Source organism: Bacillus altitudinis 41KF2b, assembly GCF_000691145.1.
In the GTDB taxonomy this organism is placed as follows: Bacteria; Bacillota; Bacilli; order Bacillales; family Bacillaceae; genus Bacillus; species Bacillus altitudinis.
Window position 1 is genome coordinate 288357 of record NZ_ASJC01000004.1, and the last position, 57671, is coordinate 346027.

Here is a 57671-nt window from a genome sequence, read left to right on the forward strand (position 1 = left end):
ATAAAGCGGCACCTTCATTACCCCTAGTCAAGGTAATGCTGGTTCTATCTCGTTTCTGTTTTTTGGAGGGCTGCTTTATTTTTTCATATTATTTCAGTTTATTCCTCACATTTTAAATTTATACATAGAAAAAGCACACGGTAGTCAGCCGAGTGCCCAAATTAAATTTCTTTTCAGTTGTATGGTGAACGTTCAAGAAATTCACCTTGAAGCTCTCGTGCTTCAGTTTGAAAACTAGTTCAACTTAGTCCGAGTTGAACAAAAAACTTGTGCAACAATATGTTACCATAAGTAACAATTTGTTACCATAGTTAAGCTTATTTTTTAATCTTACTTATTCATTTCAAATGCAGAATTTTCATTATTTCAAATAAATTATACAGCTTTTTGTTATGCAATGAATCAAATAAACTGAACAACACTCAAAATAACTTTCAAGTATAATAACCTGTACTTTTCTTCTAAGCCCTCCTACTTTCTATTGGCAACTGTAAGACCTTATTTAGTTAAATAAAAAAGAATCAGTATATAAAAACTGATTCTTTCTGCATACATTTATCTCAAACAAATCGTATTTAATCCACGAAACGTGTCGTAAAATGTTTCATGTGAAACATCTGTGATCTAATATTGATCAATTTCCCTCTATCAGTCTGCCAAAGCTTTCGGGTGAAAGTCCCGGTGAAATGCGCAGGCGGTGTAAGGACATCATACCTTGTTCTTTCTTCGCATGTCCTGGTTCAGTGGTTACAGCCATTTCATATCCTGCTTCCTTCGCCAACTTCAGCGTGTCTTCGTTATAGCGACCGACCGGATAGCTGACCATGATCGTTTGTTGAGAAAACCGCTGGTCAAAGAATACCTTCGATCCTTTTAATTCTTCTTCCTGCTGCTTCTGTGATAAACGATTGAGCTCTAAATGATGAATGGTGTGACTCTCTATTGAAATACCATGCGCCACCATATCATCCATTTGAGCATCGGTTAAATGATGTGGGCGGCCGATGGACTGCTCGATCATAAAAATCGTGGCTTTCATTCCATATTCCTTTAAAATCGGAAATGCCTTTGTGTAGTTATCCGTATATCCATCGTCAAATGTGATAAGAACATACTTTTCACTTGGTGTCGAATTGGTCGCGAGAACTTGATATGCCTCTTTCGGCGACAGCGTGACATAGCCGTTGTCTTTCAGCCATTTCATATGAGCTGCAAATTCGCTCTTTGGCACACGTAACGAATTACCGCTAGAGATACTGTGATACATCAAGATTGGAAGCGCAACGGGTTCCTTTTGCTGAATCCAGTTTTGTTTGTCTATCTCTGCCGCTTCAATTTGCTGCGTTTCTGTTGTTTCTTTCGTTTGTCCTTGACCCTTTACCTCTTTGATGGCTTGCTGGTTTCCTTCTGTTTGCTGTTTCGTACCCATACAGCCCGAAATGAGCAGCATGACTAAACCAACTGCAAGCCACATACATGTTTTTTTCATTCACCAATCCTGCTTTCTCTTTATCTACCGAATGATTATAACAGAAATTGGTTAATAACTGATATCTATTTTGACAGGGTATACATTTTTTTACACATTTCGATCATTTCAATGGCAAGCAGATGGATGGTCTCTGTTGTGAGCATTTGGTCTTCTGCATGTATGAGCAGTAAAGAAAAGGGAAGCTGTTCCCCTGCCGCCTCTTTTTGTATCAGTGACAAGTGCAGGTCATGGATGCTTCGAAACGCTTCCTCCCCTTTTTCAATCAACTGCTGCGCTGCTTCAAAGTCATCCGCTCTTGCTAGACGAATGGCTTCTACATAATGGCTTCGTGCCTCACCTGCATGGGAAATGATTTGAAAGGCTGCTCCCTGCATTTCCTCTAATACCGTCATCTGCTTCTCCTCCGATTGCTCAAGATTCATTTGCTAGTTTCAGTGCATGTTCTAGAATTTTTTCTCCATTCGCTGTTCCATATAATCTTACATTTACCACATCGACAGGTATATGATAAGGTGCCGCTGTTTTTTCTGCTGCCTTTCTCATAAAGCTAACTTGCGGCCCTAGCAAAATGACCTTTACATCGTCCCCATGCTCTTCTAATTCGTCCGCAATGGCCCCTTCAGGTATCGCATAAATTTCATAATCCAGCCCTTTTCCTTCTGCGGCTGCCTTCATTTTAGATACCACAATCGACGTTGACATTCCTGCTGCACAAGCGAGAATGATTCGCTTCATATCCCATCACTCCTATTGATAAATAAAATCTGGTTCATCCCTTAATTTCCTCGTTTGGATTAATGTCTTGTACCAGTATCCTGACGCTTTCATCTGACGATTCCGTTCATTCTCCAGCTGGATCTCTACTAATCCGTAGCGATTCTTGAATGCATTCATCGGTGAGACATTATCCGTAAAAGCCCACAGCATATATCCCTTGCAGTTTGAACCTTCTTTTTTCGCTTGAAGGGCTTTTTTCAAATGCTGACTGATAAATGAAATTCGGTACTGATCATCAATGATGCCGTCTTCGTTTTTAAACCGTTCTTCCTGCTCGACCCCCATACCGTTTTCAGCCACAAACCACTCGATATTCCCGTATTCCTCTTTTATTCTCATACCCATATCATAGACAATATTCGGATAGATTTCCCAACCTCTGAATGGATTCATTTTTCTCCCTGGGAGCTCAAATAGATCGTAATAATAAGATGGATGAAACGGTGTATTTTCGTTCCAAGCCTTGCTAGGTGCCTTAACGCGATGCGGATAGTATAAATTAAGACCGACCACATCGACTGTATGATCTTTAATGATCTGAAGCTCTTCTTCCGTTGCATCGAAAAGAATGTCATGCTTTTTCAATACATCAAGCAGTTCTTCTGGATACTCGCCTTTAATGGAGGGATCTAAGAACACTCGATTAAAAAACAAATCATACATGCGGGCAGCTTCTTGATCATGTGACGCAGTCGATCTCGCATACGTCACTTCTGGATTGAGAATGACCCCGATTTTTGCACCGGCTGATTCCTTCAAGCCCATTTCCTGAAACAGCTTCACCACTTTTGCTGTCGCCAAGGCTTTATGATAGTTCCACTGCATCCACTTCTTCGTATTTTGCTCGAAAGGATAACGAATAGCATCTAGATACACACGAGTCTGAACAACAATTGGTTCATTAAAGGTAAACCAATGTTTGACCCGGTCTCCATAGCGTTCAAACACCTTTTCTGCATAGAGAACAAACAGATCGACAACATGTTTAGATGACCAGCCGCCGTACTTTTCAAGTAAAACGGCAGGAAGCTCATAATGCTCTAAGCAAAACATCGGCTCTACACCTGCTTCAAGTAATTCATTGATGAAATCATCAATATAACGAGCATAGGTCTCATCTACAATTCCATTCTCGTAATCTATGAGAAATCTCGACCAATTGATCGATGTCCGGTAATGAGATAACCCAATTTCCTTCATAAGGGCGACATCTTCAGGATAGCGCTCGTAAAAATTCGTTGCTCCTGCTGGTCCGTATCCTTCGTGCCATACGTGATACCCCTCCTTATACCAAAGGTCTATATACGAATCCTGATTCGGTTTCTTCCCTTTCCAACCCTCCGTCTGCCAAGCAGAAGCCGCAGCACCTAGAATAAAGTCATTGGGTATGTCGATTTTGTTCATGTTGCCACCTGACCTTTCTTCGTGTGAATTTGAAGTCCTTCCCACATCCCTTGTAAATACATAGCTCCAAGTGCTCGGTCGTATAATCCATAGCCAGGTCTGCCCGTCTCACCAAAGATCATTCGTCCATGATCTGGCCGAACATAGCCAGCAAATCCTTCCTTAAACAATGCGTTCACAATCGCTCCCATATCGAGGCTACCTGCTGACGACAGGTGTGCCGACTCTTCAAAATCACCGTTTTCATACAAATTGACATTGCGTAAATGAGCAAAGTGTATACGCCCTTTTTTGGCATACTTTCTCGCAAGTGAAGGAACATCATTTTTCGCATTACAGCCTAGGGAACCGGAACAAAAGGTCAGTCCATGCTGTGAGCGTTCATCGAGCTGAAGGATACGATCTATTTGTTCTTCACAACTGACAATGCGGGGCAGACCAAATATGTTCCAAGGAGGGTCATCTGGATGCAGTGCCATGTTCATGTTCTCTTCCGCTGCAACTGGAAGGATATTTCCCAAGAAATAGTCTAGGTTCTCAAACAACCCTTCCGCCCCCAATGCCCTGTATGCAGCCATCAACTTTCTCATTTCTTCCTGCGTATAAGACATATCCCACCCTGGTAAGGAAAGTCGATCTTTTTCTATATCCATCTGTTCAAGCTGATGCTGAAAATAAACAAGGGTCGTCGATTGATCAGCTAGTGGGAAATCAAGCTGTGTTCGTGTCCAATCAAGGACTGGCATGAAGTTATAACAAATGACCTTCACACCATGCCTTGCTAATCTCCGAATATTTTCTTGATAATGCTCGATATAAACATCCCGGCTAGGCTTTCCCAACTTAATATCTTCATGGACCGGGAGACTTTCTACGACTTCAAAAGCAAGATCGTGACGTTCGACTTCCGCTTTTAAATGAGCAATACTTTCCTCCGGCCACAGATCACCAGCCGGCACATCATAGACTGCACTGACAATCCCTTTCATGCCGGGAATTTGCCGAATATATGAAAGGGAGACAGGATCTTCTTTGCCATACCATCTAAATTGCATGTTCATTCATGAGCCCTCCTTCTATTCTGAATCAGGTGCTGCTTCTGGCTTCCGGTTGGATAAGAGAACAAAAGGTAAATAGATGAAAACAGCGACAACAATACAGATAAGCTGTGTGATGACAGCCCCCATACTGCCAGCGGTAGACAGCCAAGCATTCACAATCGGAGGTGTCGTCCACGGCACCATCACCACCGCTTTCCCCGCAAAACCTGTAGCGGTTGCGATATAACCAATCGTACCTGTCACGAGTGGTGTAACGATAAACGGAATTGCCATCACAGGGTTCAACATGACAGGTAATCCGAAAATAACTGGTTCATTGATGTTAAACAGTCCAGGTCCTGATGAAAGCTTGGCAATGCTACGCATCTCTTCCCTTCTTCCTGCTATAAAAATGGCGATCAACAGACCAATCGTCACACCCGAACCACCAATGCTCATATACACATCCCAAAATGGCATCGTGATAATATTTGGAATCTCTTTGCCCTCTTGAAATGCTGTCATATTCACTGCAATTGATCCTAATAACAGCGGCTCGCGAATTGGTTTAATCATTTGGTTGCCATGTATACCGATCACCCAGAAAAATTGAGCCACAAACATTAACGTTAAAATACCAGGCAGTCCCTGCACAACACTTTCAAGTGGACGCTGCACGACGTTATACACCGCTTCATGCAAATAAATGCCTGTCACACGATGAAACGCAAACCCGAATGAACTAATGATTGTAATCGTAATAATTGATGGGAAAAGTGAAGAAAAAGACGTCGCCACATTTGATGGAACAGAATCTGGCATCTTAATTTGCAGCCACTTCACCTCGGTAAGCTTACAAAAGATCTCTACAGAGACGATGGCAATGATCATACCCAAAAATAAGCTTTTTGGATCGGAGAATTGCCTCGCCAGCACATCGACAACCTCACGCATCGATCCATCGACTTCAAGAAGAAGTGTGGTCGGAATAACGGATATAAATGAAATCAATGCCATTAATCCTGGGAATAATGATTTATGTCCATTGATTTTCCCAAGCTCAATCCCGATGAGGAACACAGCCCCGATCGTTAAAAAGTTCAGCGTGGCATAATTGATTGCCTTCATAATTGGCTGAAGCTCTGCTAAAAACCTGAATATCTCAAAATGGGCAAGCCCCGTTTCCGGGCTCATGATCATATTTGCGACCAGTACAGCAAATGCCCCCGTAATGATAATTGGCATTAATGTGACAAATGCTTGCTTAATCGCCATAATATATTTCTGATTTGTAATACGATAAGCGACATGTCCCATGACGTCGGCCGCTCTCTCTTTAAAGCTCATGATCCGTCTCCCCCTTTACAAAAACTCGTGATCATCCTCCTTTTTGATGTTATTTTAAAAGCGCTTTCATTAACATCCAATCTTTTTCCTCACAGATGCGGAAATGGGTATCCTTTTTTTTCATCTGACTGTTCCAACACGTGCAGCGCCGCCGTCAGTTCTTCAAATGAAGCAGCTTTGATGATTTGCTCCACCACTTCCTTCTGCTCTGTCAAACGCACAAGAAATTGATAAAGTGACTGCAATTCTTTCTGATACGTCTTCTGTATACTTAACAAACAGACGACCTGTACCCGCTCTTCGCCCCACAGCACTGGTTTTCTCAACGTACAGATCGCACAAAACGTATCATCTGTTGCCGGTTTGATTGGGTGAGGAATTGCGACCAAATGACCGAACGACGTAGGTGACACTTCCTCTCTTTCCAGCAATAGCTGTTCAAAATCATCGGGGATTCGGTTTTGTTCCTGCAATACATTCACGAAAAATTGAAGAACCTCTTCCCTTGTTTGTAGATCTTGCTGAAAAAAAGTCATCTTCGGACTGATATATCGCAAGACACCCATTTCTTGTGACCCCTGTACAAATCGTTTCAGCCTCAACATATCGTCTTCACTGAGGATCGTATGTACATCAATCACTGGCACAGGTAGTGTATTCTGAAGAGGGATGGTACTAATGATCAAATCGATACTTCTCAAGTCATACGACAAAAGGTCACTGACACTTGCAGTTCCAGCAATCTCTAGCCTTTCGCTAAAGGCGGCCTTCAGCTTATGAAGAAGAAGCTGACTGCTCGCGACACCCGTTGCGCACACAATCAAGCATTTTTTTCTCACAGTCTGAGTTTTTGTCCGCTCTATGGCAGCACCAATATGCAGCGCCAAATATCCGATTTCATCTTCATGAATCTCTACATTCTCTTTTTCCTTCAGCCATCTTCCCATATGAACACCTGCTTCAAAAGCAATCGGATAATGCCTTTTTATGTCTGATAAATAGGGGTTACGGATGTTCATATCATATCGGAACCGATGAATCGCTGATCTCAGGTGAAGACTTAGCCCCACAATCAATTCCTTGTCTGTCTGAATATCAAGTGACATCTGCTCTTCGACATAACCAAGTAATTGGTGAGTTAAACGGAAATGCTCTTCATCAAGCATGTGAAATAGCGTGTGGCCCGTTTCTCCATACGCCATCATTTTCGCCCCCATTAAATGAATCGCAATATAGGCCATTTCAGATAATGGAAAATCTATCCCGAGTACGTGACGCATATCTTCTGCCATTTGCCTCGCCACTTGAAAAGCGGGCTGTGTTTGAATGTCTTTGAGTTCTCCTTCCGGCATCATGACCAATTTTTTCTCTTCAATTCGTTTGCACGCAATGGCGATATGTGTCACTAAGTTGCTTAAACCGATCTCTGACACATGAAGACCGCTTGCCTTTGTACGTGAACGCACCATATCTTGAATCAATTGATACGTTTCTTCAGGTAAAAGGGCAGGGTTCGGATGCTCCTGCTGAAACACATGCTCAGCTAGACAATATCTTAATCTCATTTCATCTCCAGTCAGCCTCAGTCCATATTTAGGTCGGTGTGCAACAGAGAGTCCATGTAAAGAAAATAGATGCTTGACTGCTTTCAGGTCATTTTTCACAGTAGATTCACTCACAAATAATTCCTCGGCCAATTCATCTAATTTCATATAGTCTTCAGACAATAAAAGCCTTCTCAATAAATAAGAGATACGATCCTCCGGCTGATTGGGAATGACTTGATTCTTTTTTTCATTTCTTTCTCTCATTGAGTTTTTCAAAAAAATACGAAATGCTCCATAATCTTCGACAGTCAATGTATACCCTGCTCCACGTTTCATATGAAGTGTTGCCCCATGTGCTTCTAATATTGATTTAAGCGCTTTCATATCTGTTCGAACTGTTCGTGATGTGACCCCTATCAGGCGTGCAATTTCTTCACCTGTCAGCTCCTGCTCTGCCTGCATTAACCGCCTCAACAGCTCCTCCTGACGTAGAGATAACATAGACTCCCCTCCCTTGGTCAATTACTTTTGCCTATCATCATAAACGAAAATAGAACTCTTTGCCCAGTTTTTCTTTCCGGCCGGGAACTTTGTTATGGCTCAAACGTATGAATATGAAACAAGAGGAGGGATACATCATGTTTGTGATCATGATCATACTAGCTTCTTTAGGCGCCATTGCCGCCCACATGTTTACACCAAAAGATAAGCGTTCATCTTCTAAGCATTCTGCACATCACAGTTCAACAACCAGTAACTATACTGATTCGTATACACATCACGCTTCTGATGCCTCCTGCGGTGGTGATTCAGGTGGTAGCGGCGGATGTGACTAAACCAAAAAAACAGCCGCTTGTTCAGCCGGCTGTTTCGTTTTTATTAAAGAGCTTTCCAGCCCCGTTCAATTAAATGTTTGACATCCTTTGCAAAATCCTCGCCTTTTTCCATCACATCTTGGGCTCTTCCTGCAAAATTACTAGCGACAGCGAGTTCCATTTTTTTTAACTCAAAGTGCATAATTTTTTGGTCTATCTCCGTAATATAGGTTTCATACTCATTGTTCACAATGTCGTGTAGCACGTGATAGGCTTCTTTCCGATGACGGTGAAAGTCCGTTCCTCTCTCACCTTTCCATGACGAATCTAGAGCAGGCTTCTTGATTTCCTTTATGTCAGACTGCGCAAGATCTTGTTCTGTTCGAATATTAATTTTGGCTGTCTTTAACCGAGAGATCATTTCGTCAAATTCTGCACGTTTGTTTTCAATCCCCATATGCAGATGGTGCAGCATCTCGGATAAACTCATGTCATCCACCTCTATTAGACCTCATAAGAAAGCACGGCGTCAGAGTTTTTGAAACCGAGCAGATCATCTGCTTTTTCCAGTCCTGACATTTCTATCGTTCGCTTTCATTAAGTATAGTATAAGGTGAAAAGCCTTAGGCTTAAATAGGGAAAAGGTGTCCTTTTAACATGGTGTTTGGAAGAAAAACGGAATAATATAAGGTCATAAATCCCGAATTATATATGAGTCTTTACGACTATATTTTACATCGTACTCAGCTACGTTATCAATAAAACGATTGGGGCTTATGATTTTGCCGCAATCGCTTCATCCTGTTCTTTTAGCGTCTTCACATTTGAGCGTGTATCCTGAACGTTTTTGATCAAGGCTTCTTTAAAACTTGAGACCATTTCTCCCACCTCAGCTTCACGTGCCGTCCACTTGGTCACAAATTCAAGGCTGTTTTCACCAGCTTTATCTGCTGCTTTTTTCATTGTTAAAGCTTCAACTGCTTGGGAGACTTCATCTAGTTTATCCATAACTGTTTGGTAGTTTAACTTAATTTGTCCCATTGTGATATCCTCCAGATTTAGTCAGCATGAAGCTCGCTTACAAACTGCTCCATGCTTTTGAGATCAAACGTTTTGCGTCTTCTACTGCGTCTTCTCCTTTTTCAGCCAAACGTGCGGCATCTCCAGCTAAAGAGCTGGCAAAGGATAAGGCAGCCTGCTCTGCTTCTAGTGTACTGATTTTGAATTCGATTCGGCTCACGTAGCGTGGGTATTTATCGCTTACGATCGTTTGCAGCGCATCATGCGCTTCATTTCGCTCTGATTTGAAATCTTGGCTCCGCTCACCTTTCCAAGAGGCCCCAAGCTTTGGCTGCTTGATTTGTTTTAGGTCTGTTTCTGCGGAATCTTGTTCACGTTCAACCTTACTTTTTGCCTTTTTGAGTCGAGCAATTTTCTCTTCGATCTCTGCCTTTTTATTTGAAATGCCACCGTTAAGGGCAGACAGCATATCCGATAAGCTCATATGGGTTCCTCCTCCTGTCAAAAATAAAAACGCTGCTTAGAGTCCCTCTAAACGAGCGTAATGGTGAATCGCGCTTTTTCCAATATTGTTATTATAAGGTTCAAAGACTCATGTTTGAATAGGGATTTGTGCCCTTTTTATGGTATAAATATGCTTTCAATCTGCTTCATACCACACCTTAAGACCTCTTTTATAGGGGGTCAAAATACACATCCTTCCTTCTGGTAACACACATAGTCTTACGGTCCTAGGACAAACAAAAGCCGCCCAGGGGAGGGGCGGCTTTTGCAGTGGCTTATGATGCCGATTCTTCTGAGTCTTGTTGATTTTTCACGTACCAAATGAATTTCCCTGTATATCCGTAGATGATGGCAAGACCAATGGCAACAAAGCTCAGCCACATAAATGGTAAATAAGAGAATGTCGAGACGCCTAGAATCCCTGCCATGTAAATTCCGTTATCTGACCATGGAACCATACCAGACGTCATTGTTCCACCGACTTCAGCGTTTCTAGATAGAACGCGTCTGTCTATTTTCAATTTATCGTAGCTTTTTTCCATAATTTTCGGTGTAAGAATTAATGAAACGTACATCGCACAGCCGAAGATATTTGCGAAGAATGCAACAACAAGTGTAGATAGGGTTACATTTCCTGCATTATATAATTTCTTCTCGAAAGTAGCGACAATTACTTTTAAGATGCCGAGATATTCAAGTACACCACCAAAACCAAGTCCGAGAATAATGACCACTAGAGATCCAAGCATATTCACAATACCGCCACGATTTAACAGCGTATTTAAGAAATCTACATCTGAATTAATAGAGAAGCCATTGTATGCTGAACCAATCGCATCTGCTGGATTCATTCCTTGGAAAGCCATTGCCCAAATGGCTCCTAAAAGTGCACCAATCGCAATAACTGGCATTGAAGGTTTCTTAAATACGAGCAGTAATACAACCACTACTGCTGGGATGACCATCCAAATGTTGATTGTGAATGTATCATGAAGGGCATTTTTCAAAAACTCTACTTTACCTTGATCAATGTTGCGTCCGCCATACATAAAGCCTGTAATCGTAAACATTATCGCTGTAATCACAAAGGCTGGTATGGATAAAACCATCATTGCTCGAACATGCGCCAGCACGTCCACTTTTGAAAGAGACGAAGCGAGCACTGTACTATCTGATAATGGGGATAATTTATCTCCAAAATAAGCACCGGATAAGACGGCCCCTGCTACAATCGGAAGTGGAATCCCAAGACCTTCACCAATTGCGATCATCGCAATCCCTGCCGTTCCAACTGTACCCCAAGAAGTTCCTGTTGCAATGGACATGATTGCACAGATGACCAGTGTAGCTAATAAGAAAATGTTAGGGTGAATGAATTCTAGACCATAGTAGATGAGCGTAGGAACAACTCCACCTGCAATCCATGTTCCAACAAGTGCACCTACTGCAATTAAGATCAAAATGGCTTCTAACCCATTCGAAATCCCTTTTGTGATCGCATTTTGGAGATCCTTATAGGAATGCCCTAAACGAATTCCTAAAGCAATAACCATAAACCATGAGATAAACAATGCTAGCTGAATATCTAATTTGAAGTAAAGAGTGAATGATAAAACAATTGCTAAAAATAAGCCAAGTACAGACACGACTTCTAAAATAGACGGTAGACGTGGTGTTTTCATTTTGTTTCCTCCCTTTGTGCGTGCGTTAAGCGTTTTCAAAATATTGTGAAAAAAGTGTGTCAATTCGAAAGAAAGTGAATTGCCTGTTTTTCTCTATTTCACAGGCAATTCCACATATTAATAAAATAAAATTTTTGATATTATTATCGCTCTAGGAGCTCTGCACCCGCAATACCAGGCTTTGTCATCTCGTAAGGATTCAAAATAATATCAAGTTCTTCTTCTGTTAACACATCATTTTGCAGGCAAAGATCTCTGATCGATTGTCCTGTTAAAATGGCTTCCCTTGCGATTCTAGCCGCGGCTTCATAGCCTAAGTGAGGGTTTACCGCTGTAATGACACCTGCACTTTTTTCGACATATTCTTTCAAACGTTTTTCATTTGCTTCGATGTCCGCTAAACAATGATCTGTGAACGAGCGGAATCCGTTATTCATTATACTAATAGATTGAAGCAAGTTAAAGACCAGAACAGGCTCCATCACATTTAACTCAAGCTGGCCTGCTTCAGAAGCAAGACAGATGGTGTGGTCGTTCCCAATGACCTGGAATGCGATTTGGTTAATGAGCTCTGCCATGACTGGATTGACTTTTCCAGGCATAATGGATGATCCCGGCTGACGGGCTGGCAATGCAATCTCAGCAAGACCTGCACGTGGGCCAGATGCCATTAAGCGAAGGTCATTCGCAATTTTAGACATGTTCATCATGCATACTTTTAAGGCAGCCGATACTTCTGTGTATGCATCTGTATTTTGCGTCGCATCTACGAGGTGCTCTGCGCCTACTAATGGCAGTCCAGAAATATCAGCAAGCTTCTTCACTACGATTTCGATGTAGCGAGGATCTGCATTGAGGCCTGTCCCAACAGCGGTCGCACCCATGTTTACTTCATATAAATGCTGTTTTGATTGGTTGATTCGTTTAATATCACGGCTGAGCACACGGCTGTATGCTTCAAACTCTTGTCCTAAACGGATCGGAACAGCGTCTTGTAAATGAGTACGCCCCATTTTGATGACATGATCGAATTCTTTTGCTTTCTTTTGAAATACGTCCTGCATGGCCTGCATCGTCTCAAGTAAAATGTCTAACTGCTTGAGCACTGCAATATGGATCGCCGTTGGGAACGAATCATTTGTCGATTGTGACATGTTCACATGTGTGTTTGGACTTAAATGAATGTATTCGCCCTTTTGATGTCCCATGATCTCGAGGGCTCTGTTTCCAATGACCTCATTGGCATTCATATTCATAGACGTTCCTGCGCCGCCTTGAATCGGGTCTACGATGAAATATTCATGAAGTTTGCCTTCAATCACTTCATCTGAAGCTTGAACGATTGCATTTCCAATTCCTTCATATAAACGTCCGACTTCCATATTGGCTTGAGCTGCTGCTTTTTTGACAATGGCAAATGCTCGAATGAGTTCTTCATGCATGCGATATCCTGTAATCGGGAAATTCTCTTTTGCACGAAGCGTTTGAACACCATAATACACGTCTGCGGGAATTTCTTTTTCACCTAGAAAATCCTTCTCGTAACGATAAGTTGCTTGAACCATCTCGTATGACCTGCTTTCTATAGAATAGTTAAATCACTAAATCTTCTGCGATTGGCGTTTCCATAATCTTTTTCACTTCTCGTGGATCTGTTGTTTTACCTAATGCCCACATGAGCTTTGGCACGATGGCTTCTGTGTTCATGTTTCTTGAACGAGCAACCAGTTCTTGATTGATTTTACGTCCTACTTCATACACACTCATGTCTTCTCCTTCTTCGAGACACTGAGTGGTGATCACAACAGAAATGCCTTCTTCCAGCAATTCGTTGATTTTTTCTAAAAGGTTTCTTCCTTCGAAAGGAATTCCGCCGCTGCCGTAGCTTTCAATGACGACTCCTTTGTACAACCCTTTGATTGAATCTAAAAACTCAGGCTTCAGTCCTGGATGCAGTTTTAATAAACAAACGTCTGTGTTCAAGGATGCATCTAATTTAAGCGGTTTCATTGATGATCTTTTTACTTTGCTATTGTATTCAATTTGATGATTTTCAATCGATGCAATATATGGGTAGTTAATACTTTCAAATGCATCGTAGCTTTTCGTTCTTAGTTTGATTGCGCGAGTTCCTTGAATGACTCTGCCATCAAACACGACGTATACGCCGCCAACACCGTCACATGCAAAACGAATCGCATCTGTAATGTTTTTCTTCGCATCTGTTTTCTTAAACGTAATTGGGATTTGTGATCCTGTAATGACAATTGGCTTATCAGGATTTTGCAGCATATACGATAGTGCTGCTGATGTATAGGCCATTGTGTCCGTACCATGCGTGACGACAAATCCGTCATATTGATCATAATTTTCATAAATGGCTGTTGCGATATCAACCCAGTATTCAGGCTGCATATTGGTACTATCTATACTCATTAGGGACTTTGTGTCCATTGTGTAGTCTGCATTAATTTCGTTTAAATAGCTTAAAAGGTCCTCAGCTTTAACACCTGGAGCTAAACCATTTTCACTTTCTACAGATGCAATCGTCCCACCAGTGGTTAAAAGCAATAATTTCTTCAACAGGTCCACCTCTTTCAGTAAAATTACTTCGTTTGTCACACATATTATAAGCCAGCTTGTGCTATTCTATAATATACGCTTTACGCGTACCTTCATTGCCATTATAGTCACATAACGCGAATTAATCAAGAAATTATTACGCATAACGCGTACACTCTTTGTCAAAATATGATATACTGTTGTTGTATATAAAGGAGCGTTCATGTATGATACTCGATCGTTTAACCACCCTTAGAAAAAAGAAAAAATGGTCTCTCCAGCATACGGCAGATCGCCTAGGTATCGCCAAAAGCACCTATGCCGGTTACGAATCTGGGTACCGACGACCTTCGCTTGAAGCAGTGAAACTGCTGGCTGATTTGTATGATACGTCCATTGATTTTTTACTTGGTAGAACGGACGAGCCAGAGATCCAACGCAAAATCTCTGATATCAAAATTGAGCTGACGGAAGCAAAAGAAGGAACCATCCATGTAGACGGCGTTCCACTAACAGATGAAGAAATTAAACAGCTTGTTGCCTTTATTCGGGCGAAAAACACTCTGAAAGTATAAACAACACAAAAAAGAGAGGTCCCTGTCATAGAGGGACCTCTCTTTTTCTGCTTACGACAGCTCACTTAATTCCTCTAACCGCCGCTTCGCTTCTTCTTTATTAAAGGAACTATAATAGCGATAATTCTCATCATCTAAGATGCGGTAATGCTGGCTTAGTACATTTTGCTGGAGACGAAACGTACCTTTTTTCACAGACGTCCGCCACCAAACCTTTCCGCCAATCGTACGTTCAACAGATAAATGCAATTCATCGTGTGCGACGACTTCCAAAATCTCAAGCGGATCATCCCCAAGTGTCCCTTTTAAAATGTCACTATCCCTGAATAATGCACATACGGCCGCAGATTGCGTCCAGTTGAGGCGAAGACGATTCTTTTCTACCTGCTGCAAATGCCGTTTGGATAGCCCAAGCACCTCAGCCATGCGGTCCTGTGTATAGTTTTTTTCTTTTCGAATTCGTGCCATTTGTTCTGTGACGAGGTCGATTACCATTTCTTTGTCCATCTCTCATCACCTCTTGATTGTTCAGTCTTTACTGACATCATACACGATTTCTTAAAAAAAGTGGCGTCTCACCTCATGGAATGATGGCGAAAACATCTATTGATTCTGCTTTTCACCATGACCATGCTGCTGTTTCCAATTTTCTTGGGCAGTCTCATGTAAATATGGATAAATGTTTTGTTTCACCGTTTGCTCAAATACTTCTTCATCTAAAATACTGTACGCCGGAATCTTGATCAATTTCCCATCCATTTTCCGAATGAGCACATCCATGAACAGAAATCCCCTGATACTGTAACGATGCCTGCGCATATCAATAGATTGAATGTCTTGAAAAGGGATTGTTTGTTGCCGGTATAAAACAGCGCCATTCTCTCCTCGCTGAATGCGAAAAATCACATTTCCCCTCTTCGTAAAAGCCGGAAGAATCATCAAAAAAGAGATCCACCCATAGACAATGCCTAATAATCCGCCTAAAAATAAAAACAACGTATAATTCGATTCAAATGTAAGAGCTTCTGAAAATAACCAAATACCGATGATGCCAAACCCGCCCGTTGCTAAGAATGCCCATACTCTTAGAAAGGGTCTGCTCCTCACTTCTATTACTTCACTTGGATTCAAGCGTCATTCTCCTTTTCTCCATTAGAATATAGAACGTAATCCGTCTCTATGAGCCGTTTCTATCCGAAATTCATTTTCCTTCATGCCCGACACTAGCCAAGAATGCTTCTGCCCCGGAATAACAAATATCATAGACTCTACATCCGGCGTATTATTTTTATCATAAGTGACCTTCATCAAAGAATCCATTTTTCCTTTTCTGACCCTTACATCAGAAACAAATGCCCGCACAAGCTCTTGGTTCTCTGCTTTATTTAGAAAAGAAGGGCAATCCTCATTCCCTTGACTGGCTTGTTCTAACAGCAGTTCAAATTCTTCCGCCTGCAAATTCATGACTGGTGTGAGGTGATCACTCATGTGTATGTTCAAAAAGGTTGTCACTTGCTCCACAGTCTGCTGATCTTCTTTTAGTTTGTGAATCTGATGCACTTGTTGATCATAAAGCGTATGATGCGCATACACACCTGCCTGAGTCGTATGAAAGGACGTACTGACCTCTTCATCTAATGCACCAAACCTTGAAGCTTTCACGGTATGTGATGCATCATTCATGGCTTGAATGAAATGCCGGTATTCTTCTTTATAACGGTATTGTCTATTTCGAAATTCCAGCACGTCTTTTGCCAGCAAAGAGCGACATGCAATTTCAAATAAAAATCCAAGACGTTCATCCTCTACATCTGGATAATAGGCTTCCTTTAAAGACATCCCTTGCTCAAAATAGCCTTCACTGTAAAAACTAAAGATGAGTTCCTCGATACTTAGACTTAGCTGATCCAACTTGATCTCTCCTTATCCAAAAGAAAATGCGCCCTTCAAGAAATCACCTGCACCTTTCAACAGCGAATCTGCGGTTTCTTTTGTTTTTTCTATTCCTTTATGTATCACCTGATTTGCTTGATCAATGGTGTCATTGACTGCTTTAACACCTTGACCTGCCAGTTCAAATGCTTTTTTTCCTTTATCGACAACCGCATGAATTGGGTCTTTTAATTTCACTGCGACCTGTTCTGCAAAACCAGAAGTAAGCTTGGCGACTTTTTCACCAATAAAGCCACCTACTGCTGATCCTATCGCACCGCCAACCACTGTTCCAATCGGTCCTGCAAAGCTTCCAAGAGCGCCGCCCACAACGGCACCTGCAACAGATCCGCCTGCAATAAAGACCGTATTATTCACTGCATTTCCAACAGCCTTTGCATTTTCACGCTTGAGAACTTCTGGCTGATCCCCAAATTCCGCATAGTTCTCCGCAATTTTCAGACCGCAGCCAACCGTTTCTGTTGCACCCGTGACGACCGTTGCAATGATGGCATTTCCTTTCGCAAACCTTGCACCATTTTTCAGAACAGACTTGATACCAGCTGTGTCCTTCCAATTGATACTTCCTTTTGTGAAATCACGTACACTGTTCGTGAACGCAACTGTATCGCTAGGATAAAATTTCGTAAATTTCTTATGGACCAGGTCAGCCATCGACCAATTCGACCGTTTTAATAATTCTTTTTTGCTCAGCCAAATCCTTGCCAGCCGGTCAAATCTCGTTCCTTCTACCCGTCCGGTCACATCAAGAAGGAGCTTTGAATGTTGCGCAGCATAGCGGCCATTTTCTTTAATAAAAGTCGTCATGCCAAGCCCATAGTATTTTGCCTGCATCATCACAATACCAGCTAAGCTCGTGAGTGTACCATATTGATCATACAAACTGTACATTTTCCTTAAAATATCATCAGCTTCGACCATTTTATCCGTTGCATGACGAATGGCAATGTCGTCACTGCTCAATTTGCTCATTAAGGCTTGTCCAGAACCCCATGCATCTCCTACTCCAGAAAAACAGCTTCGATAACGGGGATCACAGCCTAGGATGAGGCCATCCAGTTCACTATGTAAATCGTGGTGCTTTGTTTCGATGGCCGAAAGCTCTCCTACAAAATCATTCGCCAGCCCTGTCAGCTGATCTGGATCTACTACAATGTCACGCGCCATCACATCATCTCCCTTCTCTGTTTCTTTCTCTCCGTTCTTCTCGCCTTTTTCGCTCAAGCTCTTCCATTCTGGCGATTTCAGCTTTACGTTCCTCGATTTTGACAGCAGCATCCCGCAGTTCCTGACTTGTTTCAAGCAAGTCCTTTTCAAATTGATCATAGCGTGCCACTGTTTCCTCAAAGCTTTGATCAAATTTATCTCTTGCTTCCCCTTGCCAGCCTGATCCAACTGCCTTCAGCCGATTCTCAAGCAGCTGCTTCGACTGCCGAATGCCATCAGCAGCTTCCTGGAACTTTTGAGCGAGTGCAAGTGTTTGACTAGAATCCAACTTTCGCACCCCTTTCTCCCAAATTAACGTACAAATGGATGATTTTATATGTCCTCATTATAAATAAAAAGACACCCAAAAAAATCACCCTAAAGAACCATTCAGCACATCGCAAAATAAAAGTAGGTCTTTTTCCTCTCTAATTGTCAGAGAAAGCCTTTCTTGTTATGAAGCGCATTCAAGACATGATAAAATGAACATATTCTACAAAAGGAGTGACGTATTGATGAAAGAGGAAATGATCCAGCGATTCACAAGTTATGTAAAAGTGGATACACAGTCTGATGCAGACATAGAGAGCTGCCCATCCACTGAAGGACAGCTAAACCTAGCAAGGCAGCTAGTTGAAGAGATGAAATCCATCGGCATTCAAGAAGTGACAATGGATGAAAACGGTTATGTCATGGGCACGATTCCATCTAACACAGACAAAGAAGTGCCAACCATTGGCTTCCTGGCTCATATCGACACAGCCACTGACTTCACTGGCAAGAACGTGAAACCGCAGATTCATGAGAACTATCAAGGCGGGGACATCACGTTAAACGAAGATCTACATATCGTATTATCTCCAGCGCAGTTTCCAAATTTACAAAAATACCAAGGACATACGCTCATCACGACTGATGGCACGACCCTGCTTGGTGCAGATAACAAAGCTGGTATCGCAGAAATTATGACCGCCATGCATTACCTGATTGAGCATCCAGAAATCAAGCATGGAAAAATTCGTGTCGCCTTCACACCAGATGAAGAGATCGGCAGAGGACCTCACAAATTCGATGTTGATGCCTTTGGCGCTTCTTATGCTTATACGATTGACGGCGGCCCGCTAGGAGAGCTTCAATATGAAAGCTTCAACGCCGCAGGTGCAAAAGTATCAATTAAAGGAAACAACGTCCATCCAGGGACAGCAAAAGACAAAATGGTCAGTGCTGCAAAGATCGGCATGCTCTTTCACAACAAACTTCCTTCAGATGAATCTCCAGAATACACAGAAGGATACGAAGGCTTTTTCCACCTCACAAGATTTGTAGGAGAAGTAGAAGAAGCAGAGTTGCAATATATTATTCGTGATTTTGATAAAGAGAAATTCAACAAGCGCAAAGCACTATTTGAAAAAATCGCAAACGACTTAAAAGCAGTCTACGGCGAAAACAGCATCACCCTTAGCATTCAGGATCAATATTACAATATGAGAGAAAAAATTGAGCCAGTTAAACATATCGTAGACATCGCTCATGAAGCCATGGAAAACCGCTCAGTGACACCTGTCATTGAACCAATCCGCGGCGGTACAGATGGCTCACAGCTTTCATATAAAGGACTTCCAACGCCAAACATCTTTACTGGCGGGGAAAACTTCCATGGTAAATATGAATTCATCTCTGTAGAGAACATGCTGAAAGCGTCAGAAGTGATCGTGGAAATTGCACGTTTATTTGAAGAAAAAGCATAAACATGTTTACAACCGTTCCTGTTCGGGAACGGTTTTTTAATAAAAGTTTACAATTTTCTGAAACTTTTATGACACTTAATCGTACTAATAGAGACAACCCCAGAAAAATTCTTCTTGACGAGTGAAATAACTGGAAATATAATAGTTAAAAACAACCAGTATTTTAGACCTAAAAAAGCAGCCAGAATAAACCTTTAGAACTAAACGCTATTTGCTAACTATTTTCAGTTATAAACATCACTCACCCTGTCTACACTTAAAGAATAGGATGAATTGGAGGAATGTCATATGATGATTTTATTGATTATCGCTTCACTTTGCTGCTACTTACTATTCTCTTTCAAAAAAGATAACCGCACCCAAAAACGAAAAAGCGCAGAGCTTTCGGAGTTTGAAATCTTTCGTATGCGCCGCCACTACAACGGCAAACGCCGTCACCCACTAAACGATGCACCCAAACAAGTATAAATGTAAAAAGAAGGGCCTCATCACCAGGGGCTCTTTTTATGTATAAAAAAACGACCAAATTCATGGCCGTTTCTCTTGTTTATTTATACACCTTCGCAGGTACTTGAATCATAGGAATTCCTACATAGTACGGTGAAATTTCATATGGCTGGAAGACAACAGCGATTCCCTTTTTCGTGAAGTAGTACTGCGTGTCGTAGCCGATTTGAATATCGCTTTTTTTCAGATTCGCATAGAATTTACTTTTATGCTTCTTTGTGTAGTTATAGATATAATCTCTTACTTTTGTACGCTTTTTCTTTGTTTTTACCACATCTGTAAAGTACAGTTGCTTTGTTTTTTTCTTTGTTAACACATAGTTCATGCTCGTAACCATCGTATCCCCGTGCATACTACCGTCATTCATGTAATCATAGTTTAGGATACTTAGTTTCTTCCCATTGTTAAATTTCGTTTTAAACGATCTCTCGTATGTGATCTTCCCAATGCCTTCTTTTTTCGCTTCGTCCTTTAAGAACAAGTACGTAGAATAGGAAAATGCGATATCTTCTTTTAAATCATGGTTGATGGTTTTCATATGCGCTTTACTAAGGTTTTTCACCTGTGCATATTTAAACGTTTTTTTCTTTTTATAATAGTGTGTGCTTACTTTTGCTTTTTTCACTTGTTTGGCATCCGCAGATCCAACTGGCGCAAACAATGAAACAATCAGCGAAAAAATGAGCAGGCTGATCGTTAGGCCTTTTTTCATTGTCATAGTAAAAACCCCCATTTTTGTCTATTACCAATTGAGTATACCATGACAAAAGAACCAAAAGAAGTGTTCTTTTCCATATTATTCTTTATTTTTCATGTGAGGTTTGTTTACCGTTTTCATAAGTTCCTGTATGCTTAAGATAGAATGTTAGATGAAGTGTGGTGTTTATCATAGAAGAGAATATTTTTAGTCATATCCGGACAACATTTCATAGTTTGTCCCCTACCCAGAAAAAGATTGCCAATTACATTTTACAAAACCCTCAGAAAGTTGTGCTTCATTCGATTAGTGCACTCGCTGCTGAATGCAACACAAGTGAAACGACGATCTTTCGTTTTCTGCGAAAAATCGGCTATGAGTCCTATCAAGTGTTTCGTGTCCATGTCGCGCAGGATATTGCGACCAATACACCTCAATCTATATACGGTGAGATCGAAGCAACTGATAGTGTCGCAGATATTAAACATAAGGTCATAGAGTTAACAACCAACTCTATTCAGGATATGAAGCATATTTTAGAAGACAAGGCTGTGACACAATTTATTGAACAAATGAAACAGGCTCATAAAACCGTCTTCTTTGGAGCAGGTGCCTCCAGTTTCATTGCCGGAGATGCCTATCATAAGTTTCTCCAGCTTGGCTTTGAAGTGAGTCTATGCAGTGATCCTCATATGATGAATATGATTGCAACACATGCAACGGAACATGATTTTATCGTCGCGATCTCACATTCAGGGGAAAGTAGAGAAATCCTTGATGCCGTGCAATTTGCAAAGGAAAAAGGTGCAACGGTCGCCTCGATCACGAGCTATCCGAAATCAGAGCTCGCCAAGAAATCCGACTTTCATCTGCTCAGTTCATCGAGAGAAACAACCTATCGTTCTGACTCAATGATTTCTCGTATTAATCAGCTTGTGATTATTGATGTTTTGTACGTCACAGCTGTTTTAGAATTAGGATCAAATGCAATCGACAACGTCAAACGTTCTCGATTAGCTGTAGCTAAAAATAAAACATAATCGACCATAGACCGGAGCTGTTTCCGGTCTTTTTTTTGTGACTTTTCTCATATTTTCCGTTGACACATTCCTATTTCGTCATGTACATTAAATGAACAATAGTTTATTTCCTACTATTAATTTAAATCGATAGTATATATACTAACAAAAAGAAAAGAAAGCGCTTTTTGTAAGGGGTTTCTAAATAGGAGGCGGACAAAATGGCAAAGCAAATTGGATTCATTGGATTAGGCATTATGGGGAAACCTATGGCACTCAATCTATTAAAAGCCGGTCATACTGTGACTGTTTTCGATATTCATACAGAAGCTGTTCTAGTATTAAAAGAAGTGGGCGCAAATGCCGCTGCATCAGCTGCTGAGGCAGCATCTGAAAGCGATATCATCATCACGATGCTTCCAAAAGGTGAGCATGTAGAAGCAGTCGTAGCAGGTGAACAAGGCATATTGGCTGCAGCAAAACCTGGCACGATCATTATAGATATGAGCTCTATTTCACCTGTTACTTCTAGAGCATTAGCGGCACTGGCAAAACAGCATCAGGTCGAATTTATCGATGCTCCTGTCAGTGGCGGAGAGCCAAAGGCGATAGACGGGACACTTGCGATTATGGCGGGCGGAGAAGAAGAGATCTTTGAACAAGTAAAGGATGTCCTCTATGCGATGGGCACAGATGTCGTATTAGTTGGATCAAATGGAAGCGGGACAACCGCTAAGCTTGCGAATCAAATCATCGTCAACTTAAATATCGCTGCCATGTCCGAGGCACTCGTTCTTGCCGCTAAGTCTGGCATTGCGATTGATAAAATGTATGAAGCCATCCGAGGTGGACTGGCAGGAAGTGCTGTCCTCGATGCGAAGGTTCCCCTCATTTTAGAACGAAACTTTGAGCCTGGTGGACGTATTGACATCAACTTAAAGGATTTAACCAATGTCATGGAAACCGCCCATGATATCGGCGTTCCTCTCCCGCTTTCTAGTCAGCTGCTAGAAATCTTCCACGCCCTTAAAGCTGACGGAAAATCTGGACTTGATCATGGCGGAATCGTTCAATATTACGAAAAAATGGCTCATGTTGAAGTGAAGAAAGGATGAGGTTCTATGAAACAAAGCATTGAATTACTAAATGCCATTCCGAAAGCGGATTCAGACCGCATTCAATCAGCATACGAACAAGCACTAAACCATTTCCACCATAAAGTGATTGTATTAGACGATGACCCAACAGGCATTCAAACCGTACACGGCGTCTCTGTTTTCACCGATTGGTCAGAGAAAAGCATTGAAGCTGGTTTTCTTGAAGACAGCCGCATGTTCTTTATCTTAACCAACTCTCGCAGTATGACAGAGAAAGAAACGGCGGTTCTTCATGAAACGATCGCATCAACGATTGTGAAAACGGCTGAACGGCTTGATCAAGATTTCATCATTGTCAGCCGGGGGGACTCCACCCTGCGAGGACACTTCCCGCTAGAGACTGACATTCTCAGAACGACCATTGAACAGCAAAGCTCCCGCCAATTTGACGGGGAAATCCTTCTTCCCTTTTTTAAAGAAGGCGGCCGCTTTACGATTGGCAATATTCACTACGTACAGGAAGGTCACGAATTAATTCCTGCTGGTGACACAGAATTTGCATTGGATCGTACATTCGGATTTCAATCTTCTCACCTCGGAGAATGGATCGAAGAGAAATCAAACGGATCGTTCACTAAGGAAAACACTACTTATATTTCTTTAGAAGATATCCGGGCTTTACGTATTGAACAAATCAAGGATCAGCTGATGACCGTGAAAGATTTTCAAAAGGTGGTTGTGAATGCAGTGGACTATGACGATGTCAAAGTCTTTGTCGTTGCCCTCATAGATGCCATCAAAGCAGGTCAGCACTTTCTATTTAGAAGTGCGGCAGCTCTCACAAAAGTGCTTGGCGGTGTTGAGGATCAAGCACTATTAACTAGACAAGACTTAATACAGGAAGAAAGCACGCACGGTGGCCTCATCATGGTCGGTTCCCATGTCAAAAAAACAACCGAACAATTGCGAGCGCTGCAGCAAAATAAAGACATTGCATTTATTGAATTTGATACACACCTCGTGTTAGAACCTGAAGCATTTCAAGAGGAAATTGACCGCGTGATTCAACAAACTGAAAGGCTTTTAACAACCGGACAATCGGTTGCTGTTTATACAAGGAGAGAACGGCTTGATCTTGGGGACGATCGTCAAGAGGAAGAATTGAAGCTGTCTGTTCAGATTAGTGATGCTGTGACAAGCATTGTTCAGCGCCTCTCCATTCGCCCTAAGTACCTCATTGCCAAAGGTGGAATCACCTCAAGTGATATTGGAACAAGAGGACTCAGCGTCAAACGTGCGACTGTCGCAGGTCAAATCAGACCAGGTATTCCCGTTTGGCAAACAGGAGAAGAAAGTAAATTCCCATTCATGTCTTATGTGATTTTCCCGGGAAATGTTGGCTCAAAGGATACGTTAAAAGAAGCAGTAGACATACTTGAAGGATAAAGCAGAGGGAGCGTTCACGCTCCCTTATGCAGCACAAAGGAGGAAAGATTATGTCGTTAGTTTTTATCGGACTTGGCGTTTTGTTATTACTTTTACTCATGGTTGTCTTTAAGTTAAACGCTTTCATTTCGTTGATTATTGTCTCTTTAATCGTTGCCGTTTTAGAAGGCATGTCACCACTTGAAGCGATTGCTTCAGTCGAAAAAGGGCTTGGAAGTACACTCGGCCATCTGGCGTTGGTTCTTGGCTTTGGAGCGATGCTTGGTAAATTGATGGCTGATTCTGGCGGTGCTCAGCGTATTGCCATGACACTCATCGACCGCTTTGGTATCGGGAAAATCCAATGGGCGACGATGCTGACTGGATTTGTTATCGGAATTGCTCTATTTTATGAAACCGGATTCATTATTCTTATTCCATTAGTCTTTACCATTGCTCAAGCCGCAAGACTTCCTGTGTTGTATGTGGGAATGCCGCTCGTCGCTGCACTCATTACAACACATGGCTTCCTCCCTCCTCACCCAGGGCCGACAGCCATTGCCAATGTATTTCAAGCCAACATGGGACAAACCTTATTGGTTGGAATTATTTTAGCCATTCCTGCTGTTTTAGTAGGCGGACTTCTGTTTACGAAACTATTTAAGAAAGACCAACTGCATGCACACATTCCAAAGGACTTGTTTAATCCAAAGGAATTTACAGAAGAGGAAATGCCAAGCTTCGGCATTAGTATTTTCACCGCTATTTTACCTGTATTGCTCATGACATTCAGAGCATGTTTAGAAATTTTCTTCCCGTCCTCCCCGCTGCTACCGGCAGCTGAGTTTTTAGGCGAGCCGGCGATTGCCCTATTAATCTCTGTGCTGCTTGCCATCTACACATTTGGTCTTGGCAAAGGAAAGAGCATGCAGGACGTCATGAAGTCGATTACAGATTCAATTGGCTCCATTGCGATGATTCTATTGATCATTGCAGGCGGCGGCGCCTTTAAACAGGTGCTCATTGACAGCGGCGTTGATCAATACATTGCAGGGATTATGCAAGGAAGCACACTGTCTCCTCTGCTCCTCACTTGGCTGATTGCAGCTGTCCTTCGTGTCTCTTTAGGGTCAGCGACTGTCGCGGGTCTCACAGCAGCTGGCATTTCTGCACCGCTGATTGGTTTGACGGGAGTCAGCCCAGAATTAATGGTGATTGCAACAGGCGCCGGCAGTATAACATTCTCTCATGTGAATGATGCAGGTTTCTGGATTTACAAAGAATACTTTAATTTGTCGATGGCTCAAACTTTTAAAACGTGGACATTGATGGTGACTGTTCTATCACTTGTTGGATTAGCAGGTGTTCTCGTCGCTGATTTGTTTATGTAGGAAAATAAATAGGAAAAACCATTGACTTTTTCTCGAAAAGATTGAATAATTGTGTTTATTAAGAAAATTGAATCAAAGGTAACCTTATTAAGAGTGGTGGAGGGACTGGCCCTGTGAAACCCGGCAACCGCTGTTCCTAGGAACAGAATGGTGCTAATTCCTTAAGCAAGCTGATGCTTGTTTGAAGATAAGGCAGAGGTCTCACAGTATATGATGCTCTTCCTTATCTAAGGAAGAGCTTTTTTATTTGATTTATAACCTGAAGAAAGAAGGGATTCAGCATGACACAAGTACAAACCATTGGTAAGAAAACAACAAAGCCGCCATTTCGCGCAGATCAAGTAGGGAGTTTACTTCGTTCTGAACGCATCAAAGAAGCCCGCAAGCAAAAAGCAGACGGTACACTGACAGCAGAACAGCTCAGACAAATTGAAAACGAAGAAATCACTCGTATTGTAGAGAAGCAAAAGGAAATTGGATTAGAGGTTGTCACAGATGGAGAATTCAGACGTGCATGGTGGCATTTTGACTTTCTAGAAGGGCTTGATGGGGTCGAAGGATTTGAAGCAGACCAAGGCATTCAATTCCACAATACGACGACAAAAGCGAGAGGCATCAAAGTAACAGGTAAGATTGATTTTACTGATCATCCAATGCTAGAGGATTATCGCTTCCTTCACAGCATCGCGGGTGATCATACGGCTAAAATGACGATTCCAAGTCCGAATATGCTCTTTTTCCGTGGAAAGCTTGAAGAAGGTGTGTACGACAGCTTAGATGATTTTCACCATGACGTGGCACAAGCTTATAAAAAAGCCATTCGTGCTTTTTATGATGCAGGCTGCCGCTATTTGCAGCTAGATGATACAGCTTGGGCTGTGTTCTTTTCTGAAAAAGGACATGAACAAATCAAAGCTTTTGGCCGCGAAGAAGATGAACTGCGTGAATCGTTTGCGAAAACAATCAATGAAGCGGTTGCCGATCGACCAGATGATTTAGTGATCACCATGCACATTTGCCGTGGTAACTTTAAATCAACATGGGCAGCCGAAGGTGGTTATGAGGCAGCGGCAGAAACGATTTTTGCGGGTCTCGATTTGGATGGTCTCTTCTTAGAATTCGACGATGACCGTTCTGGTGGATTTGAACCCCTGCGTTATGTGAAGAATCCAAACCTTCAAATCGTACTAGGTCTTGTCACTTCAAAGTATGGGGAACTTGAACCCGTTGATCAGATCAAAAGACGAATCGAGGAAGCAGCTCAATATGTGGACATCAACCAAATCTGTTTGAGCCCACAATGCGGATTCGCTTCAACAGAGGAAGGCAATTTGTTAACAGAAGAACAGCAATGGGAAAAGCTGCGTCATGTGATTGAGATTGCGGATCAAGTGTGGACATCATAGTCCACTGACAATAAAAAGAGACAAACCGTTTGATCAGCGGTTTGTCTCTCTTTTTTATGCGTCTAAATGCTTTCCATTTGTCGCAATCACTTGTTTATACCAATCAAAGCTTTTCTTTTTCTTTCGATCTAATGTACCGTTACCTTCATTGTCGCGGTCGACATAAATGAAGCCGTAGCGTTTTTTCATTTCAGCTGTTGATGCACTGACAAGGTCAATTGGGCCCCAGCTTGTATAGCCGATCAGATCAACGCCGTCTGCGATCGCTTCTCTTGCCTCGAGCAAATGACTTCTGAGGTAATCAATTCGGTAATCGTCTTGAATGGAGCCGTCTTCTTCTACTTGATCCACAGCACCCAATCCATTTTCTACGATAAACAATGGTTTTTGGTAGCGGTCATATAGTTGATTTAGTGTTGTACGAAGTCCTTTTGGATCAATTTGCCAGCCCCAATCACTTGCTTCTAGATAAGGGTTTTTCACGCCTTCAAATAGGTTGCCACCAGTAACTTGTCCAAGAACCTCTGGATCTGTACTTGTCACAAAACTCATATAATAGCTGAAGCCAATATAGTCGACTGTATGGTTTCTTAGAATGTCTTCGTCACCGTCTTGGAATTCAATGTTGATGTTATTTTCCAGGAAATAACGTTTCATGTATCCAGGGTAATAGCCTCTTGCCTGTACATCTGAGAAGAACAATGTTTTACGATCTTGATCAATCGCAGCAAACATATCTTCAGGTCTTGAGCTGTACGGATATGTGGTCATCGCTGCAATCATACAACCGATTTTCGCATCAGGAATGATTTCGTGTCCTGCTTTAACAGCTAGAGCACTTGCAACAAATTGGTGATGCGCTGCTTGATATTGAATGCTCTTCTCGTCTTCGCCTTCTTCAAATACAAGGCCGCCCCCTGTGAAAGGAGCATGTAAGACGACGTTAATTTCATTGAAGGTCATCCAATATTTCACTTTATCTTTAAAGCGAGTGAACAATGTTTTAGCGTATGTTTCATAAAGACCCACAAGCTTACGGTTTCTCCATCCGCCATAGTTTTTCACAAGCGCAAGCGGCATTTCATAGTGAGAGATCGTGACAACTGGCTCAATTCCATGCTTATGCAGTTCATCAAATACTTTTTCATAGAAAGCGAGGCCTGCTTCATTCGGTTCCGCATCGTCGCCATTTGGGAAAATACGTGGCCAAGAAATGGATAGTCTGAAGCACTTGAATCCCATTTCTGCAAACAGGGCAATATCTTCTTTGTAGCGATGATAGAAGTCGATCGCATCATGATATAAGTTAAGGTCTTTCATTGATTCATCGAATGGGTGCATAATACCGTGTGGTGATACATCCGCTGTCGATAAGCCTTTTCCATCTTTGTTATAAGCACCTTCAATTTGGTTGGCGGCTACTGCGCCGCCCCATAAGAAACCTTTAGGAAATGTTTTTTCTAAATTGGTCATGTTGAATGCCCTCCTCATTTTCTTCTACACTGACTGTAAGCAATGTCTCTTTTACTGTAATCGCCCCATCTGTTTTCGCATTAACTTGTGCATAATCATTTGTGTTGGTGACGATAATTGGCGTTGTTACATCATAGCCTTCTTGCTGAATGCCCTCGATATCAAATTCAACTAGCAGATCTCCTGCTTGAACGAGATCACCTGACTGCACATGACTTGTGAAATTTTTACCGCCAAGTTTTACTGTATCAATCCCCACATGGATGAGAAGCTCTGTGCCTTGATCACTCTTTAAACCAATGGCATGTTTCGTTTGGAAAATGGTTTCAACCTTGCCGTTGAACGGGGCTACTACACGTCCAACTGTTGGGACAATGGCTGTTCCTTTACCCATGATTTCATTAGAGAATGTTGCATCATTTACTTGATTGAGCGGCTTTAGTTGACCTTCAAGCGGGCTTTGTACCACTTCATTTTGAAGCGCTACTGTGTCTTTCTTTTCTTCTGGTTTGTCTGCTTTTGTATCATCTTTCACTGGTACATCTTTGAACCCTAGAACAAGTGTCATGATGGTTGCTACAACAAAGCCGATCACTAATCCAATGATGGAGTACACAAATGTCGGTCCAATGAACGTTGGGAGACCTGGAAGACCTGCTGATCCTGATATCACATATGACTTTACTTTGAAGATAGACATGAACACGCCGCCTGCTGCTGCACCAATGAGGGCTGCAAGGAACGGTTTTTTCAATCGCATGTTCACACCATACATAGCAGGTTCAGTAATACCCATTAATGCAGTGATACTTGTAGACATCGCCAATGATTTGAATGTTTTGTTTTTTGATCTTAAGAAGACACCGAATGCTGCGCCTGCTTGTGCCATATTCGCTACAAACATCATTGGAAGAATGAAGTCAAAACCGTTTAATGTAATGTTGTTGATCATGATTGGAAGTAGTGCATAGTGCATGCCCGTAATGATCAATGGTGACATAAATCCACCGATTAAGAGTCCGGCCAAAATACCTGCATGTTTGAACAATAAATCAATTCCACCTGAAAGGCCATTTCCGATAATCCCACCAAGCGGTCCAACCGCGATAAGCATAACTGGTACCACGACAAGAAGTGTAACTGTTGGAACAAGAATGATTTTTAGTGATTTCGGACTATATTTTTCTGCGAATCTTTCCACATATGAGCCGAGCCAGATAGTGAGTAGAATTGGAATCACCGATGAAGAGTACACAACGGCAACCACTGGCAAGCCTAGAAATTCTGTATTTCCTGCACCTAGTAAGGCAGTGAGCTGCGGGTGCAGTGCGGCTGCTGCAATGGCAGCGGCGATATACTGATTTGTGCCAATTTTTTTGGCTACGCTTACAGCAAGCAGAATCGGTAAGAAGTAAAAGGCTCCGTCTCCGATAGCTGTTAAAATCGCATATGTGCTGCTTTTATCTGAGATCCATTGGAACGTCAGCATTAATGCCAAGATTCCTTTGATCATACCAGCTCCAGCGATGGCTGGAAGAATCGGTGTGAAGACACCAGAGATAAAATCGAAAAGCTTTGAAATCACATTTTGTTTTGATGCTTCTTCTGAATCGCCTGACTTTACATCTGTTGATAACCCAGAATCAGCAATCATTGCTTGATAGACGTTTGATACGTCGTTGCCAATAATGACATGGTATTGACCGCCGCTTTGATTCACGCCCATGACGCCATCTGTTGATTGCAGCTTCTCCTTATCCGCTTTGCCTTCATCGTATAAATTGAAGCGAAGTCTTGTCATACAATGCGTGACTTGCTTTACATTCTTTTCACCGCCGACAAGCTCTAGAACTTCTTTTGCTGTTTGTTTGTGGTTCATTGTGTTACCCTCCAATCGTTGATTTCATCTTGATATAGAAAAAACCTAAACATCCATTAATGCCCGAAAAATAGCGATTCAGACATTAATCGATATTTAGGTTTTGCCTGCTTAACCAGTAACAATCCTTCATAGCGATTGATCGTTATTCAATTTTATAAGCCTTTAGATACAAAAAAACCTAAATCATGCCTTATCAAAGATAGGGACAATGATTTAGGTTTTGCCTGCTTGACCAGTAACAATCCTAAAAGATTGTGGGTTATTGAGTTTATAGTTATAAATTAGCATGTTAATTTTGATATGTCAACGCTTTCTTTTTGATTTATTTTCTTTTTATGACTCGATCGATGTGCAAAGTTAAGTATAACATCTCATCTTCTATGAGACTTCGGTTGTATTCTTTTTGAACATAGTCATTAATTTTCTCCGCACATTGAAAAGCGGCTGTATTTTTTTCCTTTACCACTTCATACAGAAACTCATTTTGATTTTCCATTTGTGTTTCGTTAAACAGACGCTGTCCAAAAAATTTCAAATGCGTGACAAAACGGAAATAATTTAATGATTCTTCGTCTAAATCAATTTGGAAATGATACTTTACGATGTTCAAAATATCTTGAATCAGTTTTGTAATTTGAATGACATTCGGCATTTCCTCATTCAGTTCTGCATTGACAATATGCATCGCAATAAAGCCTGCTTCATCCTCGGGAAGATGGATGTTGAGCTTGTCCTGTATGATCCGAATAGCTTCTACACCACACATGAATTCCTCTTTGTACAGCCGTTTGATTTCCCAAAGCAAGGCATTTTTAATGTCCATTCCTTTTTGATGACGTTCAATAGCAAAGGTAATATGATCCGTTAACGTGACATAGATGCTGTCATTTAAATTTTTGTTAAGGGTCGTTCTCGCGTAATCGATAATTGCCTCACACACTTGCATATACTCGATCGGAATATCATAAAGCAGGGTTTTGAATTTTTCTGATATATCTTTATTTTGAATGGAAAATACTTTTTCAACACGTTCTTCGTCAATCGGGTCTCCGCTTTTCTTTTGAAACGCAATCCCTCTGCCCATAATGACCAGCTCATGCTGCTCGTCATCAAACGCACTGACCACATTATTGTTGATTACTTTCGAAATGATCAATTGATCCCCCCCAGTACATTCCGCTTTTTCGAGCATTTCATTGTTGATTGATATGTCATTTTATTATTATTTTCAAAAAAGAGGACTTTAAGATGATTTTACATTTTTTTTTGATACGGTCAACTAGAAAGAATGACATATTACCTCTCAGAAATGACGATTTAGGGGCAAAAAGGCTAAAAATAGACAAAAAACACTCTTCAAAAAGAGTGTTTTTTACAAAATTAGGAGCAATCCCAGTTATAGACGACATTTTCGAAATGTTTTCGTTTGAGGTCTTCTGGTTTGATAAAAAAGTTAGCAATGCCGCAATCTCCCCACAACATGTCCACTTCATCATCTGAGTCAATTTGCAATAATAGCACAGTATGTTCTTGGTCTACATAGGTACGCGGGTCTTCTTGTGTAAAACCTGGGTATCCGCCAACTTTATGGCCAAAACCACTTGCTGTCTCATAAAATTCATCTAGCAATTGATCTGCTTCATCACCATCAATACCAACAGCATCTTCGAATAGATCCCAGCTTCGCTTTCCTGTGACTTTTTCAAAGCGGAAATCTTCTACACTGATCGTTTCGCTTGATAATTCACCTGTAATCGCGCCTTCCTTCGTAACTGGAAAATAAAAATCGTCAGGAATTTTCACGAATGAAAAATCAGTCAATAAGTCTTCTTCAGCTAAGAAAGGTTCCTCAATAAATTTGATCCGAAAATCTTTTTGCTCTGTTTTATGGTCAATATTCATCCCATAAAGATCATCATGTACAGAAATAAACACTTGCAAAAGTCCTGTTTCTGGGTAATCTTTCAGCTTTGGCAGCTGGCCGAAATTGATTTGTGCCAGCAGCTTCATAGGATGGCCTTCTCCATCAACGGGATATTCGTCGTTTTTTGGGAAATAAGGATCACCTGATATTTTGCTGTCATATGGTCCTGTTTTTCCTTGTTTTATCTGTAATTGAATCAGTGGTTTTTCAGTTTGATCTAACAATGGACGGTAAGGCGCAAGTACTTCTTGCAGCTTTGCTGATTGTGTCAAGATGGGCTTCCTCCTTATGTATAGGTCTAATGATCAAAACAGGTCTCTCTTTTTCTATCATACAGAAGTGTAACTTCCCTGTCAGTGAAAAACCCGTCAATATCATGACAAAAAACTCACTTCAACACGTTAAAAAACCTCCGATATGGCTGGAGGTTTTGTGATTCGTTTATTTATTTCACTTGATAATTCACTAAGTCTGTTGCCAATGATTTCATCGTTTCGTTCGTTTCGTGCAGCCCCTCAATAATTTTTGTGAAAGTGCCAACGAGTTCTGCTTGATGTTCAGAAGAAGCCACGATTTGTGCTATTTCTTCTTCCATTCCTTTGATAGAGCCTTGCACATCTTTTAGCGCTGTTTCAATATCAGTCGTTGCCTGCTTCGCGTGAGTAGACAGCTTTCTCACTTCTGTAGCAACCACCCCAAAGCCTGCTCCTGCTTCACCGACTCTTGCAGCCTCAATGGATGCATTGAGTCCAAGTAAGTTCGTTTGATCAGAGATACCTTTGATGAGATTAGACACTTGGTTGATTTTAGAGGAATTTTCGACAGTGGTTTTTGTATTTTGTAGAATTTGTTCACTTGTCGCTTGTAGTTCCTCTGAATGTGCAGCCACTTGCTGTACCATCGCGACCAGTTTTTCGGAAGCATCGTTACTTTCCGTCATAATGTGTTCTAATCGTTGTTGATTCGTTTGGTCATATGCTACACAGAAGGCAGCAATCACTTGACCATTGTCATCTTTAATCGGGACGGCGACGATGTCCATAGGAATACCGTACACCTCTTTAGGAATCTGGATAAATGATGGCTCTCTCCCATTTTTCAACATCGAAAAGTTTTGGAACCCGGGAGCTACAACGTCCCCTGCTTTAAACCCTAAGTCAATGTTCCCGTGCTGCTGATAATAAAGAACCTTCTCTTTCCCTAATACAGAAAAGGTTAGCTGCTCTCTCATAGCTAGTCCAACGATTGGTAAAGCGTCTATTATGTTATCAATTCTCTGTGACATTCGCTCACGTTCATCCTCTCTTTTTCTCAGTACACTCTCTTTATCGGTTCTTTATATGATCTATTACAGCCTGCAATGTGTACTAATATCAACCAAATGACCTAAGACATATAAAACAGCCACATTCTATCAAGAGAATGTGGCTGTTTTTAAAAAAAGAACATGCATATCAACACACTAATGACGATGAAAAAAAGATACATGCAGTCGATCCATGAAGTGCTGATGACATGATAATACGTTCTCTCCCTCGTCCCTGTGAAGCCTCTTGCTTCCATCGCAATGGCTAGTCGTTCAGATTTCCGTACGCCTTGCGTGAAAAGAGGGAGTGCATAACGTATAAAGGCTTTCCAACTGTTTTTTTGCTTGTAACCTCTAATTTTATGTGCAGCCTTCATTTGCTTCAATTCACTTTGAAACAACGGGATAAACCGGAAGCCTGCCAGCATCCCATATGCCCATTTGGGTGACATTCGGCATTGATGGATTAAGCTCATCATAAAGGCCGTCAAATCAGTTGTTGATGTAAAAAGGAGACCAAATGTCACAAAGCCAAGCATTCTAAAAGAAATGGTCAGCCCATTTCTTAAACTCTCCTCTGTGATATGAAACCATGCCCACTTCCAAACTGTATGATCTCCCTTGCCAAAGGCTGCTATCATCCAAAACACGAGAATGAAAAAGAGCAGATAAGGTACAAGTCTGGTGATGAGGTATTTCAAATTCCAGCCGCCTAGGACAAGTCCAATTCCAAGTGCAAACAGCCAGATGATGAACGTCGTTTTAGGATCAGAAATCGCCATCAGACAGCACATCGCAAGGAGATGGGCGAGTAATTTCATGACTGGATTTACAGTGGATAGAAAGGAGTGATTACTTTGCAATCGTCATCACTTCCTTTCTTTCAGCCATATAGCGATAATGTAACGGCACTCTCAGCTCACAGGAAGTGACAAGTTCCTGATGAGAAAATAAATCAAAAGGCGTACCATCATAAACATGCTCCCCTTGATGAAAAACAAGCACCTGATCAGCGCACTCATCAACGAGTTCCATATCGTGTGTGACCATAATAATAGTGGTGCCTTGTCGTTGACGTTCTTTTAAACGCCGGATTAACTCCCTCGCCGTTTTCTCATCCTGCCCGAAGGTCGGCTCATCTAAAATGAGTACATCCTGATCAAAAAGAAGCATCGTGGCAACACTTAATCTTCTTTTTTGTCCTAAGCTTAAGGTGAAAGGATGCGCGTCTCTATGCTTCTCTAGACCGAACTCCGCCAATAGCTGATTCGTTTTTTCTTGCACCACAGACTCTGACCAATTTCGCTGTCTCCCACCAAATGCGATTTCATCAAACACTGTGTCCTGTATAAATTGAAGTTCTGGATTTTGAAATACAAAGCCGGCTTTTTCATATAATGTTCGGTCAGACCACTTTTTCAGGTGTTTTCCTTTTAAAAAAATGTGACCTTTTTTTATTGGTTCTAAACGGATGACATGTTTAAGAAACGTACTTTTTCCGCTGCCATTTTCACCAATGATCGCAACCCAATCTCCTGCTTTTATATCAACGTGCAGGTCATCTATAATGCTTTTTTTCCCGTAGCTTAATTGTAGATGATCTGTGCGAATAATGACCTCTCGATTTGTTGATGACAATTTCTCATGACGTTCTTTTCTCGCCTCAAAGGTTTGCAAGAGTGTTTGACTCAGTGGATGAAACGGATCTTGTACGATAGTGGACCATTTCTCGGGAAATATTTTCGGACGCCAAATGCCGGCTTCTTTCATTTCTCCCTCAAATGTGTTCATCACGTCTTTTGGCGTTCCATCTGCTATGATACGGCCTTGATGATCTAACAAGATCACCCGATCCATCCACTCGATGACACCGTCTAACACATGCTCCACAAAAATCATCGTCTGATTCTGTTCAGCCGAAAGCTGCTGAAGCAATTGAAATATCTCCATTCTTCCTGCTGGGTCAAGCTGTGCAGTCGGTTCATCAAAGAACAGGACATCTGGCTCTAATGCTAGTAAACAAGCAAGCGCCAACCGCTGCTTCATTCCGCCAGATAAGGTATGAATATCTGTATTTGGGTCGACATCTAGCTGTACTTTTTTCATGAGATGCTGAATCATATCATCCATTTGTTCACGAGGGACAGATCGATTCTCTAAGCTAAACGCAATTTCTTCATTGACTCGGTGCATACAAAACTGCGAATCTGGGTCTTGAAACATGACACCAGTATGCCTTTGCCGCATCACTTCTCCCTGTACTTCAGCTTCCATATGCTCTGGAATAATGCCAGCAAGCACAGAAATCAGCGTAGATTTCCCGCTTCCACTTGGTCCTAAAATCAGCACCTTTTCCCCCTTTTGAATAGAAAGAGATACTTGATGAAGAACGGGATTCGCCTGTTCATAAAAACGGACAGTGAGATTACTGCACGCGAGAAATGAATCCATGCTGGTCACCCTTACTTCGTTTTTCTTTCATGATGGCATATTGATTCAGCACACCTGTTTTAGATAAAGCATCCACCACAACCTTTGCCAAGCAACCACCGAGTAACATGCCGCTAATGACTTGAGTGACAAGGGTCATGAGTAACACTTGAGGCGTGTAATAGCCGAATCCATTGGCAATGAGGCTATATGCCATTGCCCCTACTGCTGCAAAGGCACCAGACAACATGAGTGTCCACATGCGATATCGCTTATAGCCAAATAGAACGAAGGCGATTTCTGCTCCAAGTCCTTGGCACACACCAATCAAAAGCGCAGAAAGACCGAAGTGGCTGCCTGTCAGTAATTCCACGGCGGCGGCAGCTGTTTCTGCGATGAGGGCAGCGCCAGGCTTTTGGATAATGTAAGCAACGATTGGACTGGCAATGACCCAAATTCCGAACATGATGTTGCCTCCTGCTGGACCGACAAGGGCTGTAATCGGTAAATAAAGAGTCGACCACCCTAAATAGATGACTCCGCATGCCACAGATAAAATGACAGCAAGAACGACTTCTTTCATCTTCCATGTCATGAAGAATGCACCTCCATTTGGACAGGCCACTCTTCGACAGTAAAGGCCATGTCCCAGAATTTATACTCAAGCTGACAGCTTAAGATGAAGTGCTGTTTCATTTTCTTCTTTTCCTTCTCACTTGCTTCTTCCGCCCACTGATCAAGCCGTTTGCAAAGCTCCACTGTAACAGAGTCCGTTAACCCGCCATAAAACGTGATCCACTCATAGAATGGATGGGCAGGATCGGGCTCTACATCTCTGAGCATTCGGTTGCCTATTTCCCAATAGGTCCATGGGCAAGGGAGCAAAACCGCAATGATTTCTCCTAGCGTCCCTTCCTCGGCGACTTGCAGCATGTGATGAATATAGTGATGAGCACTTGGCGCCAAAGATGCACCTTGCAGTTCATCATAAGCGACACCTGCCACCCGGCAAAGGTTTTGATGAGGATGTGTCTCACTATCAAGGACAAAAGCCATTTGTTGATGGAAAAAGGTAATGTCCTCTCTGTCTGTACATCTGCTAATGGCTGCCGCATAAATTTTAATAAAGGCATTTAAATATTCTACATCCTGTTTGACATAATGAATGATCTGTTCCTTTTCGAGTTCTCCTGCTGCGAGTCCTCTCACAAACGGATGCTGATAAATCGCTTCAAATAATGGTTCTGCTTCTTGCCTTAATTGGGTTGAAAATGTCATAAAAAAAGCCTCCTCTTTTTCAGTTGAATAAATGAAAAAGCCACCCCAAATGGAGCGGCCTTCTTATCGATTCAATCATGAATAAGACAAGGTCCAGCTCCACTTCCCTCCGCTAGTACAAACTAGATCAGGTTCAAAGGGTCCAAGATTTCCTCTTGTCTCAGTCATACATGACTCCCCTAGTGGACTTTTGTCATTTAATTATCTTTACTCTACACATGTGGCGATTTGATGTCAACCGCCGATCTTAATTCAATGTATTGATCGTTGGCAGCTTCTCGATCCCTGCTGCATAGTAGAAATTAAGGACACTGAAGAAATCAATTGGCTTTCCTGTCTTTAAATCAACAGCCAAAATATGATCGCCGTAATTTGTCAGGTCATCAATGTCTAAACGCCTTGGCGTTGTCTTTCCGAGAGTATCAACAAAGCTGCTATGGTAGTACTGCCCACTAGCAAACGATGATTCATGATACATAAATAATGTTTCCACATCTAAGTAGACAAGAATGGCCTCAGAGGAACTCGCATATGGAGCAGAGTACGATACTGGTGCCGAAATACTTTTCACTTTTACACTGTCAACAGAATGCGTTCTCTGTTGATATTTTCCATCATATGAGAAATAAAATACACGCTCCCATTTATAATCAGCGGTCTTAGATTGTTTGTTATACACTTTTGTACCATTTGCGAAAACATCCCCATTGGCATACGAAGCAACAAAGTATTGCAACGTTGATGACAGGGATTCAGCACCTGTGAAATTTGGTGGGTTTTTTGCATTCACCTGTAATGTATATGAGTCTCCAAAGTCTCCACCGCTAGTAATACCAAACGCATAATCACCCGCTGGTAAATTGCTTAACGCAAGCAGACTGCCTGCTGGTTGAATCAGATCCGTTGGATAAGCTTGTCCTTCTTCATAATCAATAACAAATAACTGAACGAAATAATCAGCATTTGGAGAGGTAATCCGGCTGATGAGCGCCTGAGGGGACGATGTACTTAAGAACCATAAATCAACTGGATCTTCCTCGTTTAAAACTGCCGATTGATTAATAGCTAGTCCATCAATAGAGCGAACGGCAGACGTGCGCATCTTTCCATCTGCAGCCGCTTTTCGTTTAATACTTATTCCCTTTTTCTTATCTACTTTAAATGATTTTTTTACTTCCTTCTGTTGAACCGCAGTCCCTTTATCCTGCTTTTCAAACGACTCTTGCACTTGCTGAATGGCTTTTTCAGTCAGTGGCGATACTTTTTCACTTGATTTTGGTGCATCTTCTGCTTTGATTGCTGGTGAAAATAAACCTGTTGTGACCAATAAAATAGACAGTAAGGCGGCGGTGATTTTGACATAAAATGCTCTCACAGGAACATCCCCTTTTCCCTAATTTGGGTTTTTTACCCTGTGATTATTTTACCATTTTTCTAATACTTGTTTTGGACTTTTTTAGGAAATTTTCATAACAAAAAACCAGCCGTATGAGTCACGACTGGTTTATTTGATGATTTATGCAATGGTTTTGACAAATAAGCGTGCTGTTTCTGCACTTGATCCTGGATTTTGTCCAGTAATAATTTGTCCGTCTACAACAGCGAATGGCGCAAATGCATCGCCTTTTTCAAATGCTGCCCCTTGCTCGCGAAGTTTTGTTTCCAATAAAAATGGAACTTTAGATGTCAGCTGAACAGCATCCTCTTCCTCGTTTGTGAATCCTGTTATTTTCTTGCCGTCGATAAATGATTTTCCATCACGATCCTTCACATCAACAAAGGCAGAAACGCCATGGCAAACTGCCCCAACGGCTCCATTTTTGTCTGAAATCGCTAAGATCGCATCGGCAACCAGTTGATTGGACGCAAAGTCGATCATTGGCCCATGTCCTCCAGCAAAGAAAATGCCATCATACTCAGCTGGGTTTACATCTGTCAGTGCCTTTGTGTCTTGAAGTAATTCATACACATCTTGATATTGTGCTGGAACTCCTTCAGGAATTGAATTTTTATCGATCGGTACTGTTCCACCTTTTATTGAAACGATTTGCACGTTTAGTCCATTTTCTTTAAAAATATGAAATGGCTCGGCCAATTCTTCTAGCCATAAGCCTGTTGGGTGTCCGTTCATTTCTGAGCTGCTTGTTGATACTAATAAAACGTTCTTGCTCAACTTGATCATCCTTTCTATTTATCATGTGGCTATTTTATATTTTGCACAATTAAATATCAAGCAATCAGACTTGGGTGCAACTCTTTATGTTATACCCGATTTTTTAAAAAATATAGCCTCACTTCAAATCTAATCATTCTGTCACATTCTATTGACAGGGAATTTCATGTAAAATTGTGATGAAATGATATAATATGAGAAACAATTGACAGACCTCTTGCGCTAGAGGGAATTTAAAAGGAGGAGTGGAAAAAGAGATGAAAACCTATTCGATTGTGATGATTATCATCACGCTCTGTATCATATTGGCTGTCTTTTTAATGAATCTTACGGGCGTCATGTATGGAAAAATCATATTGGCTGTCGCTGTTGCCCTTTGTCTTACGTCCATTATTCGTTTGATGGGAATGCGTAAAAGATAAAAGCCGCCCTCTGGGGCGGCTTTACCGTGTAGACAAACCCTGACATTCGGTGTCAGTCCTGCGCTTCGGTGCTCATCAATGTCAAATTCGCTCCGATGCTCGTCCTTCCTAAACTGCAAAGGTTTTCTATCACGCTGATAGGATTATATAGCCAGGATAAGTGCAATTAATGCAAGAAAAGCTGGTAACCCTTGTTTGATGATAATCGATTTATTAGACGTCACCCCGCCAAATACTGCTGCGATGAACACACAAAGAACGAAAAATAGCTGAATCATATATCCTACGGTATTCGAACCAAGAATGAGCCCCCAAATGAGTCCAGCAGCTAGAAAGCCATTGTATAGCCCTTGATTAGCAAACATCACTTTCACATTTGGATCCTTTTGTAAGTGTTCAGGCAGATTGAAAGATCTTTTCGCCATTTTTGATTCCATAAAAAACATTTCTAGTAACATGATGACAATGTGCTCTAAAGCGACAATTCCTACTAAAATCATTGCTAAAATATTCAATTTAGTGAATTCCTTTCTGATAGACGGTCTCGTATTTGTATTTTGTCCGTGTATAAATCAAAGTCTTGGATTAGCTCTAACGCCTCATGAAAACGACTTTGTGGAATGTCTTTCATTTTTCTTACACGAAATTCCTTTTTAATAAAAGCCATGATGGTATTAATATGAAGCTTACCGTGGCCATCATACTCTAAATGGCTGCAAAAAGTCTGCATCGTCCCTCGAATCACCTTTAATTGCTTGGCAGTGACACAACTCATTGGTAACGCTCATCCTTTCTTGGTTTTTTAACAACTAAAAAGAACATTGAATGAAAGAAAAACCTTCCAATCTCTATTATATAATGGTTTCATTCGGATATCAAAATAAAAAAGAACAAACATTCGATCAAAGACGCGTCCTACGCTAAAAATCCATGTCTTAACGTATCAAAAAGCCGGATTCATGGATAGAATCCGGCTTTTTGTTTAGTTGCTTTTAGAAATTAATACCTTTCCAACAGAACGGTCCTTACTTTGTCCGACGACTTTAAAGGATAGGCCGTATGTTGGCACATCACGTCCTGCATCCGGGTTATTTGGATTCACATAGTTCTTTTTATCACTAAATGTACGCGTTGGGCGGATATAGCGATCCTCTAAGGTTAAGCCTGTTGTCGCTGTATAATCAATATTCAGCTTCGTGCTTGGATTCAAAGAGAATGCTGCATCATGTACTTGGAAACCTGTCGCTGCAATAGAGCCGTCACTCCATTTCAACACTTGTTGATCTGCATCTACGACTCCAAGGAAGCCGTTCCCTGGATGTTTTCCAACCCAGTTATCACTGTACGATTGATCGACGTACCACACGACCAAACCGTTATTATAGCTCATCAGACTTGCTCCTCGTTTGATATGCTTTAAGCCTTTATCGACATCAGCATAAGAGCGCCATTCTAGTAAATAATACTGAGCGGCATATTGTTTTCCATTAGATTGAGAGAATCCATTAAAAGTGAACGTGGACGTTCCCTCGGCATCATCTGACCACACTTTTTCTCCATCTGCTGTAATCTTTAGATCATCTACAAATAAACCTGGCAGTGAATATCCTGCATCGGTTGTATAGCGGAATTGCAGATCGATCTTCTTCCCTGCATAAGCAGTAAGGTCAAAGGATGCATCTACCCATCCATCTGATTTTCCATCGATGCCATTGCCTTCATTCGCTCCTGCCTCATTTCGATCATTCGTAATATTACCAGCAATGGTTGTCCATTTGTCTGTCCCAGTTTCACGAACTTCTACATACGCATAGTCATAATCTTCTTCGATATCGTACCATGCTTTAAACGTAAGCTCTGCTTTGCTTCCCTTCGACAGATCAATCCCTGATGTCGTCATGGTAGCATTCAAATTGTCACCTGTTCCGCTGAAGTATGAATATTGCCCTTGTGCAGGCTGAGTGACCACAATCTCTTTATCTGGCAAATCGACTCGAACCGCATCATGGTTGGTTCCTTTTGTTGCTGCTTCATCGATTAAAACTGTTTTGCTTTTTGTTAATGTCTTACCATCAATGGTTTTTCCAGAAAGCCAGTTGCCGCCATGCAAGTTTTGAAGCATTTCTTTTGCATATGGACTAAAACCTGTTGGTTCCGTACCAGGTACTTTACCTGCCCAGCTTCCGCTTGACATGATAGACCAATAAGAAACGGGCTCTCCTCTGCCTGTGTATTGTGTATCGTATTCATCAGGTAGACCAAGATCATGTCCAAATTCATGTGTGAACACGCCTGCTGCGCCATCTTCAGGCTCAATCGTATAATCTAGAGCGCCTAACTTTCCGCCTTGACCCACTTCTGATTCAGTGTTTGGAATCTCAAATACATCACCAAGTGACCAACGATGCGACCAAATCGCGTCAGAGCCAAGCTGTCCGCCGCCAGCTTCTTCACCTACGCCAGCGTGTACAACCATGAGGTGGTCAATGATACCGTCCGGCTCATTATAAACACCGTCCCCATCCATATCATAGCGGTCCCATTGATCATATTCACCAAGGTCAATGTTTGGATCCTTTGCCGCTGCTTCGAGGGCTTCTTTCACCAATTCGCGCGGTCTGCCGTCACTGCCTGATTCGTCTGGTACGTTCCCGCCATAATATGCTGCTTCATGCTTGGCTGTATACCATCCAGCTACTGTTCCACTAATCGTGTAGCTTCCACCGGACTGCTTTTCATAATACTGCTTCATAGATACTTTTCTTTTACCATCTGGACCAATGTAGCCATTTTTTCCGAAAAGCATATCTTGGTAGTGCTGCTGATCGTACTTGTCATAGTACATATCAGTCTCTTCTTTTTTAATACTATTATGCTTATAATCTTTAAAATCTACTAATAAGACCAAAACTTTATCATTACGGACGTCGCCTTTATATTTTTCCTTTTTCACCGGCTTTACTTGATTGCCTTCTTTTCCTTTATGCTTCTTTAACTTTTTCTTTTTGGCTAGTTTATTATGTACATTTTGTTTGTATTCTTTTAGGAATTCAGGTTCTTCTGTTAAGGTACTTGCGCTTTGTTTCATCGCTGCTTCTTCTTTTTTCTTTAGGTAGTTTTTTAATGCTTTTTGGGTTTCTGCCTCATTGGCATTCTTTTTGATCTTTCCTTGTTTTTTCAAGGCTTTGATGAGGCGGTCTTCATTGACAACACTTGCGTCGAATGGAATACCTGAATAATGACCGCCATCTGAGGATGTTGACTTTTCTGAGGTGTGGGCAGATAGAGGGGTGCTGAAAGCTGTCAATGTGCCTAAACTGAGGACAGCTGTTAGTGCGATGCTCGTCCATTTCCCTTTTTTCATATTGGTTCCTCCCTAATTTGGTAATAAATAATATCTAATTCTAGCATATTCCAATATACTTAAGTCGAAAAACATTTTATTTTCAGAAACTTTGTGGAAAATGCACAATACGAGATTGAAATAGGTGGAACGAATTGTCGAAAATAAAAGAACCCTAGGCTATAAATGCCTAGGGTGTTTGTTGTTTTTCTATGAAAGCTGCTCTCCTTGATATGCAACAACATCAAGTGGAGCGGCTAAAAATTCTTTTGCCTTTGCAACGAAAGCTTGGAAATGTGCACTTGCATTATGGCTTTGAACCGCTGCTTCATCTTTCCACACTTCTACCATTAAAAAGGTGTTTTCTTTCTCTGTATCCTTGAAAAGCTTGTAGGACACATTGCCTTCTTCTTCCTGTGAAGCTTTCATTAAACCGTTGATTTCTTCTAGAAATACGTTTTCTTTCTCTGGATGAATGGTCATCCCTGCATGAATAATAATCATATGATCGTCTCCTTTTTTAAAAAATTATTTCCACTCTGTGATGCGATCGATCGGTAAACGGTAAGAAGCATACCCTTCGTCAGCCGCTTTCCCAATGGATAGAAGCATAACTGGTACATAACGCTCTTTATCCCAGCCGAATGTTTCAGCGATGACTTCTTTGTCATATCCGCCAATTGGGTTTGTATCATAGCCATGCGCACGAGCAGCAAGCATCAGCTGCATTGACACAAGTCCACCGTCAATTAAGATCGTTTCACGATTCACTTGCTCTGGAAGAGCTTCAAAATGTGCAGTTAATGCAGCAATTTGTCTTTCTTTTACTTCCTGCGGCATGTAGCCATTTTCTACTGCTTTTGAATAAATTTCTTCTAAGTATTCATTGTTTTTCATATCTGCAAACACAGCGATGACAGCTGATGATGTAGCTACTTGTGTTTGGTTGAATTTTGCGAGTGGTGCAAGCTTTTCTTTTCCTTCTGGGCTATCAATGACCATGAAGCGCCAAGGCTGTGCATTTACTGATGATGGTGCTGTTGTTGCCTCTTCTAAAATCTCCGTCATTTCTTCTTTGCTAATTTTCACTGCTGGATCATAGTTACGAATGGAGCGGCGCCCTTTCATAATATCCATAAAATCGTTTGTTTTTAAAGTTGTAGCCATTTGAAACACTCCTTTAGGTTGTTTGAATCTTTTCGATGTTTTGTTGTATACGGATGAGCACATCAGTGAGAAGCTTTCGTTCTTCATCACTTACGTTTTCAAGCATTTCTGAGATAAATCGTTCTTTTTCTTTTTTAGAAGCTTCGATTCTTGTTCTGCCTTCATCTGTCAGACGAACAAGCGTGACTCGATTATCTTCCGGCTTTCTTCTGCGCGTGACCATTCCTTTTGTTTCTAACTGTTTTAAGTGACGCGTCACAGCCGCACTATCAATATTTACTTTTTTCTGCAAATCGGATTGGCTGATTTCGTCGGCTTGGAATAACAGTGATAGCAACTCCAGTCTTGATTGGCTGATGCCCGTGCATGCTTCGAACTTCACACCCATCATACGGTTCACGCACTGCAAACGATATAATACCTCTGCTTCTTCAGAGCAAAATGCAGTCAATGCCATCCCCTCTTTTCTATTCAGATCAATTAGTTGATATATCAATCATTGACTCGTCAACTAATATACACCCATTGTTTCATGATTGCAAGAGGTTTGTTTCATAAAGTGAAATTTTTTATTTCAATTAAAAAAGACGAGCTTTTGCTCGTCTCAGACCGTAGACAAAGGGCTAAAATGTAATTTATTTTAGCCCTTTGTCTTCTTTTCAGCGTGAAAGAAAACCTTTGCAGTCTAGGAAGGACGAGCAATGGAGCGGAGCGAATTTGACATTCGTGAGCACCAGCGCGCAGGACTGACACCGAATGCGAGGGTTTGTCTTCACGCTGGGACGAGCTTTTGCTCGTCTTAAGAACTTGGTGTCGTTGTTGGTCCCACATAGTAGCTGATAAATCCAATGATCATCAAGACAACAAAAATAAAGAGAATGAGTTTGAGCATTCTCATGGTTTATCCCCTCCCACTCATCTAACTTATCATATCTAGAAGAAGCGCTACCTAAAATTTACATAAAAAAAGACAAAAGCGATTCATCACTTTTGTCTTTTTCTCTTTATTCTGTAATCACTGTATGAATCAAAGTCGGAGCATCGGCATGGTCATCAATGCGGATGTTGTCATAAATTTTCTCCATGACATTCGCAACATCTTCACGGTTTGCATGCAGCGTCACGAGAGATTCACCTTTTTCTACACGATCGCCTACTTTTTTGTTTAGCATAATGCCAACAGATAGGTCGATATCGTCTTCTTTTGTTGCACGTCCTGCTCCAAGAATCATCGCTGCAACACCGATTTCGTCTGCGACGATTTCAGCGATCACACCTGATTCTTTTGCCGGCACTTCGATTTGATAAGGTGCTTGCGGCAGTTTTTCCGGTTGATCTACAATCGAGCCGTCTCCACCTTGGTTTTCTAAAAATTCCTTGAATTTCTCAAGTGCTTTGCCGTTTTTCATGACTTCAATTAGCTTTTCTCTTGCTTCATCAAGTGTCTCTGCTTTTTTCGCAAGAACGACCATTTGACTTCCTAATGTGAGCACAAGCTCGTTTAAGTCTTCAGGGCCTTCGCCTTTAAGCGTGTCAATCGCCTCTTTCACTTCAAGGGAATTTCCAATCGCTAATCCTAGCGGCTGAGACATGTCTGAGATGACAGCCATCGTTTGTCTGCCAACATTATTTCCGATACGAACCATTGCTTTTGCAAGCTTCTCAGAGTCTTCAGGTGTTTTCATGAAAGCACCTGCGCCTGTTTTCACATCTAATACGATTGCATCTGCGCCAGCAGCGATTTTCTTACTCATAATCGAGCTTGCAATGAGCGGGATTGAGTTAACAGTCCCTGTTACATCACGAAGGGCATACAGTTTTTTATCAGCAGGTGTCAGGTTGCCTGATTGTCCAATGACCGCTACTTTATGACGGTTCACCAGCTCGATGAACTCGTCTTTTGTAATTTCAACGTGGAAGCCTTTGACTGCCTCTAGCTTGTCGACTGTTCCACCCGTATGTCCAAGACCACGCCCAGACATTTTTGCAACAGGTACATCAAGTGCTGCAACAAGAGGAGCGAGTACAAGCGTTGTTGTATCGCCTACACCGCCTGTTGAATGCTTGTCTACTTTAATGCCGTCGATAGCAGACAGGTCAATTGTGTCCCCTGAGTTTGCCATAGCGAGTGTTAAATCTGCACGTTCTTGATCCGTCATATCTTGGAAGAAAATCGCCATCGCCAAGGCACTTGCTTGGTAGTCAGGAATTGTTCCGTCCGTATAACCTTTGACAAAGAAAGAAATTTCCTCTGAAGATAATTCTTTTCCGTCACGTTTTTTCGCAATGATATCTACCATTCTCATTGTTTTCACCATTCCTTTTTTAGTTTAGTAAATCAAACCGACAACGCCTGCTGTTAAGAAGCTGACGAGTGTTGCACCGAATAACAGCTTTAATCCAAAGCGTGCGACAACGTTTCCTTGTTTTTCATTTAAGCCTTTCACTGCTCCAGCAATGATACCGATAGACGAGAAGTTCGCAAATGACACAAGGAATACAGAAATGATCGCTTCTGTACGAGCAGTGAAATGAAGACCGTCGCCAGATAGAGCAAGCATCGCTACAAATTCGTTAGATACCATTTTGGTCGCCATAATACTTCCTGCTTGTACCGCTTCACTCCAAGGTACACCAACAAGGAAAGCAAATGGTGCAAACACATATCCAAGTACATCTTGGAAAGAAACACCGATGGCAGCTGTGAAAATACCATTAATCATCGCAATTAATGCAACGAATCCAATCAACATCGCAGCCACAACAATGGCTACTTTGAAACCATCCATAATGTATTCGCCGAGCATTTCGAAGAAAGATTGTCTTTCTTCTTCTACGACTTCAAGCATGTCTTCGTCTTTAGACACTTCATATGGATTGATGATAGACGCAATAATAAATCCACCAAATAGGTTCAGCACAAGTGCTGTAACAACGTACTCCGGTTTAATCATTTGCATATACGCACCGACAATGGACATTGATACAGTCGACATCGCAGATGCACACAATGTATAAAGACGCTGTTGAGGTAATAATCCAAGCTGTTTCTTAATGGAAATGAACACTTCGGATTGACCTAAAATCGCTGACGCTACGGCGTTGTAAGATTCTAGTTTCCCCATTCCATTGACTTTACTAAGCAAATACCCAATTCCGCGTACGATCAGCGGAAGGATACGCCAATGCTGCAGGATACCAATCAAGGCAGAAATGAAGACGATCGGCAGCAAGACATTGATAAAGAAAGTTGATGCATTATCATTCATTAAACCGCCAAATACGAAGTTGATCCCTTCACCTGCATAGCCTAGAAGCATTTGGAATCCTTTTGCAAAGCCCCCGACTAGGAAGTTCCCAACACCTGTATTGAGCAGAATATAACCTAAAATAAATTGCAGTACAATCATGACAATGACTGGACGGAATTTCACTCGCTTTTTCCCGTTACTTGCCAGCCATGCAATGGCGAGAATCACCAGCAAACCGATAATACCAATGACGTATTTCATGTTTTTCCTCCTTGAATGAATTCGTTTACATTAATGTGCTTGTATGGAACAAACCCTATTTCGCAAACAAATTGCGGAAGAAAATCCCAGAAATGAGATCCTTCCGCATATGACTTTTTCATCATCTAATGAGTCATGATTGTTATCCTACCATAGGATCGTATGAATTAATAGTCTTTAGAAGGAGCTGATTGATCCCCTTTAATAATGGAAACGCCTGCACTGGCACCAATACGGGTTGCGCCTGCAGCTGTCATCGCTTCTACATCTTCTTTTGTTCTCACGCCGCCTGATGCTTTGACACCGATGTCAGGTCCAACTGTTTTACGCATTAATGCGATGTCCTCAGCTGTTGCACCGCCTGTACTAAATCCAGTCGATGTTTTGACGAAATCAGCGCCAGCTTTTACAGAAAGTTCACAAGCTCGTACTTTCTCTTCATCTGTGAGTAGACAAGTTTCAATGATGACTTTCACTAAGGCTTTGCCTTTTGCTGCGTCTACAACGGCACGAATATCTTGTTCAACTGCATCATATTCGCCATCTTTCAATGCCGCAATATTGATGACCATGTCCACTTCAGTTGCACCGTTTTCAATGGCATCCTTTGTTTCAAATGCTTTCACTGCTGTGGTGTTTGCACCTAACGGGAAACCGATGACTGTACATACATCAACGCCTGTTCCTTCTAGTTCTTTCGCCGCAAGAGATACCCAAGTTGGGTTCACACAAACGGAAGCAAATTGATATGTCTTTGCTTCTTCTAGTAACTGCATGATCGCAGCTTTAGATGTATCTGGTTTTAGTGCTGTATGATCAATGAGCTTTGCTATTGTCATGATTCACACTTCCTTTTAAATATGATACTTTCATCTTAAATGACTATTGAACAATTGTAAATATAGTTATGAAATTTTGTTCATCTATTTTGTGACATTTAAAAGAGCTCTTGCTGTGTGCTGATCGATCATCAATACGTTCGCATATTTTCCTCTCAGCGCCCCATGGATAGAGGCAACCTTTCGATGTCCACCAGCAACAAGAATGGAGCGCTCTTTTGTTCTCAAATCATCCAACTCCACACCGATTGTGCGATTGTTAATTGCTTCACTGCAAATGCGTCCTTCTTGATCATAAAAACGCGAACAGATATCTCCGACACTGGATGTCTTGAGTAGCGCCTTTTCTTCTTCACGGAAATAACCGAGTCTAAACAAAAGCGCCTCATCTCTTACCGTCCCAACAGTAAACACAGCGATATTTGCCTGTTTACCCATTTCAATAATGCGCTGAATATGTCTGTCCTGTTCAACCATCTCTTTAACGGCGGCACTATCGAACACAACAGGCAGTGGCAAATAGCGTGGTGCCGTTTGAAAAGCTGATGCAAACAGCTGAATCGTTTCCGCAGAATATGTATTCACATGTGAATGGCTGATTCCACCTTTCAGCTGAACCACTTCTACCCCTTTTACCTGTTTAGGTTGCATCTTTTGAGCAATTTGATACATCGTGGTGCCCCAGCTCACTCCAACAATATCGCCGTCTTTCACCGTATTTTGAAGATACTCTGCACCATACCGGCTCAAGTAATCCGTAATCGTTGGATAATCGTCCTTTGGTGAAAATACCACATGAGCCTCGAGCAGATCATATTTTTCTTTCAGCAATGAGGACAGCTCATTTAAATCCTCAAATGGGTCCATCACTGTAATTTGGACGTACCCTTTTTCCTTCGCATACTGAAGCAGACGAGACACCGTTGGCCTCGACAGGTCAAGCTGCTTGGCGATTTCCTGCTGACTGTAATCAGATAAGTAATAGAGCCTTGCTGCTTCAATACTTAATTGCTGTTTGTCCCGATCCATTCGTACGCCTCCTTTTTTCCTCTATCATAACAAATTGTTCACTTCACCATGCACAAATGTTCATTTAAAGAAAATGGTGTAAGCTGCGTGAAAGGTCTCTTGCTTCTCTAAGGTTTGAATGCCGAATTTCTCCTTATACTGCCCGTTTGTCCCTTCCATATCAGCGATCCCATACCAAGGCTCAATACAAACAAAAGGAGCCATTGTTCCCTTTTCTTGATCATATGGAGACCAAATACCAACGAACGGAAAACCACTGAGATCGACCTCAACGCCGTGACCTGCTTGAGAAGTCAATGATACTTGCTCAATATGACTAAAGATCATTGCATCGTTCTGAAAAAGTTCTGGGCGAAGTTGAATCGACTCAAACTCAACACCTTTCTTCTTCTCTCTCACAAGTGAATCATGAAGTTCATATTGAATTGGATCATGTTCGGTGGAAGGGATCAATGTGAGTGAATAATCAGCTGTCTGCTCGCCTTCAACAAGCGGGACATGAAATGCCGGATGCCCACCAATCGAGAAATACATCGTGCCATCTCCTTCATGAACAATTTCCCAGGAAATCGTTAGTCCATTTTCCGACAGTGCATAACTGATGCGCGCTGTAAATTCATACGGATATTGTGACGTGTGACGGCCATTTGATTGATATTGAAAAATCACCTGATCTTTTGCTTCTTCAAATAGTTCAAAATCAACATCACGCAAAAATCCATGCTGCGAGAGTTGATACGTTTGATCGTCTATCTTGTATTGATCATCCTTCAACCGTCCGACAATCGGAAATAAGACGGGCGACACCCTGCCCCAATAAGCAGGGTCACCAGACCACATATATTGACGTCCACTTTCTTTATGAAGCACCTCTCTCACCTCGGCACCTCTCTCATTGATTTGAACCAATAACAGATCATTTTCAATCGTTCTCATTCAACACATCCCCTTTCCTTCTTCTTTTATTATGACAGGGATTTTCGGTTTGAGTATAAAAATAAGAATCCCTCAAGCCTTAGAATAATTCTTCATATAAAAAAATTTTAAAAAAGACAGAAATTCGCCAACAAAATGTAATGCTGATTCGTCTAATCTTATATAAAATAAAAGAATCGTTGTTCTTTTGGAGTGACAACAAAAAAGACGCGTTTGACATTGATGGGGGATTCTTTTTCATGAACAGCAAGGAAAACCGTTTACGTTACATATTAGGATTAGATGGGCTGAGAGCTGTTGCCGTATTGGCGGTCATTGCTTATCACTTACATATTGAACCCGCAAGCGGCGGATTTCTTGGCGTTGATTTGTTTTTTGTGATTTCTGGTTACTTGATTACAACCATCTTGCTGCATAAGCAGGATTTGGGCTATCAAGAGCTTCTGCCTTTTTGGATGGGCCGCATCAGAAGGCTGCTTCCAGCTGCCTACGTCATGATTTTTTTAATCGTCAGCTGGTGCGCCATTGCTGGTTCAAATGCATTAATGTCCATTCGTGGCGATGCCTTATCGTCCTTTTTTTATGTGAGTAACTGGTGGTATATTTTTCATCAGCTCTCTTACTTTGACAGCTTCAATGCTGTATCTCCACTAAAAAATTTATGGTCTTTGGCGATTGAAGAGCAATTTTATCTCATTTGGCCGGTACTGTTGATTGCTGGACTGAAATGGGTGAAAAATAGATCCCATCTTCCTATGATCACCTTTGGTCTGGCACTTGTATCTGCGTTATGGATGGCCATTCTCTATTCACCGGATACTGACCCGAGCAGGATCTATTATGGAACAGACACACGTGCGTTTGCACTCCTCATCGGGTGCAGTCTTGCATTTGTCTGGCCCATGCACAGACTTTCCAGCAGAAAATTACTTCCTGTCGGCAGACGTATACTACATATAGCCGGATTCGGTTCGATGGTCATTTTCCTCTTATGTGTTTATGCAGTCGATGAATTTGACGGCTTTCTCTACCAAGGCGGTATGCTTTTATTCTGTCTGAATGCAGCGATCTTAATTGCGTGTGTCTGCCATCCTGCCAGTCTTATTGGGAAATGGCTGTCTTTTCAACCACTCGTTTGGCTCGGGAAGCGGTCTTATGGCATCTACCTATGGCATTATCCAATTATCGTGCTGACCACACCGGTCATTGAGATTGGACAGCCTTCTATGGGACGTGTCACATTGCAGCTCATCGCAATTCTACTCATATCAGAGGCTTCCTATCATTTGATCGAACAGCCGATTCGTAAACTCGGGTTTAGACACTATTTTGCCTCTTGGTCGATTTGGAAAACAGGAATCAAGCAATGGTCTATGTCCAATAAAGTGTTTCTTGGGATTGCCGCAGTCCTTTTGATTTTATTTACCATTGGCATGTCTAGCTCGTCTCATACATCCCCGCATGCACAAGAAGTAACACAAATTAAGACAGCGCCCCAAAAGGCAGGCGGTCAGACAGAATCAAAAGTGAAGAAAAAGAAAGACAAACATGAGAAAAAAGCAGCGGATCCTAAACAATTTCACCAAGTTCTTGCCATTGGTGATTCCGTCATGTTAGACATTGCTTCAAATTTAGAAAAAGCCTATGAACCCATCACCATTGACGCAAGGGTCGGAAGGCAAATGAACGAAGCCATCCGCATCGCCCCTCAATATGCTTCTTTTAACAAGGCTGATGCCGCTGTTATTATTGAGCTTGGCACAAATGGTTATTTTACAGAGGGGACTTTGACCTCATTCATTCAACATTTCTCGAAGGCTCATATTTTTCTTGTGAACACTCGCGTTCCAAGATCTTGGGAAAATGATGTGAATGCAGTCATTGAACGTGTGGCCAATCAACATCACAACGTGAGCTTAGTCGATTGGCATTCAGCTGCCACAGGACAGCCATCCTATTTTCAGCCAGATGGTGTTCATCTTTCCACAAAAGGCTCTGACACATTGACTGAGCTCATTAAAGCCAGTATCAAGAAAAAAGGAGATGTGTCCTCGGCATCATAAGAAGACTAGCATCCTGTGAAGAGAGATTCAAAAAAGACATGCTTTCCTATGATTGGAGGCATGTCTTTTTTTGTGATGGATGAGCACGGAGCTGCATTATGTTTTACTTTTAAAAGACCAAACGATGACAGGGATGAGAATTAACGATAAAATTCCTCCGCTTAAAGATAATGTAGCATAACTCGTATTCGCAACGACCATTCCTGAAAGGGCACCGCCAGAAGCACCTGCTAACGCAACAAAAACATCGAGTGTTCCTTGGGTTTTTGCCCGGGTTGATGGATCTGTAGCATCCACTATTTGAGCAGTACCACTAATTAAACCAAAGTTCCATCCCAATCCAAGTAAAGACAAAGCAATGATTAATAGAATCATTGAATCACTTGGTGCGAATGCTGCTAATAAACCAGCAAGTAACAATGTGATGCCCGACGCTATGCTCATAGCTGTTCGTCCTAGTTTATCTACAAGTACACCCGTGATAGGTGAAGGAAGATACATGGCCCCTATATGAAAACCAATCACAATGCCCACTTCGGCTAATCCATGACCATGATGCTGCATATGCACCGGTGTCATGGTCATGAGTGCCACCATGACAATTTGAGTTAAGATCATCACTGTGGCACCTACTGTAAGCCCTTTTTTATCTGTTTTTTTATCAGCAGCATCTGCTTTATTTCCATGCCCATGTTCTGCTTTGTAAGTTGCTATTCTTCGGGCAATGTCTAATGGATCAGGACGCAGCAGAATAAAAAGAACAAGACCAGCTACAATAAATGCTGCTGCTGATAAAATAAAAGGACCGGCAAGTGCTGGAACACCAATGGACACTGCAAATTTACCCATCACTTCAACTAAATTCGGACCTGCTACTGCTCCAAATGTTGTCATGACCATTGTTGTACTAATTGCAGTTGCACGCTGTTTAGAATTCGCTAAGTCCGTTCCAGCATAACGCGCTTGTAAGTTTGTGGATGTTCCTGCGCCGTAAATGAAGAGCGATGCAAATAATAAAATGACACTATTCATCATAGCTGCCAGCACAACGCCAATTGCTCCGAGCCCTCCAGCAACAAAACCTGTCGATAAACCGATGCGTCGTCCATAACGTTGCGAAAGCTTTCCTACAATGAATGCTGACCCAGCTGACCCCAAAGTAAATAAAGCGATTGGAACTCCTGCATACGCTTCAGTCCCAAGCATTTGTTGCGCTAAAAGGGCACCTACCGTAATTCCTGCGGCTATTCCAGCCCCTCCAAATATTTGCGATAGACTGACAACGAACAATACTCGTTTATATAATTTTTTCAATTTTTGGGGTGAATCTATATAATTCTTCACTACATCTTGTTCTGTATCTAGCACTTGTAAACACCCACTTGAGATTTATTTGCCCAATGTAACCATTATATCAGCTCCGACTACCATCTTTGATTGCCTCTCGGCCATTTACATGGAGAGCAAGCGGTTGTTTTCGGATCATGAATAAAGCGCCCACATGACTGACCTGTACTTTTGAGCTGATGCGTATCTCTTGTCGTTTTCTTTTATGCCGTTAAAAGGCTGGCTCTCAATGCTAATGCGTGCTTTTCCTTCGTTTTTTGATCCACCAACGCAAAATCACCATTCTCATACGCTAATGAAAATAATTCTTCGATATGAAAGACACCTGCCTGAAACTGCCTGCTCAATACATGCAGTGCCGCAGCACTGGCGACTTGAGCCGTTGCTTGAGACTCATCGCGACCTTTTATTCCAAGCGCTGCTTGATGAATTTCGTTACCCTTCATTCCTACCGCTTCCACTTTCACTGCATATTGATCTGTACCCATTTGAGCAGATTGAATCAGTGAAATGGCTCGTTCCTTGATTTTCGGCATCGTGAGAAGGGACGTCATTCCGAGTTTCCTTGTGAGAGCAAATGCACGTGTCGCCGCGCGAGAATCAAAACAGAGCCTTGTTGTCACAGAAGGCACATGGAGCGTTGAAGGCAATGTTTGCTGGTCAGAGAAAGGGAATTGATAGGCTTGCCGCTTTCCAAGCGTTTTGCCAAAATCAATGCGTTTCCCTCCAGTAAAACTTTTGACTTTCTTTCGCTGATGATTCTTCGTTAGCTCATAATCCGTATGCACATGATCAAGCGTCCATTCAATAGCTGCTTTTCCATGCTGGTCACCTAGCCCAAGCATGATACTAATATCAATTTGCTCCACAGAGGTCAGAATAGATGCCGCCTTCGCTGCAAGCAAATTGGTGAGACCAGGTGCAAGACCTACGCTCAGCACAGCCGTTGCGTTCAATTGCTGTTGATGGACCTTTGCTAGCTTCTCAATATAGGCTCCTTTTGCCGAAATATCGAGATAATCAATACCTGATCGTAAGCATGTTTCAGCAAATGACGTGTCATCTTGATCCAGACACATGATCACGAGTTTCGTTTCATCCATCCAGTCCGTATCCATTGGTTGTCTGACGTCTATCTGAAATGGACGTACACGCCCATTTGTTTGGCGTGCAAATTGTTCAGCCTTCTCATAACTTCGGCCAGCCGCAAAGACTTGGCCTGGATACACGTCACTTAATTGAAGACATATTTGCTGCCCCACATGTCCATAACCGCCTATCACCATCACTTTTGACCTCATTTTCCAACCGCCTTTCTATTGCCTCTTTTACAAACAATCCCTTTGATCATGCCCGCTTGAAAATAAGGTCTGATGTCTTGAAATCCTGCTTCGGTTAATTGTGCTGTCATCTTTTCTTCAGACACGGGATATGTTGTGACACCCAGCCTTTCTCGGAAGGACGTAAACACTTCCTTTCCCAAGCCTTGACGCTTCATGAATAGAGAAAGCATATGAAGCTCCTGCTGAAATGCAGGCGTTTCTGGGTCTCCTTGAATAAACGCCAGCACGAGCGGTGCCCCTGGCTGAAGCCGGCGGGCGATCTCCTGTAAAAAGGGCAGCTGATCTTTTACAAAATGAATGACAAGCAAACTTACTGCTGCATCGTACAACTTTTCAACCGGCACTTTGTCTAAGGCCATCTCATACCATGTGACGCGATCTTGCATATGAAGCTGTGCCACTCTGCGCTTGGCCATCTCAAGCATGGTTGGAGATGGATCAACCCCTGTGATATGCCAGTCTTTATTTCTTTGAAGCATGTTGATAATCTCTTCGCCCCCACCTGCTCCGACTGTTAACATGCGAGAAGCCGCTCCCATTAAATCGATTTCTACTCTATCCACTGTCAGCTCATGCAAAAGATGATAGCCCGGTACTTTATGTGCAATTGTCGCTACATAGGATTCAGCAACAGGATCATGCCAATGTTGATTTACACTCATATGTCTTCTCCTCCAGTTTCCGCTTTGCTTCGTTTCCTTTACACTAACGGTATGTTATCTTCATTGTAAGAAGATAGATGAGAAAAAACGATCCCTAAAAGTGGGGATATTGAGGAGGAGATCAAATGAACAATCCAGCCGCTCATTTTCAGCAGCTGAGAAAAAACATTCGAGATGAACTTGCTGCTATCTGTGATTTTGATGCTGCCTGTATCACAACCATTGATCCAGCTACTCTCCTCTCGACGGGTTCTTTTACAGATGAGCCTATTGAAGCCATACATAACGAGCTGTTTCAAAATGAATATTTAAAAAAAGATGTGCACCAGCATGAAGATCTAGCGAAAGGTCCTGTCCACGCTGCCAGTCTCGTCCAAAGCGGAGAATACACCAATAGTGGTCGATACCAGCACATTTTGTTACCTAACGGATGGGCAGATGAATTGCGGGCAGCCCTTGTGATTCAAGGTGAATGCTGGGGAATTGCCAGCCTTTATCGGAAAAAGGAGAAGGAACCTTTTCATGAACAAGATATACAAGCGATTAGCCGCCAAACACCAGCACTCGCTGCCAAGCTGAGAGATGAACTTTTTAAAAGAAGAGAAACGGAAGAAGATGAAACGGCGGAACACCAAGGCTTCCTCATTCTTTCACACGATTACCATCTTCTTTATGGAAATGAAACCGGACTTCATTGGCTCCACACCTTCCAAACCTTTGAGCAAATTCATGACGGTGCCATCATGCCCCGTCCGTTTAGAGCATTAGGTGCTAAGCTTTTATATGGCGGCGGTGACCAAACAGCGGTCAGCATCACCAGAATGCCGACAGGGCGTTTTCTCTCTCTTCAAGCATTTCGTTTAGCACAAGCAGCCGGGCAGGAAGAGGCTGTCATGATTCATATTAAACGAGCTCAAACAAGTGACATCCTTCCTTATATAGCGAAAACATATCGGCTGACAGAAAGAGAAATGAACGTCCTTGACTGCTTAATAAAAGGACAATCCACAAAGGAAATTGCCAGTACGTTATTTATCTCGCCTCATACGGTGCATGATCATGTAAAGGCGATGCTCGAAAAAACAAATTTGAACAGCAGACGTATGCTCGTTTACTTTTTCTCACACATATAAAAAAGCGGCTACCTCATTGGTAGACCGCTCTTTCTTTATTTTCCGATGACTCGCTCATGCAGAACATGTGCTACTCCTGCTTCGTTATTGGATTTTGTCACAACATCCGCAACTGCTTTGACATCTTCAATGGCATTTCCCATCGCAACGCCACAGCCCGCAAATTCTAGCATCGACACGTCGTTCCCATTGTCA

General features: G+C 41.9%; 57 protein-coding genes and 2 riboswitches (1 of these 59 only partly in view). Of the genes, 12 read left to right on the forward strand and 45 right to left on the reverse strand.

Features of this window, described 5'->3' with window-relative positions; genetic code table 11:
• Nucleotides 1–634 precede the first annotated feature (634 nt).
• The 7 genes from BA79_RS09815 to BA79_RS09845 all read right to left on the reverse strand — a co-directional run bounded on the left by BA79_RS09815 (nucleotide 635) and on the right by BA79_RS09845 (nucleotide 8108).
• Nucleotides 635–1489, reverse strand: a complete 855-nt coding sequence (locus BA79_RS09815; RefSeq protein ID WP_035702546.1) for a polysaccharide deacetylase family protein — start codon at nucleotides 1487–1489, stop codon at nucleotides 635–637.
• Nucleotides 1490–1554: 65 nt separating this feature from the next.
• Nucleotides 1555–1884 (reverse strand): PTS sugar transporter subunit IIA, encoded by a 330-nt coding sequence (locus tag BA79_RS09820; RefSeq protein WP_035702549.1) that lies wholly within the window; start codon nucleotides 1882–1884, stop codon nucleotides 1555–1557.
• A 19-nt stretch (nucleotides 1885–1903) separates the two neighbouring features.
• On the reverse strand, nucleotides 1904–2227 hold the full coding sequence (locus BA79_RS09825; RefSeq protein WP_008345616.1) for a PTS sugar transporter subunit IIB: 324 nt from the start codon (nucleotides 2225–2227) through the stop codon (nucleotides 1904–1906).
• A 12-nt stretch (nucleotides 2228–2239) separates the two neighbouring features.
• Nucleotides 2240–3673: a glycoside hydrolase family 1 protein gene (locus BA79_RS09830; RefSeq protein ID WP_035702551.1), complete on the reverse strand. Its 1434-nt coding sequence runs from the start codon at nucleotides 3671–3673 to the stop codon at nucleotides 2240–2242.
• Complete coding sequence (uxuA, locus tag BA79_RS09835; protein WP_035702553.1) at nucleotides 3670–4734, reverse strand: mannonate dehydratase; 1065 nt, start codon at nucleotides 4732–4734, stop codon at nucleotides 3670–3672. Before uxuA ends, BA79_RS09830 begins: the two co-directional genes overlap by 4 nt.
• A 15-nt stretch (nucleotides 4735–4749) precedes the next feature.
• Complete coding sequence (locus tag BA79_RS09840; protein WP_024719533.1) at nucleotides 4750–6060, reverse strand: PTS sugar transporter subunit IIC; 1311 nt, start codon at nucleotides 6058–6060, stop codon at nucleotides 4750–4752.
• An 89-nt stretch (nucleotides 6061–6149) separates the two neighbouring features.
• Entirely contained in the window at nucleotides 6150–8108 is a 1959-nt protein-coding gene (locus tag BA79_RS09845) for a BglG family transcription antiterminator (RefSeq protein WP_035702557.1), read from the reverse strand.
• A 137-nt stretch (nucleotides 8109–8245) separates the two neighbouring features.
• Here BA79_RS09845 and BA79_RS09850 point away from each other — a divergent pair, with 137 nt between their 5' ends.
• A complete protein-coding gene (locus BA79_RS09850; RefSeq protein WP_008345626.1) occupies nucleotides 8246–8443 on the forward strand; it encodes a hypothetical protein in 198 nt (65 codons plus the stop codon).
• Nucleotides 8444–8486: 43 nt separating this feature from the next.
• On the opposite strand, the gene BA79_RS09855 is transcribed toward BA79_RS09850, so the two are convergent.
• From BA79_RS09855 to BA79_RS09880, 6 genes are all read right to left on the reverse strand, one after another.
• Nucleotides 8487–8912 (reverse strand): DUF5082 family protein, encoded by a 426-nt coding sequence (locus BA79_RS09855; protein WP_019743647.1) that lies wholly within the window; start codon nucleotides 8910–8912, stop codon nucleotides 8487–8489.
• A 284-nt stretch (nucleotides 8913–9196) separates the two neighbouring features.
• Nucleotides 9197–9463 carry a YwqI/YxiC family protein gene (locus tag BA79_RS09860; protein WP_008345634.1) on the reverse strand — a complete coding sequence of 89 codons (267 nt, stop codon included), beginning with the start codon at nucleotides 9461–9463 and terminating at the stop codon, nucleotides 9197–9199.
• Nucleotides 9464–9500: 37 nt separating this feature from the next.
• Nucleotides 9501–9926 (reverse strand): YwqH-like family protein, encoded by a 426-nt coding sequence (locus BA79_RS09865; RefSeq protein WP_035702561.1) that lies wholly within the window; start codon nucleotides 9924–9926, stop codon nucleotides 9501–9503.
• Nucleotides 9927–10221: 295 nt separating this feature from the next.
• On the reverse strand, nucleotides 10222–11628 hold the full coding sequence (gene nhaC, locus BA79_RS09870; RefSeq protein ID WP_035702564.1) for a Na+/H+ antiporter NhaC: 1407 nt from the start codon (nucleotides 11626–11628) through the stop codon (nucleotides 10222–10224).
• Between the two features lie 143 nt (nucleotides 11629–11771).
• Nucleotides 11772–13193: an aspartate ammonia-lyase gene (gene aspA / locus BA79_RS09875; RefSeq protein ID WP_008345644.1), complete on the reverse strand. Its 1422-nt coding sequence runs from the start codon at nucleotides 13191–13193 to the stop codon at nucleotides 11772–11774.
• A 28-nt stretch (nucleotides 13194–13221) separates the two neighbouring features.
• Nucleotides 13222–14211: an asparaginase gene (locus BA79_RS09880; protein WP_017358664.1), complete on the reverse strand. Its 990-nt coding sequence runs from the start codon at nucleotides 14209–14211 to the stop codon at nucleotides 13222–13224.
• Nucleotides 14212–14417: 206 nt separating this feature from the next.
• On the opposite strand from BA79_RS09880, the gene BA79_RS09885 reads away from it, so the two are divergent.
• Entirely contained in the window at nucleotides 14418–14765 is a 348-nt protein-coding gene (locus BA79_RS09885) for a helix-turn-helix domain-containing protein (RefSeq protein WP_017368336.1), read from the forward strand.
• Between the two features lie 51 nt (nucleotides 14766–14816).
• Here BA79_RS09885 and BA79_RS09890 read toward each other — a convergent pair whose 3' ends face one another.
• The 5 genes from BA79_RS09890 to BA79_RS09910 form a co-directional block, all read right to left on the reverse strand.
• Nucleotides 14817–15272, reverse strand: coding sequence for a helix-turn-helix domain-containing protein (locus tag BA79_RS09890; RefSeq protein ID WP_007497964.1), 456 nt, complete (start codon nucleotides 15270–15272; stop codon nucleotides 14817–14819).
• Between the two features lie 96 nt (nucleotides 15273–15368).
• The gene (locus BA79_RS09895; RefSeq protein ID WP_007497966.1) at nucleotides 15369–15896 is read right to left on the reverse strand and encodes a YfjD family protein; all 528 of its coding nucleotides are present in this window, start codon (nucleotides 15894–15896) and stop codon (nucleotides 15369–15371) included.
• Nucleotides 15897–15917: 21 nt separating this feature from the next.
• Nucleotides 15918–16676 carry a hypothetical protein gene (locus tag BA79_RS09900; RefSeq protein WP_035702567.1) on the reverse strand — a complete coding sequence of 253 codons (759 nt, stop codon included), beginning with the start codon at nucleotides 16674–16676 and terminating at the stop codon, nucleotides 15918–15920.
• A gap of 12 nt (nucleotides 16677–16688) precedes the next feature.
• Nucleotides 16689–17885, reverse strand: a complete 1197-nt coding sequence (locus BA79_RS09905; RefSeq protein WP_017358662.1) for a DUF6861 domain-containing protein — start codon at nucleotides 17883–17885, stop codon at nucleotides 16689–16691.
• Between the two features lie 4 nt (nucleotides 17886–17889).
• Nucleotides 17890–18213, reverse strand: a complete 324-nt coding sequence (locus BA79_RS09910; RefSeq protein ID WP_017358661.1) for a WXG100 family type VII secretion target — start codon at nucleotides 18211–18213, stop codon at nucleotides 17890–17892.
• A 226-nt stretch (nucleotides 18214–18439) separates the two neighbouring features.
• Between BA79_RS09910 and pepT the strand changes: the two genes are divergently transcribed.
• Both pepT and BA79_RS19030 read left to right on the forward strand, forming a co-directional pair.
• On the forward strand, nucleotides 18440–19672 hold the full coding sequence (gene pepT, locus BA79_RS09915; protein ID WP_008345662.1) for a peptidase T: 1233 nt from the start codon (nucleotides 18440–18442) through the stop codon (nucleotides 19670–19672).
• A 288-nt stretch (nucleotides 19673–19960) separates the two neighbouring features.
• Nucleotides 19961–20140 (forward strand): hypothetical protein, encoded by a 180-nt coding sequence (locus BA79_RS19030; RefSeq protein ID WP_008345664.1) that lies wholly within the window; start codon nucleotides 19961–19963, stop codon nucleotides 20138–20140.
• Between the two features lie 79 nt (nucleotides 20141–20219).
• On the opposite strand, the gene BA79_RS09925 is transcribed toward BA79_RS19030, so the two are convergent.
• A complete protein-coding gene (locus BA79_RS09925; protein ID WP_017368341.1) occupies nucleotides 20220–20897 on the reverse strand; it encodes a DUF3298 and DUF4163 domain-containing protein in 678 nt (225 codons plus the stop codon).
• A 161-nt stretch (nucleotides 20898–21058) separates the two neighbouring features.
• Between BA79_RS09925 and BA79_RS09930 the strand changes: the two genes are divergently transcribed.
• The 5 genes from BA79_RS09930 (at nucleotide 21059) to BA79_RS09950 (ending at nucleotide 27214) form a co-directional block, all read left to right on the forward strand.
• The gene (locus BA79_RS09930) at nucleotides 21059–21916 is read left to right on the forward strand and encodes a MurR/RpiR family transcriptional regulator (protein WP_175387066.1); all 858 of its coding nucleotides are present in this window, start codon (nucleotides 21059–21061) and stop codon (nucleotides 21914–21916) included.
• Between the two features lie 200 nt (nucleotides 21917–22116).
• Nucleotides 22117–23010 carry a 2-hydroxy-3-oxopropionate reductase gene (gene garR, locus BA79_RS09935; protein ID WP_035702574.1) on the forward strand — a complete coding sequence of 298 codons (894 nt, stop codon included), beginning with the start codon at nucleotides 22117–22119 and terminating at the stop codon, nucleotides 23008–23010.
• 6 nt (nucleotides 23011–23016) lie between these two features.
• Nucleotides 23017–24438: a four-carbon acid sugar kinase family protein gene (locus tag BA79_RS09940; protein ID WP_035702577.1), complete on the forward strand. Its 1422-nt coding sequence runs from the start codon at nucleotides 23017–23019 to the stop codon at nucleotides 24436–24438.
• Between the two features lie 50 nt (nucleotides 24439–24488).
• On the forward strand, nucleotides 24489–25808 hold the full coding sequence (locus tag BA79_RS09945; RefSeq protein ID WP_035702580.1) for a gluconate:H+ symporter: 1320 nt from the start codon (nucleotides 24489–24491) through the stop codon (nucleotides 25806–25808).
• 81 nt (nucleotides 25809–25889) lie between these two features.
• Nucleotides 25890–26002, forward strand: a riboswitch (SAM riboswitch).
• Between the two features lie 87 nt (nucleotides 26003–26089).
• Nucleotides 26090–27214 carry a 5-methyltetrahydropteroyltriglutamate--homocysteine S-methyltransferase gene (locus BA79_RS09950; protein WP_035702583.1) on the forward strand — a complete coding sequence of 375 codons (1125 nt, stop codon included), beginning with the start codon at nucleotides 26090–26092 and terminating at the stop codon, nucleotides 27212–27214.
• Between the two features lie 54 nt (nucleotides 27215–27268).
• On the opposite strand, the gene bglH is transcribed toward BA79_RS09950, so the two are convergent.
• From bglH to BA79_RS10005, 11 genes are all read right to left on the reverse strand, one after another.
• Nucleotides 27269–28687, reverse strand: a complete 1419-nt coding sequence (gene bglH / locus BA79_RS09955; protein WP_035702586.1) for an aryl-phospho-beta-d-glucosidase — start codon at nucleotides 28685–28687, stop codon at nucleotides 27269–27271.
• A complete protein-coding gene (locus BA79_RS09960; protein WP_035702588.1) occupies nucleotides 28659–30566 on the reverse strand; it encodes a beta-glucoside-specific PTS transporter subunit IIABC in 1908 nt (635 codons plus the stop codon). Before BA79_RS09960 ends, bglH begins: the two co-directional genes overlap by 29 nt.
• 325 nt (nucleotides 30567–30891) lie before the next feature.
• Nucleotides 30892–31725: a BglG family transcription antiterminator LicT gene (licT, locus tag BA79_RS09965; RefSeq protein ID WP_035702591.1), complete on the reverse strand. Its 834-nt coding sequence runs from the start codon at nucleotides 31723–31725 to the stop codon at nucleotides 30892–30894.
• Between the two features lie 224 nt (nucleotides 31726–31949).
• Entirely contained in the window at nucleotides 31950–32765 is an 816-nt protein-coding gene (locus tag BA79_RS09970; protein WP_035702594.1) for a YwqG family protein, read from the reverse strand.
• A gap of 173 nt (nucleotides 32766–32938) precedes the next feature.
• Nucleotides 32939–33778 carry a methyl-accepting chemotaxis protein gene (locus BA79_RS09975; RefSeq protein WP_024719223.1) on the reverse strand — a complete coding sequence of 280 codons (840 nt, stop codon included), beginning with the start codon at nucleotides 33776–33778 and terminating at the stop codon, nucleotides 32939–32941.
• 149 nt (nucleotides 33779–33927) lie between these two features.
• On the reverse strand, nucleotides 33928–34662 hold the full coding sequence (locus BA79_RS09980) for an energy-coupling factor transporter transmembrane component T family protein (protein WP_017358644.1): 735 nt from the start codon (nucleotides 34660–34662) through the stop codon (nucleotides 33928–33930).
• Entirely contained in the window at nucleotides 34652–36250 is a 1599-nt protein-coding gene (locus BA79_RS09985) for an ABC transporter ATP-binding protein (protein ID WP_035702597.1), read from the reverse strand. The genes BA79_RS09980 and BA79_RS09985 overlap by 11 nt, the downstream gene beginning before the upstream one ends.
• A complete protein-coding gene (locus BA79_RS09990; protein WP_035702599.1) occupies nucleotides 36225–36824 on the reverse strand; it encodes an ECF transporter S component in 600 nt (199 codons plus the stop codon). Before BA79_RS09990 ends, BA79_RS09985 begins: the two co-directional genes overlap by 26 nt.
• Nucleotides 36821–37507 carry a thiaminase II gene (tenA, locus tag BA79_RS09995; RefSeq protein WP_035702602.1) on the reverse strand — a complete coding sequence of 229 codons (687 nt, stop codon included), beginning with the start codon at nucleotides 37505–37507 and terminating at the stop codon, nucleotides 36821–36823. Before tenA ends, BA79_RS09990 begins: the two co-directional genes overlap by 4 nt.
• An 87-nt stretch (nucleotides 37508–37594) precedes the next feature.
• Nucleotides 37595–37698: riboswitch (TPP riboswitch) on the reverse strand.
• 56 nt (nucleotides 37699–37754) lie between these two features.
• Nucleotides 37755–38882, reverse strand: a complete 1128-nt coding sequence (locus BA79_RS10000) for a hypothetical protein (protein WP_008345703.1) — start codon at nucleotides 38880–38882, stop codon at nucleotides 37755–37757.
• Between the two features lie 141 nt (nucleotides 38883–39023).
• Entirely contained in the window at nucleotides 39024–39680 is a 657-nt protein-coding gene (locus tag BA79_RS10005) for a type 1 glutamine amidotransferase domain-containing protein (protein ID WP_017358640.1), read from the reverse strand.
• A 257-nt stretch (nucleotides 39681–39937) separates the two neighbouring features.
• On the opposite strand from BA79_RS10005, the gene BA79_RS19600 reads away from it, so the two are divergent.
• A complete protein-coding gene (locus tag BA79_RS19600) occupies nucleotides 39938–40102 on the forward strand; it encodes a hypothetical protein (RefSeq protein ID WP_008345707.1) in 165 nt (54 codons plus the stop codon).
• Nucleotides 40103–40245: 143 nt separating this feature from the next.
• On the opposite strand, the gene BA79_RS10010 is transcribed toward BA79_RS19600, so the two are convergent.
• The 11 genes from BA79_RS10010 to BA79_RS10060 all read right to left on the reverse strand — a co-directional run bounded on the left by BA79_RS10010 (nucleotide 40246) and on the right by BA79_RS10060 (nucleotide 50928).
• Nucleotides 40246–40617: a DUF1304 domain-containing protein gene (locus BA79_RS10010; RefSeq protein ID WP_007498006.1), complete on the reverse strand. Its 372-nt coding sequence runs from the start codon at nucleotides 40615–40617 to the stop codon at nucleotides 40246–40248.
• Nucleotides 40614–40877 (reverse strand): ORF6C domain-containing protein, encoded by a 264-nt coding sequence (locus BA79_RS10015; RefSeq protein ID WP_035702604.1) that lies wholly within the window; start codon nucleotides 40875–40877, stop codon nucleotides 40614–40616. The genes BA79_RS10010 and BA79_RS10015 overlap by 4 nt, the downstream gene beginning before the upstream one ends.
• A 207-nt stretch (nucleotides 40878–41084) precedes the next feature.
• Nucleotides 41085–43466: an immune inhibitor A domain-containing protein gene (locus tag BA79_RS10020; protein WP_017368358.1), complete on the reverse strand. Its 2382-nt coding sequence runs from the start codon at nucleotides 43464–43466 to the stop codon at nucleotides 41085–41087.
• 189 nt (nucleotides 43467–43655) lie between these two features.
• Nucleotides 43656–43949 carry a putative quinol monooxygenase gene (locus tag BA79_RS10025; RefSeq protein ID WP_017368359.1) on the reverse strand — a complete coding sequence of 98 codons (294 nt, stop codon included), beginning with the start codon at nucleotides 43947–43949 and terminating at the stop codon, nucleotides 43656–43658.
• A gap of 24 nt (nucleotides 43950–43973) precedes the next feature.
• Nucleotides 43974–44612, reverse strand: a complete 639-nt coding sequence (locus BA79_RS10030) for a nitroreductase family protein (protein WP_017368360.1) — start codon at nucleotides 44610–44612, stop codon at nucleotides 43974–43976.
• Between the two features lie 13 nt (nucleotides 44613–44625).
• Entirely contained in the window at nucleotides 44626–45069 is a 444-nt protein-coding gene (locus tag BA79_RS10035) for a MarR family winged helix-turn-helix transcriptional regulator (protein WP_045033720.1), read from the reverse strand.
• 547 nt (nucleotides 45070–45616) lie between these two features.
• Nucleotides 45617–46918 carry a pyrimidine-nucleoside phosphorylase gene (locus tag BA79_RS10040; protein WP_035702607.1) on the reverse strand — a complete coding sequence of 434 codons (1302 nt, stop codon included), beginning with the start codon at nucleotides 46916–46918 and terminating at the stop codon, nucleotides 45617–45619.
• A 24-nt stretch (nucleotides 46919–46942) separates the two neighbouring features.
• Nucleotides 46943–48124, reverse strand: coding sequence for a NupC/NupG family nucleoside CNT transporter (locus BA79_RS10045; RefSeq protein ID WP_017358632.1), 1182 nt, complete (start codon nucleotides 48122–48124; stop codon nucleotides 46943–46945).
• 167 nt (nucleotides 48125–48291) lie between these two features.
• On the reverse strand, nucleotides 48292–48963 hold the full coding sequence (gene deoC / locus BA79_RS10050) for a deoxyribose-phosphate aldolase (RefSeq protein WP_007498018.1): 672 nt from the start codon (nucleotides 48961–48963) through the stop codon (nucleotides 48292–48294).
• An 84-nt stretch (nucleotides 48964–49047) separates the two neighbouring features.
• The gene (deoR, locus tag BA79_RS10055) at nucleotides 49048–49992 is read right to left on the reverse strand and encodes a DNA-binding transcriptional repressor DeoR (protein ID WP_035702609.1); all 945 of its coding nucleotides are present in this window, start codon (nucleotides 49990–49992) and stop codon (nucleotides 49048–49050) included.
• 60 nt (nucleotides 49993–50052) lie between these two features.
• Entirely contained in the window at nucleotides 50053–50928 is an 876-nt protein-coding gene (locus BA79_RS10060; RefSeq protein ID WP_035702610.1) for an aldose 1-epimerase family protein, read from the reverse strand.
• Between the two features lie 239 nt (nucleotides 50929–51167).
• Here BA79_RS10060 and BA79_RS10065 point away from each other — a divergent pair, with 239 nt between their 5' ends.
• Nucleotides 51168–52991, forward strand: a complete 1824-nt coding sequence (locus BA79_RS10065) for an acyltransferase family protein (protein WP_035702613.1) — start codon at nucleotides 51168–51170, stop codon at nucleotides 52989–52991.
• A gap of 96 nt (nucleotides 52992–53087) precedes the next feature.
• On the opposite strand, the gene BA79_RS10070 is transcribed toward BA79_RS10065, so the two are convergent.
• The 3 genes from BA79_RS10070 to BA79_RS10080 all read right to left on the reverse strand — a co-directional run bounded on the left by BA79_RS10070 (nucleotide 53088) and on the right by BA79_RS10080 (nucleotide 56343).
• Nucleotides 53088–54359: an MFS transporter gene (locus BA79_RS10070; protein WP_035702616.1), complete on the reverse strand. Its 1272-nt coding sequence runs from the start codon at nucleotides 54357–54359 to the stop codon at nucleotides 53088–53090.
• 182 nt (nucleotides 54360–54541) lie between these two features.
• On the reverse strand, nucleotides 54542–55639 hold the full coding sequence (locus BA79_RS10075; protein ID WP_035702619.1) for a saccharopine dehydrogenase family protein: 1098 nt from the start codon (nucleotides 55637–55639) through the stop codon (nucleotides 54542–54544).
• On the reverse strand, nucleotides 55636–56343 hold the full coding sequence (locus tag BA79_RS10080) for a class I SAM-dependent methyltransferase (protein WP_035702621.1): 708 nt from the start codon (nucleotides 56341–56343) through the stop codon (nucleotides 55636–55638). Before BA79_RS10080 ends, BA79_RS10075 begins: the two co-directional genes overlap by 4 nt.
• Nucleotides 56344–56468: 125 nt before the next feature.
• Between BA79_RS10080 and BA79_RS10085 the strand changes: the two genes are divergently transcribed.
• The gene (locus BA79_RS10085) at nucleotides 56469–57476 is read left to right on the forward strand and encodes a helix-turn-helix transcriptional regulator (RefSeq protein WP_008345737.1); all 1008 of its coding nucleotides are present in this window, start codon (nucleotides 56469–56471) and stop codon (nucleotides 57474–57476) included.
• A 35-nt stretch (nucleotides 57477–57511) separates the two neighbouring features.
• On the opposite strand, the gene yidA is transcribed toward BA79_RS10085, so the two are convergent.
• Nucleotides 57512–57671: the 3' portion of a sugar-phosphatase gene (gene yidA, locus BA79_RS10090; protein WP_008345739.1), read on the reverse strand. Its footprint extends 653 nt past the window's final position; the window shows 160 of its 813 coding nt (coding positions 654–813); its start codon lies beyond the right edge, outside the window; it ends in the stop codon at nucleotides 57512–57514.

Coding starts and splice junctions, on each gene's coding strand:
- BA79_RS09815 (WP_035702546.1), bottom strand. CDS start 1,489: ATGAAAAAAACATGTATGTGGCTTGCAGTTGGTTTAGTCATGCTGCTC.
- BA79_RS09820 (WP_035702549.1), bottom strand. CDS start 1,884: ATGACGGTATTAGAGGAAATGCAGGGAGCAGCCTTTCAAATCATTTCC.
- BA79_RS09825 (WP_008345616.1), bottom strand. CDS start 2,227: ATGAAGCGAATCATTCTCGCTTGTGCAGCAGGAATGTCAACGTCGATT.
- BA79_RS09830 (WP_035702551.1), bottom strand. CDS start 3,673: ATGAACAAAATCGACATACCCAATGACTTTATTCTAGGTGCTGCGGCT.
- uxuA (WP_035702553.1), bottom strand. CDS start 4,734: ATGAACATGCAATTTAGATGGTATGGCAAAGAAGATCCTGTCTCCCTT.
- BA79_RS09840 (WP_024719533.1), bottom strand. CDS start 6,060: ATGAGCTTTAAAGAGAGAGCGGCCGACGTCATGGGACATGTCGCTTAT.
- BA79_RS09845 (WP_035702557.1), bottom strand. CDS start 8,108: ATGTTATCTCTACGTCAGGAGGAGCTGTTGAGGCGGTTAATGCAGGCA.
- BA79_RS09850 (WP_008345626.1), top strand. CDS start 8,246: ATGTTTGTGATCATGATCATACTAGCTTCTTTAGGCGCCATTGCCGCC.
- BA79_RS09855 (WP_019743647.1), bottom strand. CDS start 8,912: ATGAGTTTATCCGAGATGCTGCACCATCTGCATATGGGGATTGAAAAC.
- BA79_RS09860 (WP_008345634.1), bottom strand. CDS start 9,463: ATGGGACAAATTAAGTTAAACTACCAAACAGTTATGGATAAACTAGAT.
- BA79_RS09865 (WP_035702561.1), bottom strand. CDS start 9,926: ATGAGCTTATCGGATATGCTGTCTGCCCTTAACGGTGGCATTTCAAAT.
- nhaC (WP_035702564.1), bottom strand. CDS start 11,628: ATGAAAACACCACGTCTACCGTCTATTTTAGAAGTCGTGTCTGTACTT.
- aspA (WP_008345644.1), bottom strand. CDS start 13,193: ATGGTTCAAGCAACTTATCGTTACGAGAAGGATTTTCTAGGTGAAAAA.
- BA79_RS09885 (WP_017368336.1), top strand. CDS start 14,418: ATGATACTCGATCGTTTAACCACCCTTAGAAAAAAGAAAAAATGGTCT.
- BA79_RS09890 (WP_007497964.1), bottom strand. CDS start 15,272: ATGGACAAAGAAATGGTAATCGACCTCGTCACAGAACAAATGGCACGA.
- BA79_RS09905 (WP_017358662.1), bottom strand. CDS start 17,885: ATGGCGCGTGACATTGTAGTAGATCCAGATCAGCTGACAGGGCTGGCG.
- pepT (WP_008345662.1), top strand. CDS start 18,440: ATGAAAGAGGAAATGATCCAGCGATTCACAAGTTATGTAAAAGTGGAT.
- BA79_RS19030 (WP_008345664.1), top strand. CDS start 19,961: ATGATGATTTTATTGATTATCGCTTCACTTTGCTGCTACTTACTATTC.
- BA79_RS09925 (WP_017368341.1), bottom strand. CDS start 20,897: ATGACAATGAAAAAAGGCCTAACGATCAGCCTGCTCATTTTTTCGCTG.
- garR (WP_035702574.1), top strand. CDS start 22,117: ATGGCAAAGCAAATTGGATTCATTGGATTAGGCATTATGGGGAAACCT.
- BA79_RS09940 (WP_035702577.1), top strand. CDS start 23,017: ATGAAACAAAGCATTGAATTACTAAATGCCATTCCGAAAGCGGATTCA.
- BA79_RS09945 (WP_035702580.1), top strand. CDS start 24,489: ATGTCGTTAGTTTTTATCGGACTTGGCGTTTTGTTATTACTTTTACTC.
- BA79_RS09950 (WP_035702583.1), top strand. CDS start 26,090: ATGACACAAGTACAAACCATTGGTAAGAAAACAACAAAGCCGCCATTT.
- bglH (WP_035702586.1), bottom strand. CDS start 28,687: ATGACCAATTTAGAAAAAACATTTCCTAAAGGTTTCTTATGGGGCGGC.
- BA79_RS09960 (WP_035702588.1), bottom strand. CDS start 30,566: ATGAACCACAAACAAACAGCAAAAGAAGTTCTAGAGCTTGTCGGCGGT.
- BA79_RS09975 (WP_024719223.1), bottom strand. CDS start 33,778: ATGTCACAGAGAATTGATAACATAATAGACGCTTTACCAATCGTTGGA.
- BA79_RS09985 (WP_035702597.1), bottom strand. CDS start 36,250: ATGGATTCATTTCTCGCGTGCAGTAATCTCACTGTCCGTTTTTATGAA.
- BA79_RS09990 (WP_035702599.1), bottom strand. CDS start 36,824: ATGACATGGAAGATGAAAGAAGTCGTTCTTGCTGTCATTTTATCTGTG.
- tenA (WP_035702602.1), bottom strand. CDS start 37,507: ATGACATTTTCAACCCAATTAAGGCAAGAAGCAGAACCATTATTTGAA.
- BA79_RS19600 (WP_008345707.1), top strand. CDS start 39,938: ATGAAAACCTATTCGATTGTGATGATTATCATCACGCTCTGTATCATA.
- BA79_RS10015 (WP_035702604.1), bottom strand. CDS start 40,877: ATGAGTTGTGTCACTGCCAAGCAATTAAAGGTGATTCGAGGGACGATG.
- BA79_RS10020 (WP_017368358.1), bottom strand. CDS start 43,466: ATGAAAAAAGGGAAATGGACGAGCATCGCACTAACAGCTGTCCTCAGT.
- BA79_RS10025 (WP_017368359.1), bottom strand. CDS start 43,949: ATGATTATTATTCATGCAGGGATGACCATTCATCCAGAGAAAGAAAAC.
- BA79_RS10030 (WP_017368360.1), bottom strand. CDS start 44,612: ATGGCTACAACTTTAAAAACAAACGATTTTATGGATATTATGAAAGGG.
- BA79_RS10035 (WP_045033720.1), bottom strand. CDS start 45,069: ATGGCATTGACTGCATTTTGCTCTGAAGAAGCAGAGGTATTATATCGT.
- BA79_RS10040 (WP_035702607.1), bottom strand. CDS start 46,918: ATGAGAATGGTAGATATCATTGCGAAAAAACGTGACGGAAAAGAATTA.
- BA79_RS10045 (WP_017358632.1), bottom strand. CDS start 48,124: ATGAAATACGTCATTGGTATTATCGGTTTGCTGGTGATTCTCGCCATT.
- deoC (WP_007498018.1), bottom strand. CDS start 48,963: ATGACAATAGCAAAGCTCATTGATCATACAGCACTAAAACCAGATACA.
- deoR (WP_035702609.1), bottom strand. CDS start 49,992: ATGGATCGGGACAAACAGCAATTAAGTATTGAAGCAGCAAGGCTCTAT.
- BA79_RS10060 (WP_035702610.1), bottom strand. CDS start 50,928: ATGAGAACGATTGAAAATGATCTGTTATTGGTTCAAATCAATGAGAGA.
- BA79_RS10065 (WP_035702613.1), top strand. CDS start 51,168: ATGAACAGCAAGGAAAACCGTTTACGTTACATATTAGGATTAGATGGG.
- BA79_RS10075 (WP_035702619.1), bottom strand. CDS start 55,639: ATGAGGTCAAAAGTGATGGTGATAGGCGGTTATGGACATGTGGGGCAG.
- BA79_RS10080 (WP_035702621.1), bottom strand. CDS start 56,343: ATGAGTGTAAATCAACATTGGCATGATCCTGTTGCTGAATCCTATGTA.
- BA79_RS10085 (WP_008345737.1), top strand. CDS start 56,469: ATGAACAATCCAGCCGCTCATTTTCAGCAGCTGAGAAAAAACATTCGA.